Below are 57,671 nucleotides of genomic sequence, written 5' to 3' on the forward strand. Positions count from 1 at the left end.
TAAAGCATATAATTTAAGCGAAACACATTACTAGGCTTGGAAGGAGAATAAAATGGCTTGTACAACAATTTTAGTAGGTAAGAATGCATCTTATGATGGTTCTACTTTAATGGCTCGTAATGAAGACTCACCATCTGGTGAATTTACAGCCAAGAAATTTATATCAGTAAATAAGGGAAAGCAGCCTAGATCTTATAGATCAGTGCTTTCAAAGTTTAAGATCAAATTACCAGCAAACCCTCTTAGATACACAGCAATGCCTAATGCAATTGACAATGAAGGTATCTGGGGCGAGGCAGGTATTAACGAATTAAATGTGGCTATGTCAGAAACAGAGACAATCACTAGTAATCCAAGAGTTCTTGGTGCTGATCCACTTGTAAAGGACGGTTTTGGCGAAGAGGATATGCTTACAATCGTGCTTCCATACATTAAGTCAGCAAGAGAGGGCGTGCTTCGTTTCGCATCCCTTCTTGAGGAATATGGTACTTATGAGATGAATGGTGTGGGTTTTCAGGATAAAGACGAAGTTTGGTGGCTTGAGACTATTGGCGGTCATCACTGGATTGCAAAGAGAGTTCCAGATGATGCTTACGTGGTTATGCCAAACCAGCAGGGTATTGATTTCTTTGACTTTGTAGATGCATTTTCAAAGAAGGAAAATCACATGTGCTCTAAGGATATGCTTGATTTCATTAAGGATAATCATCTAGACCTTGGCATGCATGATGAAGGTTATAAGATTGAAGAGGACAAGGCTTTTGATATTAGAGCAGCTCTTGGTTCTCATGATGATTCAGACCGCACTTATAACACACCTAGAGCTTGGTTTATGGCTCGTTACCTTAATCCTACAACTTACACATGGGATGGTGAGGGTGCAGATTACACACCTGAGTCTGATGATATTCCATGGAGCTTTGTTCCTGAAAAGAAGATTACAATTGAGGATGTAAAGTACGTCTTATCTTCATATTATCAGGGAACACCATATAATCCATATGGCAAGACTGGTGACCTTACTAATAAGGGTAAGTATAGACCAATCGGTATTAGCAGAAACAATTTCCTTGCTATTACTCAGCTTCGTCCATATATGCCAAAGGAATTTATGGCACTAGAGTGGATTTCAGTGGGTTCTAATGCTTTTAATGTTTCAGCACCTTTCTATGCAAATGTTAATAGAACACCAGATTACCTAGCTAACACAACTGCTAGAGTTTCAACAGATAATTACTATTGGTCATCTAGACTTATTGGCGCAATGGCTGATGCTCACTACAATACAACAGCTATTCACATTGAGCGCTACCAGAATAAGGTACACTCTAAGGGCCACGAGATGATTAATGCCTTCGATAAGGAATTATTATCGAAGGATTTTGCAAATGTATCAAGAAAGCTTGCTAACTGCAATGACGCTATTGCAGAGATGCTTAAAAAAGAGACAGATGATGCCCTTGATAAGGTGCTTTATACAGCAAGTTGCGGTATGAAGAATTCTTTTGCTAGATCTGATGCATAAGTCAAATATGGATTTTTTGGACAACCTCCAATTCTTTTATAAGTTATTTTAGTTGTTAAATTTACTGTTATAGCATTGCGAATATATGCATAATGTGTTATTATTACTTTAACAATATCGTGTATAACTGAATATTAGGAATTGGAGGTTTTTTGCATATGAACTTTAAAGATTCAATGGCTGGAAAACTTAAGAGGATGAAGGTGGCTGATAAGTTTAAATACATTTTCAAAAATCTTTACATCTATCTTGGTTTACCGATTATAATACTTCTTATTACAACGACTTATTCTTTAGCTAGTACCTATACTATGTATAATAAGTATTATAAGCAAGACAATCTTCAGGGAGAGTTAAGAATTGACATTCAGGCTTATTTAAAGAATGCCTGGTGGGCACTTTCTGATCGAGCCGAAGAAGACCTAAATAGTCATTTAGATGGCTGTGAGGAGAAAATATCAGAGTTAGACACATTTTTATCTGACCTAGAAGATGTTTATGATAATGATGATAATATTGAAGCTGTAAGAACGGACATTAAGACCTTAGGCACTTTAACTAGTGAACTTACTGCACTTTTTGCTGCAGGAGAGCTTACAACAACGGGAATGTCTAATGAGGCAGATATTTACAAGTTTATAAATGAAGATGTAAATTCTGCAGTAAAGACTATGGCATCAGATTTAAAGGCTATTTCTTCTGATAGTTTTGACACAGCTTGGAAGGCTTTTAGAACATCTTTGATTGCAACAATTGTCTTACTTGTAGTTTCTGTTTTATTTATTGTGATAGCAGTTATATTTGTTAATATGTCAAGTAAGGTCCTTAATGATAGCATTTTGTCTCCGTCTATGGAGATTTCAAAGGCGGCTAAGGATATGGCAGATGGATATATTAACATTGATATTCAATGTGATTCCGAGGATGAGCTTGGAGCCATGGCAAGAGACTTAGAGAAGGCTACAGATGTTATTAAGTCGATTACTGAGGACATTATTAGAACTGCCGATAAGATGGCAGGGGGCGACTTTAGAAGTGGTAGCTCAAATCCAGAGCTTTATATTGCAGATTACAAGGCTATTAACGCAGCCTTTATAGATATTTCTAATAAGCTTTCTAGTACTTTGAAAAATGTAAAAGAGGCCAGTGCTAGCGTATCAGACGGTGCAGCAAATCTTCAGGATGTATCTGTTAACTTATCGGAAGGTACTTCAAGCCAGGCAGCAGCTGTAGAAGAGCTTACAGCCTCTGTTGAACTTGTTACAGAACAGACGGAACTTCTTGCAAAGGATGCAGTTGAATCTATGAAGTCAGCAAGCGTTGTTGTAAAGGATGTAGAGACTGGTACAGAAAAGATGAGTGGCGTTACAAAGGCTATGGAGCGAATTACAATTGCTTCTAGTGAAATTGAGAAGATCACAAGTACTATTGAAAGTATTGCTTCTCAGACAGCCCTTTTATCATTAAATGCTAGTATTGAGGCAGCTCGTGCAGGTGAGGCTGGACGTGGCTTTGCAGTTGTAGCTCAAGAAATTAGTGAACTTGCCAATGAAAGTTCTACAGCAGCAAAGAATACTCACAAGCTTATTGATGATACAATGAATGAAATTAAGACAGGTAATGCAGCGGTTGAGGAGACTACTCTTGCCTTAAAGAAGGTACAGGAGTCTGTATCTGCAGTTGCTGAAATGATGAAGGCTTCTAAGGATAGAGCTAATGCGCAGGCATCAAGCATGAAGGAAATCAACATTGGTATCGAGCAGATTTCTAATGTTGTAAATGTAAATTCTGCCACAGCTGTACAGGCTAGCCAGGTTTCTGGTGACCTATCAGCTCAGTCACAGGGCTTAAATGCTCTGATTGACGAATTTAATATTCGATAACTTGAGTCTTTTTTATAAAAAGGCGATGCATGGATATAAGTGTTAATAATGGAGATAAACTTAGTCTGTGCGTCGCCTTTTGCCTATTTAGAAACATTTTCAAAAGATTAATTAGTTAATATAGGCTAAACTAAACACAAAATTTTCATCACAAGAAATCTTTTAGTATAGTAAGTAGTTTGATATAATAAATATGTGCTAAAACTATATTTTGGAGAAACAAAGATATGCTAGATGAAAATGAAATTATGCCCTTTAATTTTTTTGCCTATGGTGGAAAATATAGTGGGCAGCATGGAGGCATGCGTTATCTCATTGAAAGAGATGGCGAAAAGCCAGATTTTATCTTAAGAGGTAATGTTTGGCAGGGACCTTATGCCTCGTGTAGTGTTCCTAAAGAAAAGATAAGTTCTAAGGAGTTTGACTATAGCGAAGAGGGTCGTCTAGAGCTTATAGATTGGTTGAAAGATCAGTACGATACAAGGTTAGAAGAGTGGGATAATGCTCCTTCTATACTAGAAGCAGAGCCTTATAAACATTAGTTAAAGTTTGATTTATTCTGATTAAATATAATCTTATTTGAATAAAATGCTTGATGTTACTAGTGTTTTTAAGTTATTATTGTTTAGGACTAAGAAAAGAAAGGATTTATTGTGAAGGAATAAGATATGGAAGTTATTTCTATTGTGCTTTCGTTGCTTCTTGGCGTTGCATTATTTTTATATGGAATGTCAGTCATGGGCGATGGCTTAAAGCGTGTGGCGGGTAATAAGTTAGAAACTACCCTTTATAAGTTAACAAATACTCCAATTAAGGGGGTTTTATTAGGTGCTGTTGTAACAGCGGTAATTCAGTCATCATCAGCAACATCAGTTATGGTTGTTGGTTTTGTAAATTCAGGAATGATGAAGGTAGCCCAGGGTATTGGTATTATCATGGGTGCTAATATAGGAACAAGTATTACAGGTTGGATACTTTGTTTGTCATATATCGATGGAGTAAGCGGTATTGCTTCACTTCTTTCAACAGCAACTATTTCAGCTATCGTGGCTATTATAGGTATTATCTTTAAGACATTTGTTAAGAAGAATACTTATAAAAATGTTGGCGATATCATGCTTGGTTTCGCAATCCTTATGGTTGGTATGCAGACAATGAGTTCTGCCGTATCTCCACTTAAATCAAGCCCAGCTTTTGTAAGCTTACTTACAATGTTTAAAAACCCAGCTCTTGGTATTTTAGTTGGTATTGTATTTACTGCTATTTTACAGAGTGCTTCGGCTTCAGTAGGTATCTTACAGGCGCTTTCAGTAACAGGTGGCATTTCATTTGCAGCAGCATTCCCAATTACAATGGGTATTGGTGTTGGTGCCGCAGCTCCAGTTTTACTTTCAAGTATTGGAAGTAGCAAGAATGGTAAGAGAGTAGCCATTGTTTACTTAATTAACGACTTATTTGGTATGATTTTCTGGTCGATTGTTGTTTACTCAATTAATTTTGTAATTGGTGGATTCCCATTTATGGATATGGCTATGAGACCAGTGACAATTGCTATGCTTAATACAATATTTAGAGTAGCAACAGTTGTTATGTTATTCCCATTCATTAAGTACATTGATAAGTTAGTTCATCGTCTTATTAAGGATAATCCAGAAGATGCAGATGATTCAGCTGACTTTGAATTACTTGAAGAAAGATTCTTAGCATACCCTGATTTAGCTATTAATCAGTCACATGAAGCTATAAATGGTATGGCAAGAAAGTCAAGAAAGAATATTTTAAGAGCAGTTGAGCTTATGAACAACTACTCTGATGAAAGATATAAGGTCATTCAGGAAAAGGAAAATGTAATTGATAAATACGAAGATAAGTTAGGTAACTACCTTATGAAGTTAACAGGTACATCTCTTTCTCCTGCACAGACAAAGCAGGTAACTAAGTTCTTACATACTATCGGTGATTTTGAAAGATTAGGTGATCATGCTGTTAACCTTTCAAAGGTAGCCTTAGAACTTCACGAGAAGAAGACAAGCTTTTCTGACTATGCTGAGTATGAAGTTAGTGTATTACGTGCAGCGGTTCTTGAAATCGTTGAAATTACAGAGACAGCCTTTACAAATGACGATGTATTACTTGCGAGAAGAGTAGAGCCTTTAAGAGAACACATTACAATTCTATGTAATGAGTTAAAGACTCGACACATTGTTAGACTAAGTAAGGGTATTTGTACTTATAACCAGGGATTTGCCTTTAACGATTTATTAACTAACATGGAAAGAATTGGTGCTCACTGTTCTAATATAGCAGTTGCTATGATTGAGATCGAAGATTCAGAAATCGCATCTCATAGCTATTTAAAGAGCGTCAAGGAATTAAAGGATGACGAATACATGCTTATCTTTGATGAATACACAAGAAAGTATGATGTTAACAAAAAAGAGAATGACTTAAGAGAAAGAATTGATACAACAAGAGCTTAATTCTTTACACTAAAGTTATAATAACAAATAAAAATTTTTAAAGCCCTTTCTGGAAAGTGAAATTCCTAGAAAGGGCTTTTTACCGCTTGTTTAGTAACTATTCTAAATGTCATACCTACTAAAATTAAAGAAAATTATAAAAATAGGGCAAAAGTACTATTGCAAGTATGTATATATTTGCTATAATAAAGTTACATTAAGTAGTGAACAACTTAATATACAGTTTTTAATAGTGATTGCGGCACTATTAATTACAGTGGAAAAAGCACAACCTCCTCCCGGTTGTGCTTTTTTGGCATTAAAATATCAAACTTATAATTGCCATATGATGTCATAAAGGCTATTATAAAAGTATAAATATAAAGAGAAGGAAAAATTAATATGATAAGTTTTGATAGCCACCTACATACTAGATTTAGCTCAGATTCAGAGGCAGACCCAAGAGCCTATATTAAGTTGGCAAAAGAAAAGGGCATGAAGGGCATTTGCTTTACAGATCACAATGACTATGACTTTCCACTTGAGGATGGAAAAGTGGTTTTTGATTTGGATTTTAAGGCATATTTAGACTATATGCTAAAGCTTAAGGAGGAGTTTAGAGGCTCCTTTGATATAAGAGTTGGAGTTGAGCAGGGACTTATGAAATCAGTGGCTAGCCGTGTAGATTCATATGATCCTGAGAATAAGCTAGATTTTATTATTGGCTCATCTCATTTGGTGGAAGGAGAAGATCCTTACTATCCAAGTTACTGGGAAGGCAGGGCAGTAAAGGATACTATTATAAAGTATTATGAGAGTATTATGGAAAATATAAAAACTTGCCACAACTTCGATATTTACGGTCATTTAGACTATATAATTCGATATGCCCCAGAAAAGGATATAAATTATAACTGGAAAGATTATTATGACTATTTTTATGAGATTTTAAAGTCATTAATTTATCAGGGTAAGGGAATTGAGGTTAATACAGCTGGCCTTAAATATGGTCTTAAAAATCCTAATCCTGATATTAATATAGTGAAATTGTATAAAGAACTAGGAGGTGAGATAATTACCGTAGGTTCTGATTCTCATAGTGTTGATTATTTAGGATATGAATTTGACCGAGTTTATAATATGCTAAAAGAATTAGGATTTAAATATTATTCCGTTTTTAAGGATAGAAAAGCGGAATTTTATGAAATTTAGTAAGATGATTATTTTTGTTGTAGTTTGAGTTTTTAGAAGGTTAAAAAATTGGCATTGGGCAAAATTTCCTATATGTTTTTAACAAAAAGAAACTAAAAACCTTATTTTAGTACTCTAAAATATGTATAAAGCATACTGTATACAAGGGTTTTTTAGCAATTTAAACAAGGTTTAAATTAAATATTAGTTGTTTGTTGCTAAATTTTTAGAATTGTGAAAATTAAAACGACAACTACTTGATATTTAAACAAAATTTATGTAAAATAACTAATAGTTGATTTTTTAACAAACTAAAATTCAATGTAAAATCACTTTTAGGAGGATTCAATTTATGTCAGTAAAAGTAGCTATTAACGGATTTGGCCGTATCGGTAGACTTGCATTCAGACAGATGTTCGGTGCAGAAGGATACGAAGTAGTAGCAATCAACGATTTAACAACACCTTCAATGCTTGCTCACCTTTTAAAGTATGATACTTCACAGGGTAGATATGTAGAGCTTGGTCATGAAGATGACGTAACAGCTGATGATGAGGCTGGTACAATTACAGTAAAGGGTAAGACAATTAAGATCTACAAGGAACCAGATGCTAACAACTGCCCATGGGGAGAAATTGGTGTAGATGTAGTTCTTGAGTGTTCAGGTTTCTATACATCAAAGGCTAAGGCACAGGCTCATATCAACGCTGGTGCTAAGAAGGTTGTAATTTCAGCTCCAGCTGGTAATGACCTTCCTACAATCGTTTACAATGTAAACCATGAAACATTAACAAAGGATGATAAGATTATTTCAGCAGCTTCTTGTACAACAAACTGCTTAGCTCCTATGGCTGATGCTCTTAACAAGTTTGCTCCAATTCAGTCTGGTATCATGACAACAATTCATGCTTACACAGGTGATCAGATGATCCTTGATGGTCCTCAGAGAAAGGGTGACTTAAGAAGATCTAGAGCAGGTGCTGCTAATATCGTTCCTAACTCAACAGGTGCTGCTAAGGCAATCGGTTTAGTTATTCCAGAACTTAACGGTAAGTTAATCGGAGCTGCTCAGAGAGTTCCTACACCTACAGGTTCTACAACAATCCTTATCGCTGTAGTTAAGTCTGATAAGGAAGTAACAGTTGATTCTATCAATGCTGCTATGAAGGCTGCTGCAACAGAATCATTCGGTTACAATACAGAATTAATCGTATCTAGCGATATCGTTGGTATGAGATTTGGTTCATTATTCGATGCTACACAGACAATGGTATCTAAGATTGATGACACAACATACCAGGTACAGGTTGTTTCTTGGTATGATAATGAAAATTCATACACAAGCCAGATGGTTAGAACAATCAAGTACTTCGCTGAATTAGGTTAATTTAGAATTAGGTTAATTAGAATAAGTAATCAATAATTTTATTGATTTATAGTTGTAAAGATTAAAACCGGAGAATTCTATTAATAGCGTTCTCCGGTTTTTTTAAAAAGATGTAATTGGGATATAGACCATCAAACATCAAGGTTTGGGTGTTAATTGGTCTGTAGCTCAATTACAGAATCATTTTCTATAATGGAGGAAAATAATATGCTAAATAAGAAGTCTGTTGATGATATCAACGTTAAGGGTAAGAGAGTTTTAGTAAGATGTGATTTTAATGTACCATTAGATGGGGATAAGATTACTGATGAGACACGTCTTGTAGCTGCTCTTCCAACAATCAAGAAGTTAGTTTCAGATGGTGGTAAGGTTATCCTTTGCTCACACTTAGGTAAGCCAAAGGGACCAGATGCTGCATTTTCTTTAGCACCAGTTGCTAAGAGATTAACAGAATTACTTGGTCAAGAAGTAAAGTTTGCAGCTGATGATACTGTAGTTGGCGACAATGCTAAGGCTGCTGTAGAAGCAATGAACGATGGCGATATCATTTTACTTGAAAATACAAGATTTAGAGCAGAAGAAACAAAGAATGGTGAAGCTTTCTCTAAGGACTTAGCTTCAATTGCTGATGTATTTGTTAATGATGCTTTCGGTACAGCACATAGAGCTCATTGCTCAAATGTTGGTGTTACACAGTATGTTGATACAGCTGTTGTTGGTTACCTTATGCAGAAGGAAATTGACTTCCTTGGTAATGCTGTAAATAATCCAGTTAGACCTTTCGTAGCTATTTTAGGTGGTTCAAAGGTTTCTTCAAAGATTCCTGTAATCAACAATCTTCTTGATAAGGTTGATACTCTTATCATCGGTGGTGGTATGTCATATACTTTCCAGAAGGCTAAGGGTGGCTCAGTTGGTAAGTCATTAGTAGAAGATGATTATCTTGATTATGCTAAGGAAATGATGGCTAAGGCTGAAGCTAAGGGCGTTAAGTTATTAATTCCTATCGATACAGTAACAACTAAGGAATTTAAGAACGATACTCCAAGCAAAATCGTTGAAGCTGGCCATCAGGAAGCAGACGATATGGGTATGGATATCGGACCAAAGACTTGTGAATTATACAAGGATGCTCTTAAGGATGCTAAGACAGTTGTTTGGAATGGACCTATGGGTGTATTCGAATTCGATAACTTTGCAAAGGGTACTGTAGCTGTTGCTGAAGCTCTTGCAAACTTAAAGGATGCAACAACAATCATCGGTGGTGGTGATTCAGCTGCTGCTGTTAATAATTTAGGATTTGGTGACAAGATGACTCACATCTCAACAGGTGGTGGAGCTTCTCTTGAATTCCTTGAAGGTAAGGAATTACCAGGTGTAGTTGCAGCTAACGATAAGTAAGATATAAGATTTACTGCATAAATTATAAATATAAGGCCATAGTGGCTACATATGTGACCACTATGGTTTTTATTTAAACAGTATCGTTAAAATAATCACAAAGACTGATAAAATTATAACATTAAGATGCGAATAGAAATAGATAGAAGTATAGTACGTGAAATAAAACCTTGTTATTAAGATAATAATTTGAGATAATTAAGTTAGTTTAAATTAACAAGGGGGAATTTGAAGTGTTATATGAAGATAAAATTTTGATAGGTAAAGCCAATGATAAAGAGGTTTACATTTTTCCTGAAATGGCTAATAGACATGGTCTAATAGCAGGAGCTACAGGAACAGGAAAGACAGTAACCCTAAAGGTGCTTGCCGAATCTTTCAGTGAACTTGGTGTTCCGGTGTTTTTAGCGGATGCCAAAGGGGATTTGGCAGGGTTATCATATCTTGGTGAAATGTCAGATAATATCAAGAATAGAGTAGATAAATTGGGACTTGAGAAATATGGTTTTTGCTTAGATTCTTTTCCAGTTACTTTTTGGGATGTCTATCAAGAGAAGGGCATACCACTAAGAACTACGGTTTCGGAAATGGGTCCTATGCTACTTTCAAGAATATTAGAGTTAAACAACCTGCAGTCAGACATTTTAAATATAGTCTTTAAGATTGCAGATGACGAGAAACTTTTGCTTATAGATTGTAAAGATCTAAAGGCTATGCTTTTACATATAGTTGATAATGCGGACAAATACTCCCTTAGCTATGGTAATATGTCTAAGCAGAGTATTGCAGCTATAATAAGAGCTATTGTTTCTTTAGAGGCTAGCGGCGGTGAGACATTTTTTTCTGAGCCTGCAATTGATATTAATGATTGGTTTTCCCAGGATGAAAATGGAAAAGGTTGGATTCAAGTATTAGACTGTCAGAAGTTAATGCTAAATCCAAAGCTTTATGCGACTTTTCTTTTATGGTTGATTAGCGAAATATATGAAAGTCTGCCTGAGGCAGGAGATTTAGACAAGCCTAAGATGGTTTTCTTCTTTGATGAGGCGCATATGCTTTTTGATGATGCCCCAAAGGTGTTAATCGATAAGGTTAGTCAAATGGTTAAATTAATTCGTTCCAAGGGTGTGGGTATTTATTTTATTACACAATCCCCTAACGATATACCTGATGAGGTATTAGCTCAATTGTCTAATAAGGTAATTCATGCAATTAGAGCATATACTCCAAAGGAACAAAAGGCGGTAAGGGCTGTGGCAGAGTCTTTTAGAGCAAATTCGGAATTTGATATTAGCGAAACTATTTCTAATTTAGGAATTGGTGAAGCACTAGTATCGGTTTTAGATAGGGATGGTATTCCTACTATAGTTGAAAAAACAAAGATTTTACCACCAAGAAGCATGATGGGAGCTATAAATGATGAGGCTAGAAATGAAGTCATAGTTTCTGATGAGTTAAATAATAAATATGCCACTTATGTTGATAATGAATCTGCTTATGAATTTATGGCAAGATTAAAGGCTAGAGAAAGTCTGAATCCGAGTGGAACCACTATAGATAACAATCAAAACGAAAAGAGAAACGTGAATAACACACCAACGATTAGGAGGTCTAGATCTACAAGCACTAGAACTACTAATCCAAGGCCAAAAGAATACAAGCCTACTAGCACAACAAAACGGAGAACTTCATCCAATTATAATAGAACCTTACAATCAAGTGCTAGTAAGATTGGTAGACAAGTAGGCAAGTCAATTGGTGATAGTATTGGAGGTAGTTTTGGTAAAAAGCTTGGTGGGGACATTGGCTCTTCTTTAGCAAGGGGTATCTTTGATACATTTTTAAGAAGATAGATTATTAACCTAGATATATGTGAAAGCTTTGCGTAAAAGATTAGATTTTTTCATTAAAAGTATGGAAAATACCAAACCAATGTGATATAATTTTTGTAATGTATTGTCAGTGCGGTGAGAATTAAATATATAGGGGTAAACGTTTAGCATTGGCGGAAAATGGAGGCTTAATATGAGACGTAAGGTTATTGCGGGAAACTGGAAGATGAATATGACACCATCTGAGGCAGTAAAGTTAGTTAATGATTTAAAGGCTAATGTAGCTAATACAGCAGTGGATGTTGTATTTTGTGTACCAGCAATCGATATTGTACCTGTTGTAGAAGCAGCTAAGGGTACTAACATTTGTGTAGGTGCTGAGAATATGTACATTGAAGAAAAGGGTGCATATACTGGAGAAATTAGTCCAAACATGTTAGTTGATGCAGGTGTATCACATGTAATTATTGGACATTCAGAAAGAAGACAGTACTTCAAGGAAGACGATGAATTCCTTAATAAGAAGGTTAAGAAGGCAATTGAACATAAGTTAATTCCTATCATTTGCTGTGGTGAAACACTTGAGCAGAGAGAAGAAGGAGTTACACTTACATTCGTTAAGGGTCAGATTAAGGCAGCTTATGAAGGAGTATCTGCAGCAGATGCACTTAACACAATCGTAGCTTACGAACCAATCTGGGCTATTGGAACAGGTAAGGTTGCTACAACAGAGCAGGCTGAAGAAGTTTGTGCTTCTATCAGAAAGGATTTAGAAGAAATTTATGATGCTGATACAGCTTCAAAGATTAGAATCCTTTATGGTGGTAGTGTTAATGGTTCTAATGCAGCAGAATTATTTGCTCAGGAGAACATTGATGGCGGTTTAGTTGGTGGCGCAAGTCTTAAGCCAGAATTTGCCAATATTGTAAATTACTAAAATCTAAGTGTAGTTGGTATTAGCTTAATGTGTAATATCGACTACACTTTTTTTCTTATATTTAGTATAATATTAAGGCAGATTAGTATAGGGAGGAAGATAGATATGTTTGCAAAATCAGATGTTTCAAGAAATAAGTGTATGTTGTTTAGTGGTTTTGCTTTCAATGGATATGATTGGTGGTGGCATAATTTCACCGGAATCAATGAGAAGACTGGAGAGAAGAAGACATTTTTTATAGAATATTATCTTTGTAATCCAGGACATGGCCGCAAGGAAGCAGTACTTGGCCAATTAGAGGCTAACAAGAACAAGGGAATTAAGCCTTCATACCTTATGGTTAAGGCTGGATGCTGGGGCGAGGACAGCCTTGAACTTAATAAATTTTATGGCTGGGGTGAGATTGCAGTTTCAAGATCTGTGCCATATTCAATTAACTGTAAGGATTGTTTTGCTTCGGAAAATAGCATCACAGGTATGATAAGCATCGATGAGCAGACAGCTAAGGATCATCCAGAATATATGACAGATGCCGGTTCTATGTATTGGAATCTTAAGGTGTCTAAGAATTTGCCATTTAATGTGGGTTACGGAGCTAGTAAGCTCTTTAGAGACCTAGAGGCCTTTGAGATGTATTGGCATGTAGAAGGCATGAGAACTTTATTTGACGGAGAGGTAGTGCTTAATGGAGTGACTTATAAGGTTATTCCTAACAAATGTTACGGTTACGCAGATAAGAACTGGGGACGCGATTTTACAAGCCCTTGGCTTTGGTTGTCCTCTAACAATTTAAAGAGTAGATTAACAGGAAAGAAATTAAAGGGTAGTGCCTTTGACATTGGGGGAGGCTGCCCTAAGATATATATGGTTTCACTTAAGAGAAAGCTCCTTGGAGCCTTTTATTACAGAGGAGAAGAGTATGAATATAATTTCTCAAAGTTTTGGGATAAGGTTCATACAAGATTTAGATTCTATGAGACAGAAGATGCTGCCTATTGGTATGTTGCCCAGGAAAACCTTGATTCTGTTATGATTACAAAGGTTAAGTGCCTTAAAAAGGACATGATTTATATTAATTATGAGTCACCTGATGGCATGAAACGACATAACAAGTTATTAAATGGTGGAACTGGAATTGGTAGAATTAAGCTCTATAAGAAGCTTGGTGGCAAGTTAAAACTCATAGATGATATTGATGCATATAATGTAGGTTGCGAGTACGGAGAATATGATAAATAAATAGTTAATTATTTATCAAAAACCACAATTTCTATTTAAATTTATAGACAAATGTGGTATTATCCTAAAGTATACGAATTTAAGAAATTTGGAGGCAAATGATATGAGTAAGAAGCCAGTTTTATTAATGATTTTAGATGGCTATGGTTTAAGTGATATTAAAGAAGGAAATGGTATTGCAGCAGCAAATACTCCTGTTATGGATGGTTTAATGAAGAATTATCCATTCGTTAAGGGTTATGCTTCAGGTCTTGCAGTAGGTCTTCCTGATGGACAGATGGGTAACTCAGAAGTTGGTCATCTTAATATGGGTGCTGGTAGAGTCGTTTACCAGGAATTAACAAGAATTACTAAGTCTATTGAAGATGGAGATTTCTTTACTAATGAAGCCCTCCTTGATGCAGTTAAGAACTGCAAGGAGAATAATTCAGATCTTCACTTATACGGTCTTTTATCTGATGGTGGTGTTCATAGCCACATTACACATCTTTTTGCATTACTTGAACTTGCAAAGAAGAATGGTTTAACTAATGTATACGTTCATGGCTTCATGGATGGACGTGATACACCAACAGATGGTGGTAAGGGCTATATTAAGGCTGTTTGTGATAAGATGGCAGAACTTGGTGTTGGTAAGTTCGCTACATTAAATGGTCGTTATTATGTAATGGATAGAGATAACAGATGGGATCGAGTTGAAAGCTCATATAAAGCTTTAGTTAACGGTGAAGGTGTTAAGGCTACTGATGTTAACGAAGCTATTGCTAAGTCTTATGCAGATGGCAAGACAGATGAATTCGTTGAGCCTACAGTAATCGTAGGAGAAGACGGTAAGCCAGTTGCAACAATTAAGGATGGCGATTCAGTAATCTGCTTTAACTTTAGACCAGATAGAGCTAGAGAAATTACAAGATGCTTCTGTGATGATGATTTCACGGGTTTTGAAAGAGGAGCAAGAAAGAACGTTAAGTACGTTTGCTTCACAGATTATGATGTTACAATTCCTAACAAGGAAGTTGCATTTAAGAAGGAATCATATGTTAATACATTTGGTGAATTCTTAGCTAAGAATGGTAAGACACAGGCTAGAATCGCTGAAACAGAGAAGTATGCACATGTAACATTCTTCTTTAATGGTGGTATTGAAGAGCCGAACGAAGGTGAAGACAGAATCCTTGTTAAGTCACCTAAGGTTGCTACATATGATTTACAGCCAGAAATGAGCGCTCCAGAAGTTTGCGAGAAGTTAGTTGGTGCTATTAAGTCAGATAAGTATGATGTAATCATTGCTAACTTTGCTAACCCTGATATGGTTGGTCATACAGGTGTTATGGACGCTGTAGTTAAGGCTATTGAGACAGTAGATAACTGTGTAGGTCAGGTTATTGATGCTATTAAGGAAGTCGATGGTGTTGCATTTATCTGTGCTGATCACGGTAACGCTGAAAAGCTTATTGATGAGAAGGGTGATGTATTTACAGCACATACAACTAATCCAGTACCATTTATCTTAGTTAACTATGATGAGAATTATACTTTAGCTGAAGATGGTAAGCTTTCAGATATTATCCCAACTCTTATTGAGATTATGGGTATGGAACAGCCAGCTGAGATGACAGGACATTCTCTTCTTGTAAGAAAGTAATTGTACTAGATTTATAAGCTAAGATTTTCTTAAGGCAAAACATAAGAATATCCTCGAGTCAAAAATGTATTATGCATAGACAAAGCATGACCTCTTTTGATTAGAGACTAACTATAATATTATTAAGTTTTTATTAGAATTTATATTGCGCAGCAACTTTTATTATGATAGAATAAACTCGTTGCTGACTTAATCAGCTAGGAGGTGTTATAGATGTTTGGTATGTCATGGGCTGATACAATTAGAATTTTCTTGATGGGTATCTTTATTTTAGTAGGAATTGCACTTACAATTTTAGTACTTATGCAGGAAAGCAAGCACAGCGGTTTGTCAGGTACAATCAGCGGTGTGGCCGATACATATTGGGGTAAGAATAAGGCTCGTTCAATGGAAGGCAAGCTTGTTTTAATCACAAGAATCCTTGTTATTGTATTTATTCTTATTGCAGTAGTATTAAACATTAATTTTTAGATTATTTAGCACTCTTAAGTTAATCTTAAGAGTGCTTTTTATCTACTAATCGAATTTAGAGGTATATATGAAAGACGAAATTTTTAAAGAACGTGAAGACATGCTTGAGGACTTAATTGTTCGTAATGAATTCTATGTTCCAATGAAAACTAAAGAAATAGCTATTTTACTTAATGTTCCTAAGGAAGAGAGATATCTTTTACAGGAGGTACTAGATTCCTTAGTAAGCCAGGGCAGAATTGGAGTTACTAAGAAGGGCAAGTATATTAAGGTGGAGAATGTAGCGTTGATAGGTACATTTACAATGACCAATAGAGGCTTCGGCTTTGTAACTATAGAGGGCAGAGAGGACGACATTTTCATAAAATCTTCAGATACACTAAATGCCTTCCATATGGACAAGGTTAAGCTTGTTATTACAAGTGAGAAGAAGGGCGACAGACATGCTGAAGGTAAGATTGTAGGTATTGTTGAGCATGGAATCACACAGATTGTAGGTACATATCAGAAGAGCAAGAATTTCGGCTTTGTAGTACCTGATAATAATAAGATTTCAGTAGACCTTTTTATATCAAAGGAATATAGTAATGGCGCCGTAGAAGGTAGCAAGGTTGTTGCTAAGATTCTTAATTATGGTAAGCCAGGTAAAAGTCCTGAGGGACGCATAGTTGAAGTTATTGGTCATATTAATGATCCAGGAACAGATATTATGTCAGTTATTCGTGGATACGACCTTCCAATGGAATTCCCTGAGGAGGTTAAGAAGGAATTAAAGAATATTCCTGATTTTGTAGATGAGAAAGACAAGGCTGGTAGAGTAGATTTAAGAAATCTAACTACTGTAACTATAGATGGTGAGGACGCTAAGGACTTAGATGATGCTATTACTTTATCTAAGGAAGGGGATATTTATAAACTTGGCGTTCATATTGCAGATGTAAGTCATTATGTAACAGAAGGCTCTGCTCTTGATAAGGAAGCTCTTAAAAGAGGAACTTCCGTTTATCTAGTAGATAGAGTTATTCCTATGATTCCACATAAATTATCTAATGGTATTTGTTCTTTAAATCAGGGAGAAGATAGACTTGCTCTTTCTTGTCTTATGGATATTGATAGTAAAGGTAATGTGGTGGGACATCGCATTTGCGAAACATTGATTAATGTTGATAGAAGAATGAGTTATACTTCTGTCAAGAAGATTATTTTAGATAAGGATGAGGAAGAAACTAAAAAGTATGCGGATTTCGTGGATATGTTCTTCCTTATGGAGGAGTGTGCTAGTTTACTTCGTAAGAAGAGATTTAGCAGGGGTTCAATTGATTTTGACTTTCCAGAGTCAAAGATTGAATTAGATGCTAAGGGACATCCAACAAAGATTAGTCCTTATGAGAGAACTACAGCTAATAAGATAATTGAGGATTTCATGCTTATTGCTAATGAAACTGTAGCAGAGGACTTCTTCTGGCAGGAGTTACCATTCCTTTATAGAACTCATGAGAATCCAGATCCTGAGCGTATTATGAAGTTATCTACTTTTATTAATAACTTTGGACATTCTCTAAGAGTTTCAGAAGAGATGCATCCTAAGGAAATTCAGAAGTTACTAGCTAAGATAGAAGGTAGTGAGGAGGAAATTCTAATTAGTAGACTTACTCTACGTTCTATGAAGAAGGCTAGATACACAACTGAGTGTATTGGACATTTTGGCTTAGCAGCTAAGTATTATTGTCACTTTACATCACCTATTAGAAGATATCCGGATTTACAGATTCATAGAATTATTAAGGAGAATCTACATGGTGGTTTGGACAAGAAAAGAATAGACCATTACGATAGAATTTTAGGAGAAGTGGCTGTTCAGACTTCTAATACGGAAAGAAGAGCAGATGAGGCTGAGCGTGATACTGATAAGATTAAGATGTGCGAATATATGCAAGACCATATTGGAGAAGTATATGAAGGTGTCATATCTGGTGTTACATCTTGGGGTATTTACGTGGAATTACCTAATACTATCGAGGGTATGGTTTCTTTAAATAACATGAATGGTTATTACATTTATGATGAAAATCATTATGAAATGGTAGAACAAACTACTAATAAGACCTATAAGTTAGGCCAGAAAGTTTCAGTAGTTGTAATTGCTACTGATAAATTATTAAAGAATATCGATTTTAAATTCCTTGAGGATTGCTACGAGGATGAAATAAAAAGATAGGAGTATTATATGGGAAAGTCTAGTGAAAGCAGTAATAGACTTGTAGCTAATAATAAAAAAGCTTACTATGACTACTTTATTGAAGAGAAGATAGAGGCAGGTTTAGTACTTCATGGAACAGAGGTTAAGTCATTAAGACAGGGCAAGTGTTCCATTAAGGAGTCCTATATCCAGATTCAGAATGGCGAGGTATTTGCCATTAATATGAATATTACACCTTACGAGAAAGGTAACATTTTTAATAAAGACCCTTTAAGACCTAAGAAGCTCTTACTTCATAAGAATGAAATTAGCAAGCTTTCAGGTCAGATTGCTACAAAGGGTTATACTTTAGTACCTTTACAGGTTTACTTTAAACAGGGTAAGGTAAAGATTGAAATTGGTCTTGCAAGGGGTAAGAAAAACTATGATAAACGTGAGTCTATTGCAAAGCGAGATCAGGAGAGACAGGCTCAGAAGGAATTAAAGTCTAGAAATTTAAGATTTTAGTATTAGATTTATTACTTGGTTTTAGGAAAATGTATTAAGAAAATATACTTTAATGCTATGAAACAATAGTGAATTCCTTGACAGAACTGTCTAGGAATGTTAATATTTTTTATGCTAGTTTTGGCTTTTGCCATTATTAGGAATGGGATAAGATTTTTAATAATTTACTAGTGTAAAATCTGGGGCTGTAAAGGTTTCGACGGGGATTTTGAAGCTGGTGAAGCTATCCGCAGGGTGATGCGTTAAATTCCAAATTAAATATAAACGCTGAAGAAAATTTAGCAATCGCTGCCTAATGGCAGCAGTCTGACCTAGCGAACCTACGCGCAAGGACCCAGGCTTCGAATTAGTAGGAAACGACCTAGCCAAAGCTTTGAGGCTAGTGGGCGTATTATGAAGCTACCAAGCATTAGGGCGCGTTAACTTGCCTTACTGTGAGGGAATTAAACTATAGTTAACTATGATAGTAGAAGAACAGTGAATGGGTTTTCGGACAGGGGTTCGACTCCCCTCAGTTCCATAAGAGTTATGGTAAAGATAAGTGCTAGTAAATTAGCACTTATTTTTTTATGCAAAAAAAGGAGATAGAGATATTATGGATTTTATTAAAGGACAAATTGCTAAACTCATATTAAGATTTGGTTTAAGAAATGTTGTTATTGGTGCAGTTTCTTCTGTAGTAGCTATAGCTGGAATTACTACAGGAACTGTTATAGCAATAAATAATTTTACAAATAATACAAGTAAGGTGCAGGAAGAGACTAGTGAAAATGCGGATTCAACAGAGAATCTAGAATCAAACGAAGAAAGCAGCGAAGAAGCTACTGAAGAGTCAACAGAGACTACTACAGTAGATAGTTCAACTATTGTTTCTAATAATGCTAAATATACTAGTGAAGAGTTAGAGGAAATTGCTAATGATACTAGCGAAGATCCTGTGTATCAGTCAGACTCAGATACAGGTACTGCAACTGCAACAACAGTTAGTCAAACTACAGCTTCTTCTTCAGAATATGCATTAGGTATTGATGTATCGAAATATCAGGGCAATATTGACTGGTCAAGTGTGGCAAGTTCTGGCATTGATTTTGCTTTTATAAGAATCGGTTATAGAACTTTAGTTTCTGGTGTAGTTTGTGAGGATCCTTATGCAGAATATAATATTAAGCAGGCTCTAGCTAATGGACTTAAGGTAGGCGTGTATTTTTATTCAACAGCTACTACTGAGGCAGAAGCTATAGAAGAGGCTAATTGGGTACTTGCTAAATTAAGTGAATATGGCGTTTCAATTAATCTAGGTATATCTTTTGACTATGAAGGATTTGCAAATAGTTCTAATCGAATTTATGGACTTTCTACAAGCCAAAGAACAGCTAATGCCATGGCTTTTTTAAATAAGATTTCTAGTTCAGGTTATACAGCGATTTTTTATAGTAATACTTATAGCTTAAATAATTATTTAAATAAATCTACTATTTCAGCAAGCTATAAGATTTGGGTGGCTCAGTATTTACCTTCGGTATATCCTGATACTACAAACCCTTCCTACTCTGGTGCATATAGCTTCTGGCAATATACTAATTCAGGTAGTGTAAGTGGTATATCAGGAAATGTAGATTTAGACGTTTGTTATTATTTATCAAGATCAGGCTCAACAATTTCTTCAAGCACTGAAACGACTAAAGCTTCAACTACTACACAATCTAGTGATTCTAGTTCTACTAGTGAGACAACTCAGCAAGCAAGCTCAACTACAGCTGGTTCTTCTTCTGGATTAGTAACTGTTACAGTAGATTCGGTAGAATATAGTTTGCCGGTTTCTTATACAACAAGCTCGGGTACTTTGTTTACATTTTCTTTATGCGAAGCAGCCACATATACACCTAAGGTAGAGTTAAATCTTAGAACTAGCCCTGAACAGGATACAGATAATGTGGCTACAACTATAGCTAATGGAACTAATGTGGTGGTAGTGGCTACAACAAGTTATGGTTGGGCACAGGTTATTTATAATGGAAATGTATATTATTGCGTTTACAGTTATTTGACTAGTGTGTAAAAAAATTTTTGAAATGACACATGAAATACACAAGTTTATACTAGAATACAATTGTTAGTCTTGTTAAATTAATTGCCATTTCAGACTCATAATGATAAAATAAAATTAGATTTTAACGTGAAAATATTTAATTTTATAGTATGAGGGGCAGAATATGGCTGAAGGAAAAGAGATTAGCGCTGAGGATGAAGAGTTAAGAAAAGCCAGAAAAAAAGCCAGTGACAATTATAATAAAGCCAAGGAAAAGAAGGAGAAAGCCTTTGTAGTTGGCGGTTATAATTTTAGGACAAGTCAGGAGGCTGAGGCAGCTAAAGACGAGATGGCAGCTATAAAGTATTTGTCATCAAAGACGGACTCAAAAGATCCAAAGCAGGTGTTTATTCTTTACAATAAAATAATTGACAGACAGCTATTTACAACCTCTTTAGGTATTAGCTACCTAAAGAATTTGCAGCAGTTCCTGTATCAAAGTCCAAGTGTTCCTAACGACAGAATTAGGCCAATTCCTATTAAGAGTGATACTCAGGCTGAGATAGACAGGCGAAGAGAGAAGGTAATGCACAAGTCAGAAATTCATGAGCTTACCATTTTAGTTGCAAAGTACCGCAATAAATATATAAAAAGCCTAATTGTTATAGGCTTTTTTGCTGCAGTTATAATAGCTATGTTTGTCATTGTAAATACTGGAACCAATACTAATATTGTGAATTACGAAATTAGTATTCAGGATAAATATGCAAGCTGGGCGCAGGAATTAGAATCTAAGGAAGCTTATTTAAAGCAGAAGGAATCTGACCTAAATAAGCTTCAATACGAGTTAGAAAGTGCATCCATTAAGGCAGGCGTTTATTCTGATGAAGACGAGGTTAAGGGCGAGAGCGAAAGCTCTAATGGAGAATTAGATATTAGTAATGAAAATGAAAGCAAGCCCGAAACTACAAAACCAGAGTAGAGAATAATTAATTAAGAAGATTACAATTGATAAACTTAGGAGGACTTATTAATGGATAAGGTTAGAATCTTAATGGTAGATGATGAGAGCAGAATGAGAAAGTTAGTTAGCGATTTCCTAACTAAGGCAGGCTACGAAGTCTTAGAGGCAGCAGATGGAGAAGAGGCCATTGATGTTTTTTATGAAAATAAAGACATTTCCCTTATTATTCTTGATGTTATGATGCCAAAGATGGATGGTTGGGAAGTTTGCAAAACAATTAGAAAAGATTCTAAGGTGCCAATTATTATGCTTACAGCAAAGGGCGAAGAAAAAGATGAGTTACAGGGCTTTAAGGTAGGCGCTGACGAATATATCAGCAAGCCATTTTCACCAAAGATCCTTACAGCTAGAGTAGATGCCATAATTAGAAGAACTTATGGCGTGGATAATAGCGAAAGTGTTGAGATTGGCGGCATTGTCATTGATAAGGCAGCACATATTGTAAAGATAGATGGTGAGGAAATTGACTTAAGCTTTAAGGAGTTTGAGCTTTTAAGTTACTTTGTTGAGAATAAAGGAATTGCATTATCAAGAGAGAAGATTCTTAATAATGTTTGGAATTACGACTATTTTGGTGATGCAAGAACAATTGATACCCATGTTAAAAAGCTCCGTAAGAAGATGGGTGAAAAAGGAGATTATATTAAGACAATTTGGGGCATGGGCTACAAATTCGATTTTTAACTCAGTCGGAGTACGGTATATTAAATAGAGGCAGGAGAAGAAATGGGTATACATTCAATTAGATTTAAAATAACCCTGTTATTAGTTGCGATTGTTGCAAGCTTGATTGTTTTGTTGCTTGTAATAAATGTTGCATTTGCAGAAAAATTTTATATAAGTGGCAAGCAGGAGACCATGAGTGAGACTTATGACAAGATAAATGAGATAATGCTTCAGTACGATGATGGAGATATATCTAAGTCAACTATGATGGCAGAGCTTGATGGATATGTTTCAGGAAATGCCATGACAGCTCTTGTGGTTGATAGCAGCTGGTCTACAGTTTATGTAAGTAATTCTTCAGGAGATGACAGACTCCTTCAAAGACTTATGTTAAGTATTCTTACTGGTGGTTTAGAAAATGCAACAGATTCTTCTAGTGAGAATGCAACGGAGGCTGAGAGCCAGTCAGAAGACAATACAGAGAATAAATCTGGTTCAAGCAATAAAAATGAGCCTCCTGCAAAGGATGTTCAATCTTCAGGTGAGGGCGGCTATAAGCTAAACTATGATAAGTTTGATAGCGAGACAAGCGAGGTTTTGCAGGAAAACAGTAACTATACAATACAGAAGATTTACGATTCTGTCATGGCTGATTACTATCTTGAATTATGGGGAACTCTTGATAACGGAGACTCTATAATTGTTAGATTGCCAATCCAGAGTATTAAAGATAATATTGAAATTTCCAATACATTAATTCGCTACGTAGGATTAACTGTTTTAGTTATAGGTGTAATTGCTGTGTTTATTTTCTCAGCTTATATTTCAAAGCCAATTAAGCAGTTAGCACATATTTCTGAGCGTATGGCAGAGCTTGATTTTGATGTGCGATATACAGGAAAAGATAAGGGCGAGGTTGGACTTTTAGGACATAGTATGAATAACATGTCTGCTAAATTAGAGGATAACATCTCAAGGCTTAAGTCAGCTAACCTAGAACTTAAAAGAGATATTGATAAGAAGGAGCAGATTGAAAAAATGCGAACAGATTTCTTATCAAATGTATCTCATGAGTTAAAAACACCAATTGCTTTAATTCAAGGTTATGCAGAAGGCTTAAAGGATGGAATTGCAGACGATAAGGAAAGTAGAGATTTTTATCTTGATGTAATTACTGATGAGGCCAATAAGATGAGCGTTATGGTTAAGAGATTATTAACCCTTAATCAGCTAGAATTTGGCGATGATGAGTTAGTGATGGAAAGATTTAATATAAATGATCTTTTACAGTCAGTAGTTAATGCAAATTCTTTAAGAGCAAAGCAAAATGATATAAAGATTATTTACGAATCATCCGATATAAATATAGACGTATGGGGTGATGAGTACAAAATCGAAGAGGTAGTGACAAACTATATTACTAATGCGATTAATCACTGTGCTAACGAAAAAGAAATTAGGGTCAAACTTGAAAGACCTGATGATAAAAATGTGAGAGTATCCGTATTTAACACAGGAAATCCAATACCTGCCGAAGATATTGATAGAATTTGGGAAAAATTCTATAAGGTAGATAAGGCAAGAACTAGAGAGTATGGCGGTAACGGAATTGGCCTTTCAATTGTAAAGGCTATTATGACATCTATGGGCAAAGGATATGGAGCTAGGAATGTTTCTAATGGAGTAGAGTTCTGGTTTGATTTGGATTGTGACGCAAAGTAGCAGTCCTTAAGGAGGGGCCACATGAAGAAAAAGATTCTAGTAAGTCTAATAACTGTATTAGCCTTTTTACAGATTCAAGGCTGTAGTGGAGATGTAACAATAACAGATGAACAAGAAGATATTATAAGCCAGTATGCGGCTGGAGTTATGCTTAGATATTCCTATGAAAATGAGTGGAAATACACTAAGTTATACGATGCCCTTTACGGCTATCATAAGTCAACAGAATCAGAGACTGAGACATCTAGTTCTAAAACTACGACTGAAATAGAGTCAACAACTCTAAGTTCAGGCTCTAGTTCAGGTTCATCAGGCACAACTACTACAACTACGGCAGCAGCAAGTCTTTCAGATACTTTGCCAACTGCCCTTGGTCTAACTTCATGTAGCATAACTTATAGTAAATATTCGGTAGGATCTAGTTATCCTCTAAATCAGGATTCAATCTATGTTCCTGCTGAGTCAGATAGAGTAGTTGTAGGTGTGGAGTTTACTATTGTAAATAATTCTTCAGCTGCAATTACAGCTAATACAACAAATGCTGGCGTATTAATGAAATTAAAGGTGTCAGGCACAAGCTATACAAACTATGCCACACTATTAAAAAACTCTCTCCTAACCTTGTCAAATGTGACAATTAATGCAGGAGAGAGCTATACAGCAGTTGTATTATTCCAGATTCCAAGTGAATTAGAAGGAAGCGTAGCTTCCTCAACCCTTACAGCAACAAAGGATGGAGAAAGCTTAGGTTCCATAACACTTAAATAAAACCTATATAAAATTTAATTAAAGTCTGGGCCAAGAACTTTTTCTTTAGTGTAGGCTTGAACTTCAAGATTATTGAGCTGCTTTGAAAAGGCAGCTCTTTTTGATGGTGTAAATCCAGGACCATGTCCATTATATTCAAAGTAATTTACAGTTTCATGAGATTCTGGCTTATTCCAGTCACAGAAACCTTCCTCAATAACTTGATCTGAATATTCACAATCAATAAATACAGCTTTAGCATAAATTCTCCAAGGTCTTGATAAAGAAACAGTATGCTTAGGACAGTTACCTGTTAAGATACATTTGTTAAAGACATAGCCATACTTAGATTCTTCGTAAGTTGAAGGGGCTGTGTAGTAGCTATTAATCTTCTCATTTCTATCAAGAGCGTAGAGAGTACAGCGGTTAAAATAGCAAACAGCACTACCAAAGATAAAGTCAACTTCACCTTCAATATAGCAATCCTCATATAACTGATGAACAATTCTTCTCTCGGCATCCATTGTAGGGCCTGTAAAGCCGCCTACTTCTCTTTCTGCCTTTGGAAGTGGACCTGTAAATAAAGTATCCTGATGACCATACATGGCACAGTTCTTAAATGTAATCTTATCCCCTTCAGCGTAAACTGCTACGGCCTGGCCAACCATTTTTCCAAAGCCAGCCTCGTTTTTAAATGTAATATTAGTAGCGTGGAAATTGTTAGCATTTACCATGAAAGTGTAAGATCTAAAAGTGCCGCGCTTAATACCATCCTCTAAAATCTCGTTAGCATAGTAGCTCTCAGTAATGATAACGCCGTCTCTTGACTCACCAATTAAGCTAACATTGTCCTTTAAAATTTCTACTCTTTCCTTGTAGACTCCATTTTTAATAAAAATTGTAACGCCCTTTGAAGTGTCCTTAAGGGAGTTAATGGCTTCCTGAATGGAAGTAAAATCACCATTGTTGTTAATATCAACTGTAATCATATTTTTTCCTCTTTTTTTAATTTTTAGGCTTAACCTTTATGTCTAGAATACGCTCATAGTCTATATTTGTCTAGACATTAGTGCTTAAAAGAAGTATACTTTAGCGGTAGGATTTTTTGATATGGAGTAAATGTAAATGATAAGAATAGTTGAAGATTTTAGGGATGTAGACACATACCTTGCTTTAAGAGAGCAGGTAGGTTGGGTGCAGTTAACTAGAGAGCAAGCTAAACTTGCTATTAATAATTGTCAAAAGGTATTTACAGTATTTGACGGTGATAGGGCAATAGGCATGGGAAGAATAGTTTCTGATATGGCAGTAATTAGCTATATTCAGGACTTGATTATTGTGCCAGAGTATCAAGGCCAGCATTTAGGCAGTTACCTCCTTAATACCATGATTGAGTACGTGGATTCAATTAAGCTTGAGGGTAGCCAGATGATGCTATGTCTAATGTGCGCTAAAGGAAGAGAAAAATTTTACGAAAGACACGGCTTTATAGCAAGACCAACTGAGAAACTAGGTCCTGGTATGATTCAGTATCTAAGAAATGATTAAAGTTTCTCATTAACTTATACAAATATAGAAGATTTTTAATCGAGGGCAGTAAAATGCCCTCGATTTTTTGTGCAGTTTGCATAAAATTTAACAATGATTATTACGATTTTTCGATAAAATATAATAGGATGTGTTGCATTAATAAAACATGTATGATATTCTTTATTTACTGGGAAACTAAAAAACTAAGAGAGGTTTCCTAATAGAATATAAATAAAATAAGGGCACTGGGATAGAAACGCAAAATTGATAAAGGAAAGGAAGAGAAAAAATGGACATTAACGAAATGAAGAAAACAAAGATTGCTATTATCGATGCCACTATTGAGGAATTTAACAATAAGGGTATGAAGTTTACTATGGACGAGCTTGCTAAGAGACTTCATATGAGTAAGAAGACTATTTATAAGATCGTGGATGATAAGAATGAATTAGTTATTGATGCAATTAACTATTGTTTTGACTTAGTAAAGAAGGAAGAGGCAAGAATCATTAACGATCCTGACCTTGATATTGTTGAAAAGCTCAAGAGAACAGTTATTTGTATTCCAGACAGATTTACTAATTTAGATTGGATGAAGGTTTCAGAAGCAGTTGCAGCCTATCCAAAGATTTATGAGCAGTTCAAATTAAGAATTGACAATGATTGGGAACCTACTTTTAAGCTAATTGATGAAGGTGTTAAGCAAGGTAAGCTTAGACCTATTAATAAGGAATTATTTAAAATCATGGTTGAAGCTGGTTTTGAAGGAGTTTTAAAAATTAGAAACGAAGGCAATACAGAGCTTAGCTATCAGGAATCACTTGAAGAGATGATTAGCATAGTAATGGTAGGAATCGAAATAAAGTAAGAGGGATTAAATATGGGTAAATCAGAAATTATATTTGGCAATAAGATGAGCAAGAAGACTATAAAGTCTGCTAACAGCTCAAAGAGGAAGTACGTTAAGAAATTTGGTGATGACTCTAACGTAGATTATAATCTAGCTATTGAGGATAACAAGTATATCGGCGATAGCCTTGGAGTAAAGAACATTATTATTAGACGAGAAGATAATACTCCTAGCACTAACGGGCTTAATCCAATTAATGCAGGATTAGATTCTGGTTTTGATAAGGAAAAAGGAATAATAGTGGGCAATATTCGTATGGGCTTTGGACATTATAGAATTTCCATGGCAATAGCTTCAGCAGCTAACGCGCTTGGCTACACACCATACTGGATGGACTTAAATTCCTATACACAAACTACAGGCGGTAAGGTTATTAATGCACAAAATGAGCTATATTCACTAGGTTCAAGAATCTCACAGAAGTCAAAGCTTTTTAACAGAGTGGTGTGGGAGCCAATGAACTATGAAGGTTTTAGAAAGATAAGCTATAACAGTTCAGATCAAAAGAATGCTGAGCTTATGACTAGCGTCTTTAAAAATGTACCAAAGGACATTCCTCTTGTAGGTACTCATGTTTGGCCAGCACAGGCAGCAGTTCATGCTGGTATGAAGTATGTAGTTAATGCCATTCCAGATAACTGGCCAATGGCCCTTCACCTAGCTGAAGGCAGTCTACATACAGTGCAGACTCATTCAAGCCTACTAGGTTATAGAAACCTTAATGGCATGAATGGCAAGAAGATACTTAACACTATGACAAGCAAGGATATATGCTATACAGGCCACTACATCGACTACGAGCTTGTAGATAATATTGAGAAGGATTGTGAGCAAAGAATTAATCGAGCAAGAAATAAGAAACCCGTTAGATTTTTACTAACAATTGGTGGTGCTGGAGCTCAAAGAGAGATTTTTGCTAGCATAATTAAGTATTTACTTAAGGCAATTAAGGCAGGTAAGGCTTGCCTTTATGTAAATGTTGGTGATTATAAGAATGTTTGGGATGAGTTAATTGCAGAGATTCCAGAGATGAAGGAATATGCAACAGAACATTTTAATAACTGGGAAGATACAACAACATTTGCTAATAAGGCATTAGACGAGAATGAAGAGATAACTGGAATTCATGGTTTTTATCATGAAAATATTTTCGAGGCCGTTTATTGTACCAATATCCTAATGAGATCTTGCGATATTTTAGTTACAAAGCCTAGCGAGTTATCATTTTACCCAGTACCAAAGCTCTTTATTAAAAGAGTTGGCGGTCATGAGAAGTGGGGCGCAATTCATTCTGCTGAAATTGGGGATGGTACTTACGAGTGTGAGGACATTCCACATACATTACAGATGATAAAGATGTTCATCAACAACAGAGAGACAATAATTGAAATGTGTGAGAACATTAAGGCCAACAAAAAGGCTGAGATATACGACGGGGCAATTAAAGTAGTAAAAAAAGCTTTTGAATTAAGAGATAAACAGTAAAGAGTTAGAGACAAATTAGGGAAATTTAAAGCATACAACAAAAAATAGACATCGAGAAATATAGTTTATCTGGGAGGTAAAAATTATGCTTAGTTTAAAAGAAAAGTTAGCTTACGGTCTAGGAGCCGTAGGTAAGGACATGGTTTACATGTTATCTGCTAGTTATATTTTGTATTACTATCAGGATGTATTAGGGGTTAGCGCAGTTGCAATGGGCATTATTTTATTGGCAGCAAGAATCTTTGATGCCTTTAATGATCCTGTTATGGGAGTTATCGTTGCAAAGACAAAGTCAAAATTTGGTCGTTTTAGATTATGGCTTTTAATTGGTACAGTTACTAACGCAATCATTTTATATTTTATGTTTGCTTGTCCACCAAGCCTTGATGGAGCAGGACTTACAGCTTATGCTGCAGTATTTTACATAATTTGGGGTGTAACTTATACAATGATGGATATTCCATATTGGTCAATGATTCCAGCCTTCACTAATGGTGGTAAGGAAAGAGAAGGCCTTACAACTCTTGCAAGATCATGCGCAGGCGTTGGTTCAGCAATCATTACAATCTTTACAATGATGCTTGTTCATGCCCTTGGTGGCAACAACGAAAGAGTAGGCTTTAAGTACCTTGCATTAATTATTGCAATCCTCTTTGTAGTATTTATTGGAATTACAGTATTTACAATCAAGGAAAAATCAAGTGTAGACATGGAAACACCATCTGTTGGCACAATGTTTAAGGCTCTTGTTAATAACGACCAGGCTATGACAGTTGTAGTTGCAATTGTACTCATTAACTGTGCGGTTTATATTACATCAAACCTTGTTATCTATTTCTTTAAGTATGATTTTGGCGGAACAAAATGGTTTAGCAGCTATACACTCTTTAACATGTTTGGTGGAGCTGTTCAGATTTTATCAATGATGTTCCTTTACACATTACTTAGAAAATTCTTTAGTAACATTAAGATTTTCTATATTTGCTTAGGATTTGCAATTATCGGTTATGCATCACTTCTTTGCATTGCTTTTACAAGCATGACAAATGTATTTATCCTTTTCATTCCTGGCTTCTTCATCTTTGCAGCCAACGGAATCCTACAGGTACTTACAACAGTATTCCTAGCTAACACAGTAGATTACGGCCAGTTAAAGACAGGTAGAAGAGATGAGTCAGTTATTTTCTCAATGCAGACTTTTGTAGTTAAGTTAGCATCAGGTGTTGCAGCTTTCGTTGCATCTATCTGCCTTTCACTTAACAACTTACAGAGCGGAACAGAAGTTACTGATGCCGAAGCAGTTATTGATTTTAGTGAAAATGTATCAGCTGCCTCAAGACTTGGCCTTAGAACAACAATGACAATCATTCCTATAATTGGTTTATTTATCGCTCTTATCTGGTTTAAGAAGAAGTACATTTTAACAGATAAAAAGATTGAAGAAATCAATGAGCAGGTTAAGAAATTAAACGCTTAGTTTTTCTAGATTCTAATTTAGAGGGACTAATCTTACTAGAAAATGTGTCCGAAGCCGCGGCTTTAGGATGCATTTTCTAATTAAAACGAAATTGGAGGGATTACGATGATAAAGATTTTTGATGTTAAAGATCAAAGAGTAAATAGAGCTTTTGTTATTGAAAGTCGCAATACAAGTTACGTCTTTGCAGTAAATGAAAGCGGACATTTACTTCATCTTTATTATGGTGCTAGGCTAGAATTTGATGAGAATGCTATTAAGGCAAGACTAGGCTTTAGTAAGTATCTAGCAGGCAATACTATTAGCTATTCAAATGAATATAGTTATTTAGCTCTTGAAGATACAGCCCTTGAATTATCTACAATGGGTAAGGGTGATATTAGAGAAAGTCAGGTCATTTTAACTAATATTGATGGTTCAAATTCTAATGACTTTATCTATGATAGTCATGAGTTAATTGTAGGCTATGCAAGTAATGGCTATAGACACTTAAAAGAGATGCCAGAGGCACATTCAAGTGATAGTCAGCTAGTTGTTACTTTAAAGGATAAGCAAAGAAATATCTATATTGAGATGATTTATAACTTGTTTTACGAGACAGATTGTATAACTAGAAGAATTAAAATTATAAATAAAGAGGAGTCTTTTATTGAGGTTAATAGAGCCCTTTCACTAAATCTTGACCTTGAGGGTGAAAATCTTGAAATGCTTAATTTTACCGGGGCTTGGATTAGAGAAATGAATAGGAATTTTACTAAGTTAAGTCAGAATAAGCTTGTTAATTCTTCCTTTACAGGCACCTCTAGTAACAGAAATAATCCTCTTGTAATTTTGAAAAAAAGAGACACAACAGAATTTGCAGGAGAGAGCTACGGCTTTAACCTAATTTATAGTGGAAACCATTATTCTTGCGCTGAGAAAAATGCTTATGGTATGGCAAGATTTGTAATGGGTATAAATCCAAATAATTTTAATTTCAGAATTGAACCGGAGCAAGTATTTGAGAGCCCTGAGGCAGTTATGACATTTGCAAAAAATGGACTTAATAGCCTATCTCATAACTTCCATGAATTTATTAGAGAACATGTTCTTAGAAGAACTTGGGCCAAGAAGGTTCGTCCGGTTTTATTAAACAGCTGGGAGGCTTGCTATTTTAACTTTAATGAAACTAAGTTAGTTAATATGGCTAAGGAAGCTAAAAAAATTGGCGTGGAACTCTTTGTTATGGATGATGGTTGGTTTGGCAATCGAAACGATGATAAGTCCTCACTTGGTGACTGGGATGTAAATTTAACTAAGCTACCAAACGGAGTTTCAGGTCTTTGTAAGAAAATTAATGACCTAGGTCTAGACTTTGGTATCTGGCTTGAACCTGAGATGATAAATGTAGACTCGGCACTTTACAGAAGTCATCCAAACTGGGCAGTAGATATTCCTGGAATTGAGCACTCTGAGGGTAGAAATCAAAGAATATTAAATCTAACAATAGAAGAGGTAAGAGATTATCTAGTTGCTAGAATTTTTGATTTATTATCATCTGCCAATATTAAGTATGTAAAGTGGGATATGAACCGCATTTTCACAGATTATTATGGCTTTAACCTATCTAATCAAGGGGAATTTGCTCATAGATATGTGCTTGGTTTATATGACATTTTAGGAAGAATTGTAGAAGAATTCCCAGATGTATTATTTGAAGGTTGCGCATCAGGGGGCAATAGATTTGACCTAGGAATTTTATCTTACATGTCACAAATTTGGGCATCAGATAATACTGATCCTTGGTGTAGAGCTAATATTCAGACAGGCTATAGCTATGGCTACCCTATGTCAGTAATTGCAGCACACATTTCTGCTAGTCCAAATCATCAGACGCTAAGACAGACCTTACTAGAAACTAGATTTAATGTGGCAAGCTTTGCAATGCTAGGCTTAGAGCTTAACTTATCTGATTTAAAGGATGAGGAGCTTGAGATTTTAAAGACAGAAATAGAAGTCTATAAATCAGTTAGAGATTTGATATTTACTGGTGATTATATAAGAATTAAAAACGGCGAAGAGACAGATTTTAATAATCATGTCTTTGAGTGGATATGTGTTTCAAAGGATAAGGAAAGAGCCCTTGCCTTTACAATGCAGGACAAGGCAGTTGCTAATCAGCCAAATGCTTCGCTTAGACTTACGGGCCTTGATGATAATAAGCTTTATCACATTTATAATATGCCAGCAAAGTATGACATAAAACATTTCGGGGATTTGATAAATGCAGTATCTCCAATTCATATTAGACCGGGTTCTAACATCCATAAGATAATTTCTAAATTCAAGAAAATGGATGGAGAAGTGGAAGATTTTGTACTTAGTGGAAGCTTTATTAATAACGCTCCAATTAAGCTACACAATAACTACGCAGCTACAGGTTTTGATGGGGATGTACGTTTTTATCAGGATTATGCCTCAAGAATATTCTTTATTGAAGAGTTAAAGGAGAAGGATGATTATGACAAAGAAGAAAATGCTTGAAGAATTCGCTAAAGTTTATGGCGATAGTGAAGGCGTAAGAGTTTTCTTTGCTCCAGGAAGAGTTAATTTAATTGGAGAGCACACAGACTATAACGGCGGTCACGTTTTCCCATGTGCAATTCCTCTTGGAACTTATGCGGCCATTAGAAAAAGAGAAGATTCTAAGATAAGATTTTTTTCATTAAACTATGAACAAAATGGCATAATTGAAAGTAGAATTAATAATCTTAAATATAATAAAAATGACAAATGGACAAATTATCCAAAGGGAGTTATTGACCAGATTAAAAAGAGTGGAGTTGCATTTTCCTCAGGTTTTGAAATGCTTGTATGGGGAGATTTACCAAGTTCTTCAGGACTTTCATCATCAGCTTCCATTGAGGTTTTAACTTGCTTTTCCATGATTAAGCTCTACGGCATTAAGATGGGCAAGATTAAAACTGCCAAGTTATGTCAGAAGGCTGAAAATGAATTTTGCGGCGTCAACTGTGGCATTATGGACCAGTTTGCCATTGCTATGGGTAAGAAGCATCATGCAATTTATCTTGATACAGCAAGCCTTGAATACGAGTATGTGCCAATTAAACTTGATGGTGTAAAGCTTGTAATTACTTGCTCAAATAAGAAAAGAGGTCTTGGCTCTTCAAAATATAACGAGCGTAGAGCAGAGTGTGAAGCAGCACTAGAGATGCTTAAGGAAAGTGAAGAGTGCAAGGACATTAAAACTTTAGGTGACCTTGATTTTGAGACTTTTGAGAGAAACAAGGACTTCATAAAGGAAGAGGTAAACTATCGTAGAGCTAGACACGCAGTCACTGAAAATATCAGAACAATTCAGGCTGTGGAGGCGCTTAATAATAACGAAATTGAAAAATTCGGACAATTAATGATTCAGTCTCACCTATCACTTCGTGATGATTACGAGGTTACAGGCCTTGAGCTAGACACTCTCTTTGATGCTCAGAGCAAGCAGGAGGGTGTTATTGGTACAAGAATGACAGGAGCTGGATTTGGCGGCTGCCTCGTATCTTTAGTCAAGGATGAGAATGTAGATGCCTTTATTGAAAATGTATCTAAAGAATATACTAAGAAAACAGGAATCGAGGCTTCCTTCTATGCATTAGACGTAGGCGGTGGCCCAAGAGAATTGAGATAAGATAGTAGAGTAGAAATTTTCTACAAAAACTATTGGCTAAAAGCCAAACAAATTAAAGCTTGCAAAGGTTTAAACCTTGCAAAATATACCTTCTTAAGAGCTCATTTTTAATGAGCTCTTTTTTATAATAAAAAAAACGTAAAGTAGTAAATTTTTTAATAAGGGGGGACCTATGAAAAAGATGCTACTTTACGTTTTATAAATATAATGCTTATGATAAAAGCATTATATAGCCAAATGCATAAATGCATGAGGTTTCGATAATGAAATTTATTAGTTAAGCTCTTAAAGTCTTAACGTATTCGATGATCTTCTCATCCTTAGCGTTAGCAAAGAAGAGATCAGCAAACTTCTCACCAGCAACAGCGCCCTTAACTAAGTCGCTATCAAGCTTCTTTAAGCTTTCAACTAAATCCTGGTTAAGTGTAACAGCTCTAACGCCGTCTAAGATCTTCTTATTTCTCTGCTCTGGAACAACTCTTTCCTTAGGGTATCCGCCACCTGGTTCACCTTCGAATAACTTTTCGAAAATGTATGTAAGGTTAAGTTCAGCGCCCCAACCAAAGCCCTTTGCAAATGGAAGAGCGATAGCGTTACCATCATTAATCTGCATGAACATATATGCATCTGAAGGGTCTACAACGTGACCACAAATTACACCTGGGAATGAGTTAAGTGCAAGCATAGCACCTTCACCTGTACCGCAACCTGTAACAACAAAGTCACAAGCTCCTGAGTTAAGTAAGATTGCAGCTAAGATACCGTTCTGAACGTATGTTAACTGAGCGTTATCCTCTGCTGAATACATACCGTAGTTATCTACTGTATGTCCCTTAGCACTAGCTACCTTGTTTAAAGCATCATAAATTACGCTATTCTTAGCAGCCTGGCTGTTTTCATTAATAAGAGCGATTCTCATATTTTTCTCCTCACCTTCTAAAATTTTGTTACAAACGATTAAATTGTAATACACCTAAAAGCTAGCATATATCTAGTTTTCATAGGCATATTTATTTGTAGCATTTTTTGGCTACAAAGTAGAATTTACAAACATTTTAATATTAAGCAAAAATATGCTTTTTGTCAATGATTGTTCCCATTCTTTTCTCGCAAAAATCTCGCCTAATTCATATAATATACGAACTTGCAATTTAATGGGAGAAAGTGCAAATTAATTTTTATAAAATAATCATAAATATGGCAACTAAGAAGGCTAATGTACTTTGCAGAAAAGCAAAATACTGTTATAATTACTGTTGCAACTCTTTTAGAGTTGCAATGTAGCCTCATGCCGCCGAAGGCATCTAATGCATGAGGTTCTAATACTGTTGCAACTCTGAAAGAGTTGCAATGTAGCCGCCAGCAGTTTTGCGAAGCAAAATCTCATGCTGGACGGTTCTAGAAAACTGTTGCAACTCTTTTAGAGTTGCAATGTGAAGACGAATTATCGGAGGTAATATGGCAGATAACAATCAGGCAGCCTTTATGGAAGCCCTTAACAGCTTAAAAGAATACGCCAAAGTCAATGGCAATATAATAAATCAAGACGATATCAACAGTTATTTCAAGGATTTGTCTCTTGATGAGACAAAGATGGGAATGATTACTGGATATTTACTTGCCCACAACATCACAGTTTCTGGTGAAGAAGACAACCAGTTTAAAGAGATGTTTAAGGATGAGACAAAGTCGGAAGAATCTAAGGATGATGATGAAAATGTAACAATTCAGGGCATTGATCTATTTTCATCAAAGGAAGACGTAGACGAAAAAGATGCCAACGTGGCAAAGGAAATCGCCAACAATCTTAATTATGAAGAAGATGAGAAGTACCTTAAGTTATACTTAGATGACCTTGCAAGAATCCAGCCTTTATCAGATACTTCAAAGGCTTTTTTGCTTATGAACATCGTTGAAGATAACGACAAGGAATCCCTTGCAATCCTTAGTGAATCATATTTAGAGAAGGTTATTGAGTGGATCACACCTTATAGAAATAAGGGGGTTTTAGCCTCAGACCTTGTTCAGGAAGCAAATTTAGCCATGATGTCATATATTGGCGAGAAGAAGTGGCTTAATAACTACGAGTGGAAAGATAAGGTTAAGGAAGGCTCAACAGAAGATTTACTTTATGTTTTAGGAGAAATCAACAAGGCTGTTAAGTCAGAGATTGAAGATGCTCTTGATATGCTTCTTGATGAAGAAGGCAACGCAAACCTTGTAACTGGTAAGATTTTAAATAAGGTTAATAAGGTAAATGATTTCGCAAAGGGCATGATGGAAGACTTAGGTCGTAAGCCTACTGTAAAGGAAGTTGCAGCAGAGATGAAAGTCTCAGAAGATGAGATAAATGAAGCAATTAGCCTTTCAGCAGAAAATATTGAAAACATCGACTATCCAAAGACTATAAAAAAGAAATAGAAACTAATACTTTTTAACTATTACTAGTCCTTTTGTACTATTAGGATATTGACTTTTTTCAGTAATAGTGCCATAATAAACATAAGTTAAGAGAGCAATCTCTTTAGAGAAATGAATACGGGAATATCAATTCCTGGGGCGTTCGCAAACCTACTTATTTTGATCCTACATTTATTCGACGGGATTCCTATATCGCTATGCTGATGTCGAGCCTCCTTAGAGTGGATGGCAGATGTATAGTTGCGGTGACCCACCTGGCTTTGCTAGGAGTCGAAACCGTAGGCGGACGGCGTTCTGGGAGATATTATAAAAGATCATTAAAGTTCCATACGAAAGTATGGAACTTTTTTTGTGCGCGACTACAAATTAGAATTTAGACTTTTTTGACCTAGAAAATCCTTGATTAATTTCCCCTTAAGGTTTTTAATAAGGACTATAGCTAGGCTTAAAGTATGAAAAATCAGGACATTTCTAGTATTCTAGTCATAGCTATTCTTTAAAAACCCTAAAAAAGTAGGTTTAATTCTTAAACAATTTAATGATAAAATAAGACATCCTATTTAATTATTATTTTCTAGTTTTGGAGGCTTGAGTATGGGATTGAATAAAGTTGAGAACAAAATAACATTTTTCGGAAAAGTAGATGGCGTTTCGGTGGAGCAGCTTATCAGGTATCAAAAGTTTGATATGAAGGTGAAACATTTTCATAGCCAATATGAGTTCTTCTATATAATTGAAGGTAAACGTCAGTTTTTCTTCGATAACAAATCGTATAATGCATACGCTGGGGACCTTGCAATTATTGATACAAATCTAGTTCACACCACACGAACTGTGGATGAGGACGATAGCGGCTACAATCGAGTAATTCTTTACATCGATTATGAGCAGATGTGCGCCTTTGATAAAATGTATCCAGGCCTAAACTTGGTAGATTTTTTTCATAAAAATTATGGCATATATCATTTTAATGACGAGCAAAGGGCAAACTTTCTAAATCTATATAGAGATTTGCGCCACGAATTTACTAAGAAACAATCAGGCTATAAAGATAGAATCTCAGTCTATCTACTAGCATGGTTATCGCGTTTTTCACAAAGCTATTCTAAGAATGAAAATGTAGCAAGTCCGCGAGACGATGCAAGAGCCCAAACAGTATTTAGAATTTCAAGTTACCTTGAAAAAAATTACACCCAACAGATTTCCCTAGAAGAAATCTCAGATAAACTCTATCTAAGCAAATATTACCTTTGTAGAATTTTCAAAGAATACACAGGATTTACAATCACAGAATACGTAAACATTTTCAGAATAAAAAAAGCAACAGATTTACTAGAAACAACAGATAAAAGCATCCTAGAAATCTCAGATTTACTAGGCTTTGAAAGTATGACATATTTTGAAAGAGTTTTTAAGAAGTTTTTAAATATCACACCATTAAAATATAAGAAAAGTCATCATAGCGTGACCTATGGTGAGAAAGAATTAAATACTATAGATGATTCGGATTATATTTGAAATTAATAGACATTTTTGCTTTGAATTAATAAGTATTATTCTAAAAATTAAGTCATAAGCTTAGTTTGTAATTGACATAAATTCAAGGGAAAATTAATATAGTAATGTATTTTTTAGATAAATTAAATACAAAATTATAAAAAATGAGGGAGCAAAAAATGAATACTAAAAACAAAAATAGGTTAAGGATATTTCCTATTGTTGTGATAGCAATAATAGTAGTTGTGGTTGTCGCAATTATAACGGTACGCATGCCAAAAGCCGAAATTATAAGCATAGATCCAGACTTAGAAAATATGAGCGAAGTAATTGCATCTAAAGATAATTCATTTATAAATAAAAACAAAATAAAAAGTAACGACGTATCAAAATCAGTAGAAGCAGCTGAAGAAGCTATTCTAGAAAGTGTTCAAGAAGATGATTCGTTATTTATACAAGCATCAGATAATGCGAAAAGATTAATAGAAAATTATATAAATCAAATAGGTGAACTTACAGACAAACAATACGAAATAAAATTTGAAACAATAGAAGAATAAAAAATTAATCCCATCTTTGTATAAAGCAAAGATGGGATATTTTTTATTAAACCAAAGAACAAAGCCACCCTCCCGGTAGCCAAACAGCGAAGCGCATTTGGCGTACATAAACCCAACATCTGCCGTATCCCCACCCACCCGTCCACATTACATTCCCGGTTAGTTAAAGTCCCAGCTAGGGCGCCCCTTCCCGCGGGGGAGATGAAGTGAAGTAGGAAGTTAGGAGGGACTAAAGAAAAATCTGTGTGCAGCCGGCAGTGCTTGCCATCTTTAGGGCGAAGCCCGTAAAGAGGGCTTAGCATCTGCTCCGAGCTGCGCCAAGCGGGAGCGTGTTTTTCGTAGTCCCTCCTAACTACCATCCATTCTACACTTTCCATTTCCCTATTTAGTGCAATATAGTTCGATTTTCCCCACCATCCCGCAATATAGTTTAAGAAAAGTTAAAAACATTAATGATATAATGTGACCAACAGATAGCTATATGTTAAATATTAAAAGGGTTAAGCAAAGAATATATAAGGGAGGTTTTTCATGAAATTCAAAAAGAAATATTTGGGGTTTTTATGCATAATCTTATGTTTGATAATTGTGGGTCGAACATTCATTAGCGTAAAAGGAATTGAAAATTCGGACAAATTAGTTATTCAGTTAGCACACAATCAGGCAGCAGGTTCAGAGATTGCAGAAACAATAGCTAAATTCTCTGAATTCACAAAAGAAGAGTCAGATGACACAATTAACGTAAAGATTTTTGCTAGTGGCGTACTTGGAACAGAAAGTTCTGAAGTTGAAATGGTACAAGCAGGAATCCTTGATATGGCAAAGGTAAGTTCTAATACATTAGGACAGTTTGATGACAGATACGCAATCTTTTCTGTTCCATATCTTTTCCAGAGCCAGGAGCATTACTACACAGCAATGAGAGAAAGTAGTGAAATCAAGAATTTATTTACAGATACTAGAGAATATGGCTTCATTGCAATTGGTTATTATGCAAATGGATCTAGAAACTTCTACTTAAAAGAAGATAAGGCTGTTACAGATCCAAGTGTACTTTCAGGTTTAAAGATTCGTTCAATGGCAAGTACAACATCAATGGATACAATCGAGAAGATGGGTGGTACACCAGTACCAATGGCAAGTTCAGAAACATATGCATCACTTCAGCAGGGAGTTGTTGATGGGGCTGAAAATACAGAACTTGCATTAACAGTTGATGGACATGAGGACTTAGTAAAGTCTTATACATATACAGAACATCAATTTTCTCCAGACATTTTCATAATCAGTACTAAGACATGGGATAAGATGACTGAAGAACAGAGACAGTGCTTAATCACAGCCTTAGAAGAGACTAATGACAACTTCGTAAGTGTCTACAACGACATGATGGCAGAGGCTATTGAGGAAGCTGAGTCAAAGGGAGTTCATGTTTATAGAGATATTGATAAGACAGCATTTATTGAAGCAGTTCAGCCAATTCATGAGGAGTTCTGTGCAAGAGGCGAAGAATACAAGGCACTTTATGATGATATTCAAAGCTACGCTAATTAAGTAGAGATGGGAGAGAGTTATGAAATATTTGAACAAAACAGTTGAATTTATACTAAGCGTTCTTGTTTGTGGCATGGTTCTTGGTTGCGTATGGCAGGTAGTTACAAGATTTATCCTCCACGACCCAAGTAAATATACAGAAGAATTACTTAGATATATGTTGATTTGGGTAACCTTCATGGGCGTTCCATATGCTTATGGTCAGGACAGACACCTAGCTATTAACATTTTCATGAATAAAAATACTAAGAAAAACGATGCATTAGTTAAGTTATTTGTGGATGTCTTTGTAGTTGCACTTTGCGTACTTGTAATGATTGTTGGTGGCATCATGGTAACAGGCAATGCCGCAGGCCAGTTATCAGCAGCTATGCAGCTTCCAATGGAAGTTTACTATGTTTGCGTTCCAATTAGTGGTTGTTTAATGGTAATTTACGGTATCGATAAGATTGTTAAGCATATTAAAGACTTTAGAGCTGAGCTTCATAATGAAAATGCATCAAAGCAGGAAGAGGCTCCAAGTTTTAAGAAGGCAGTCTAAATAGGGAGGATAAATATGGAAATACAAGCAGCAATTGTTTTAGTAATTACATTCTTTTTGTTACTGGCTTTGTCGGTTCCAGTTTCATTTAGCATTATTTCATCGGCATTACTTACATTGACAATGTTTTTAACTCCTAAATTTGGAGTATTTATATCAGCACAGAAAATGGTAACAGGTATCGATAGTTTCACATTACTTGCAGTTCCTTTCTTCTTACTTGCAGGCTTACTTATGAGTAATGGCGGTATTGCAAAACGACTGATAAATCTGGCCATGCTTGTTTTAGGTAAGGTTCCTGGTTCCCTTGCTATGACAAATATTGCGGGTAACGCAATGTTTGGTTCAATCTCAGGATCAGGTATCGCAGCAGCAACAGCTATTGGTGGTGTTATGCAGCCACTTGAAGAAGAGCAGGGTTATAACAAGGCCTTCTCAGCAGCAGTAAATATTGCATCAGCTCCAGTTGGACAGCTTATTCCTCCAACAGCTTCCTTTATCGTTTACTCAGCAGCAAGTGGTGGTGTTTCAGTAGCAGCACTTCTTATGGCTGGTTGGATTCCTGGTTTACTTTGGGCACTCTTCTGTATGTTAGTTGCATTTGTATATAGCAAAAAGCACGGCTACGTAATTAAGAGAGATAAGTTAACTAAGGAAATCGTTTTAAAAACAATCTGGGATGCAATTCCAAGCTTATTCCTTATTGTAATCATCATTGGTGGTATCCTTTCAGGTTACTTTACACCAACTGAAGCTAGTGGTGTTGCGGTTGTGTACGCATTTATCTTAGCTTGCTTTGTTTATAAGAGCATTAAGTTTAGAGATCTTCCTAAGATTTTAAGAGAAACAGCAGTTATGACAGCTATCGTAATGTTAATTATTGGTGCTTCATCAGTACTTTCATTCGTGCTTTCATTTACAGGCCTTCCACAGGCTATTTCAGCAGCATTACTTAGTCTTTCATCAAATAAGATTGTACTTTTACTTATCATCAACCTTATTTTACTTATCGTTGGTACATTTATGGATATGGCACCAGCATTACTTATTTTCACACCAATCTTCTTACCAATCATTAAGACACTTGGTATGGATCCAATTCAGTTTGGTGTAATGATGGTTATGAACCTTTCAATCGGAACAATCACACCACCTGTTGGTAGCGTATTATTCGTAGGTTGTAGTGTTTCAAAGCTTTCAGTTGAAGACGTTATAAAGAAGTTATTACCATACTTTGGCGTAATTGTGGCAGCACTTTTACTTATCACATTTATTCCAGCCTTTAGTATGTGGCTACCTGGAATCTTAGGCTTACTGGGTTAGTTTATAGCAGTGTAAGAATTTTAAGGGCTTTGTGAAAATGTAGAATCATCGTGAAATTTACAAGGCCCTTTTTCTATATCAAAAATTTGTTAAAAAATTACATTTTATAAAAATTTATTAGGACGAGAAGGAAATTTTATGGGTATTAAAAATAACGACAGAAATGAAATAGAAGAAAAGTTAGAGCTTGTAATTAATAAGTTAATGAACTTAGGTTGCGAGACAAAGGATGATGAAGAACTTGCAAAAAAAGGCGAAGCAGTAGGATTTTTTAAGAGAGATTTTGGAATTAAAGAGTGGGATTGGCCACAGGGTGTAGGCTTACTTGGACTTCTTAAGATAATGAAATACCAAAACAATGATAACTACAAGGAGTTTTTATATAACTGGTTTAAGGAGAATATAAAAAATGGCCTTCCATCAAGAAACATAAACACTACAACACCTCTTCTTACACTTGTGGAGTTAAACGAGTGTTACAAGGATCCTGAATTTGAAGAGCTTTGTCTTAGTTGGGCAGATTGGCTTATGAATTGTCTACCAAGAACTAAAGAGAGAGGCTTTCAGCATGTAACAAGTGCTAACGGGGATAGACAAGGGGTTCGTCTTAATGAAAACGAAATGTGGATCGACACCATTTTCATGACAGTCCTATTCCTTAATAAGATGGGACAAAAATACAATCGTCAGGATTGGATAGATGAGTCCATTCATCAGGTGCTTATGCATATTAAATATCTTTATGATAAAAAAAGCGGCTTATTCTATCACGGTTGGACTTTTAATGAGATGAATAATTTCGGCGGAATCTTCTGGTGTAGGGGAAATAGCTGGTTTACTCTAGGAATCCTTGATTACATCGAATGTTTCAAGGGCACAATGAATGCCGGAGTTAAGGAATTTATCCTTGATACTTATAAGGCTCAAGCAAATGCATTAAAGAAATTACAGGCTAAATCAGGACTTTGGCATACAGTTCTTGATGATAAGTCAAGTTACGAGGAAGTTTCAGGTTCTGCAGCTATTACAGCTGGTATCTTAAAGGGTATTAGACTTGGAATCTTAGATGATTCTTATCTTTGCGTAGCTGATAAGGCTATAAAAGCTATCTTGAAAAATATAGATGAGGACGGAACAGTTCTTAACGTTTCAGGTGGTACAGGCATGGGCTATGATGCAAACCACTATAAAAATATCCTAATTGCTCCAATGGCATATGGACAGTCACTAACAATTTTGGCTTTAGCGGAGGCGTTATTACATGATTAGAAAAGCATTTAAAATGTACCTAAATCCTAGGTGCGCAAAAACATACGAAGAGAGACATCAAAAACTTTGGCCAGAAATGAAGGAAGTAATTAGAAGTCATGGAGGTCATAATTATTCAATTTTCCTTGATGAGGACACTAACGTTCTTTATGGCTATGTGGAGGTGGAAAGCGAGGAAAAGTGGCAGGAGATTGCAAAGACTCCAATTAATAAAAAATGGTGGGATTATATGGCACCTCTAATGAGAGTAAATGCAGATAATAGCCCGGTTCAGGACGATTTAAGAAATGTATTTTATCTAAGCTAGTTTTTGATTTGCTTAAGCTTCTTGCTTAAGTTGCTTATTAAAAATAAAGAATAAAGATGCAAAGGGAGGGGCGATAATGAAGGGATTATATCTAGCCATTGATATTGGCGCTTCAAGTGGCCGACATATTTTAGGTCACATAGATAATGGTAAATTAATTTTAGAAGAAATTTACCGATTTAAAAATGCAATGACTAATAAAAACGGACATAAAATCTGGGATATAGATTATCTTTTTGAACAGATAAAAATCGGTCTTAAGATGTGTAATGTCTTAGGCAAGATACCAGAATACATCTCCATTGATACTTGGGCGGTGGATTATTGCTTGCTTGATGAAAAGGATGAATTAATCGGAGATGTTTACGCATACAGAGATAATAGAACTAAGGATATTGATCTTGAGGTTGAAAAAATAATAGATAGTGAAAGCTTATATAGAAGGACAGGCATTCAAAAGCAGCCTTTTAACACCATTTATCAGCTTATGGCTTTAAAGTTACAGGAAGAAGAAAGTCTAAAAAAAGCAAAAACATTTTTAATGTTACCAGACTACTTCCAGTTTAAATTAACTGGCGTTAAGGCAAATGAGTACACAAACGCAAGCTCTACAGGCCTTGTAGATCCTGACACAAAGAACTGGGATTACGGACTTATAAAGGCTCTTGGATTACCTGAAGAAATTTTCTTACATTTAAGAAAGTCGGGAGTAATTCTTTCTGATTTTACTAAGGAAATGGCAGAAGAGATTGGTTTTAGAGCAAAGGTTTGTATGTGTGCAAGCCACGACACAGCCTCTGCAATTCTAGCACTTCCAAGTTTAAAGTCTGACGTACTCTATATTAGCTCTGGTACATGGTCTTTATTTGGCTGCGAGAATCTAAGTCCTTATTTAACAGATGCAGCAAGAAAATGTAACTTCACAAACGAGGGTGGCTTTAACTATCGCTTCAGATTCTTAAAAAACATTATGGGACTTTGGATGATTCAGGAGTTAAGAAGAGAGTTTGGGGAAGAGTATACATTTTCAAAGATATGCGAATTAGCTAGAGAAAATATTAAGTTCCCATCAGTAGTTGATGTTAACTCTAATGAGTTTCTAGCACCAGAATCTATGTCAGAAGCTATAAAAGATTTTTGTAAAAATACGAAGCAACAAGTTCCAGAAAGTCTTGGCGAATTTGCAGCAGTGGTATATAAATCTCTAGCAAAAAGCTATGCTAGGGCAAAACTTGAAATAGAAGAATTACTAGGAAAAGATTATAAGGAACTTTTTATTATTGGCGGTGGTTCTAATGCTGATTTACTAAATGAATTGACAGCTAAAGAAACCGGACTAGTTACCTTTGCAGGACCTGTGGAAGCTACAGCTATTGGTAACATTTTAGCAAGTATGATAGCTACAGGAGAGGTTCTTAGTTTACTAGAGGCAAGAGAATTAGTTCGAAAATCTTTTGAAATAAAGAGATATGATATGAAGAAAGACTGTATGAAAAATATCAATTTAATAAATGTTCCTGTTATGAAAATTAGGACGGTAAGTTAGCTAAAAAGTGTATTAAAAACATTTCGGAGGGATTATGGACGTAGTAAAAAGATATGAAGAGGCCAGAAAAATTTACAAAAGCCTTGATATAGATACAGAGGCCGCACTTGATAAATTAAAGAATGTGGCTATTTCAATTCACTGCTGGCAGGGAGATGACGTTGTAGGCTTTGATTCTAAGGAAGCCTTATCTGGTGGCATTCAAACAACAGGAAATTACATGGGTCGCGCAAGAAACCCAAAGGAATTAATGGAGGATATTACTAAGGTTATTTCTTTAGTTCCTGGGGCTAAAAAGCTAAATCTTCATGCAAGTTATGCAATTATTGATGAGGGAGAAATGATTAATGGTAAGAAAGTGGATAGAGATAGCATTTTACCAAAGCACTTTAAACCATGGGTAGATTTCGCTAAGGAGCATAATTTAGGACTTGATTTTAATCCTACATTTTTCTCACATCCAATGGTTAAGGATGGACTTACTTTATCTTCACCGGATGAAGAGGTAAGAAAGTTTTGGGTAGAGCATGGTAAAAGATGTATTGAAATTTCAGAATATTTTGCAAAAGAAACTGGCAAGCCTTGTCTTATGAATATCTGGATTCCTGATGGATATAAGGATATTCCTGCAGATAGACTAGGTCCTAGAGCTAGATTTAAAAAGTCCTTAGATGAAATTTTATCTATTTCTTATGATAAATCCAAGGTTTTTATTTGCCTTGAATCTAAGGTTTTTGGAATTGGTGTTGAGTCTTACACAGTGGGTTCTGCAGAATTTTGCATGAACTATGTAGCTAATAAAGGCATCACCCCTCTTATGGATAACGGTCACTATCACCCAACGGAGCTTGTGTCTGACAAGATTAGCTCAATGCTTCTCTTTAATGAGCGTTTAGCCCTCCATATTACTAGACCTGTTCGTTGGGACAGTGACCATGTGGTTTTGTTTGATGATGAAACTAAGGAAATTTGCAAGGAGATCGTAAGAGCTAATGCACTTGATAGAGTTTTTATAGCAACAGATTATTTCGATGCTTCTATTAATCGTATTTCTGCTTGGACTACAGGTCTTAGAAATCTTGAAAAAGCCCTACTTTATGCCTTACTTGAACCAAAGTCCTTAAAAGAATTACAGAATAATTTTGACTTTACAAAGCTTATGGTTATGCATGAGAAGCTAAAGGAAATGCCATTTGGTGATGTATGGCAGGAATATTTAAGACGTGAAGGCGTGGTGGATGACTACCATAGTGAAGTGGTTCGCTACGAGAAGGAAGTGCTCTCTAAACGAGTTGATTCCTTTGAAAATGTATCGCCAAAATCAAATGAAAATAAGAGTGGCATGGTGGCAGCAGATGAGAGCTTTGTATCTCCATTGGAGATAGAATAAATAGATAGAATAAATTAAGAAAAGATTGTTATTTGGGAGGAGAAAATGGATATTTTAGATGCTAAATTTGTAAAGGAAATGTGCGACACAACAGCCAATATGTATAGACTTGGCTGGGATGAAAGAAATGGAGGAAATATCAGCTATCTTCTTGATGAGGAAGAGGTTGCAAAATATCTAGATTTATCAAAAATTTCTAGAAATATTGATATGGGCTTTAAGGCAGATCCTTTAATTGGAAAGATTTTTATTGTTACAGGTACAGGTAAATATTTTAAAAATGTTGAGAAGGAACCTGAAAATAATCTTGGAATTATTAGGATTGGAAAGGATGGCCACACAGCAGAACTTCTTTGGGGTTTTGAGGATGGCTCGAAGTTTACAAGCGAGTTACCTGCTCATTTAATGAGTCATATGGCTAGGCTTTCAGTAGACCCAGAAAACCGTGTAATCATTCATTCTCATCCAACAAATACTTTGGCTATGAACTATATTCATGAGTTAGATGAGAAGAAATTTACTCATACTTTATGGGAAATGTGCACTGAGTGTATCGTGGTTTTCCCAGATGGCGTTGGAGTTCTTCCTTGGATGCTTTGTGGAACTAATGAAATTGGCGAAGCAACAGCTAAGAAAATGAAGGAGTTTAGACTTGTAGTTTGGGCACTTCATGGAATTTATGGTGCTGGCAAAAGTCTTGATGAAACCTTTGGACTTATTGAGACAGTTGAAAAGGCAGCTCAGATTTATATGTTAACAGAGGCTACAGGCAAGGAGAGAATTAACACTATAAAGGATGAGGATATGGTGAAGCTTGCTGAGTACTTTGGAGTGGATTATAGAAGAGATTTCCTTAATTTGCAGGAACAGTCTATTAAGAGGATATCGTAGGGGTGAGGTGGTGACTAACGGTCATTGCAGCCGGAAGTCCCGGTATAACCGAGAAGCTTAAGATAGCTGAAAGGCAGTAAATGAGCGGGTCGCAGGCGGAAGTCCCGGCATAACCGAGAAGCTAAATCCCTAGAGACTCAAAAAATTTCTTGTCATTATTTTCCATAATCCTTATATCCTTTTATTTATAATAAAGTTAAGATATGATATAATTTAACTAGAAATAAAGTTAGATATCTTCTTGGAGGGTGAAGAATCAAACTATAAATCGTGAAGAGGAGAACTGAATATGGCTAAGAAAAAGTGTGTAACAAAGACCTACGTACTAGACACCAATATCTTAATTCAACAGCCAAATTCCATTTATGGCTTTGATGACAATGATGTTGTTATTACATCTACCACATTGCAGGAGCTTGATAGCAAGAAGACAGCCCCTGGCGAAGTTGGTTATCATGCAAGAGAGGCGATTAGACTTATTGATGCACTAAAGCATGATGGTGACTATCTAGAGGGAATTCCACTTCCTCATGGCGGTAGATTTATTATTGATCCAGATGGAATTAACAAGGAAAATCTACCTCAAGGTTTTAGCATTGAAAAGCCCGATAATCGTATTATTAGTTCCGTAATTACTAGAGCAAAGATGACAGACGCTCCGGTTATTTTAATTACTAATGACGTTTCGATGCGTATTAATGCAATTTGTTGTGGAGTTGAGACGCAGGGTTATCACAACGAAGAAATTGATAACGAGGATGACATTTACACAGGCAGATGCGAGGCCTATATTGATGGAAAATCCTTTAATGAGTTAATAACTGGTGGAAGTGTAGGAGTCCTTGATGGATTTAAATTTTATGAAGACGATGACAGAGAAGTAAAAGTTGAGGAAAACGAGTTTTGTTTAGTAAGAAACGCAGATAAACCCACAGATACAGCCCTTGCGATTTGCAGAGGTGACGTGCTTTATAGAATCAAAGACAACATGCATCCTTTTGGTATAACTGGTAAAAATGTAGCGCAAAAATTTGCACTTTATGCCCTAATGGCGCCACCAGAAGAGATTCCATTAGTAATCCTTCGTGGACCTGCAGGTTGTGCAAAGACTTTTCTTTCCCTTGCTGCGGGACTTGATGAAAGCTACAGTCAAGGTGGAAGAGGAGATGTTAGATATCAAAAGGTTATGATTACAAGAAACAACGTCCTTTCAGATGCAGACATCGGTTATTTACCAGGAACTCTTGAGGAGAAAATGGGACCTCTTGTCGCACCATTTATCGATAACCTTGAGGTTTTACTTAAGGGTAATGAGAAAAATGAATCTATGGATATGATTCATACTCAGATTGATGATTTGCTTGAGGATGGAATTTTGGAAATTTGCTCAATGGCTTACATGAGAGGTCGTTCAATTACTGGTTCTTATTTAATTATTGATGAGGCTCAGAATGCCACAGTTGGCCAGATTTTGGAGATTATTTCAAGAGCTGGTATGGGAACAAAGGTAATTGTTGCCGGCGATCCTGACCAGATTGATAATCCAAAGCTTGATAAGATTAATAACGGTCTTGTATTTGCTGCTGAGAAGATGCGAGGCAGTAACCTATGTGCACAGTTAGTCTTTGACAGAAACGAATCTGTTCGAAGCCCACTTGCCATGGAAGCTGCTAAGAGACTTACTTTATAGTATTTTGAAAATGTGACACATTTTCATAAAAAGAAAAATATAAGCGTAGTCGAAAGCTAGGAAGAAAAATTCTTTTCTAACTTTTGGCTACGCTTTTTTTGAATAAATGTGACGTCGAAGAAACATATTAATCTCGGCCCCAATAAAGATAATGCAGAGACAAAAGTATGCCCAAACTAGTGCGATTACAAGGGTTGAAAGACCACCATACATTAAAGAAAAATTTGGTGAATTTTCTACCCATAAAGAGTAGAGGTAGGAGAAAAGTAACCAACCTGCAGCGGCAAAAATTCCTCCTGGAAGCTCTCGTAAAAAGTTTGTATTTTTCCTTGAGATAATGGTAAATACGGAGGTAAATAAAATACTTAAAAATATTGGTAAAAGCAGATTCTTACTAAAAAGAATGGTACCAAAAATGTCCGAAATAAAAGGAATGTGATTTAAATATTTTATTATGAACATAAAAATGTAATTACCAAAGACAAGGATACAAAGGCTTGCAGCAATGATGAATATAAAAATGATTGCTGAAATGCTTGAAATGATTCGCATAAAGAGCCAGTTTGGATAGTTTTCGATTTCATAAATTTGGTGGAGTCCCTTAATCATTGCAAAAAATCCTTTTCCGGCGGCCCAGATAAGCGCAATTGCTGTAACAACAGTAATGGATGCGGATGATTGATAGGCACTAGTTATAAAGCTAGCGGCTATGGGCTGTAGGGATGCAGGAATTATTGGAACGATGTATTCTATTAAGTCTTGGCTTGTGACTGGTAAGTAACGCATTAAACTTAAGAGCGCCATTAAGAAGGGTAGGATACTTAAAACAATGAAGTAGCAGGCACTTGCTGCGTATTCGGATACCCTGTCCTTGGTTAATTTGTTGGCACTGTCTATAAAAATATGATAGAATTTTTTGGACTCTAAATTTTTCTTGGCATTGTCGATTTTCTTTTTCATAAAAGTTACCTAACTTATCCCCGTTCATTAGATTTAAAGTCATTTCTCTAAATAATAAAAATTACTTATATATTAATTATACCTAATTTTCTTAATCTTGCAATAATAGTTTATTTTAGGTAAAATAATAGGGTTATGTAGGGCAATTTAGATATTGCTTTTATCTATAATGCTAACGAAATTTTAAAGGGAAGATAAAATATGAGTATAAGCGTAAAATTACAGGTGTTTGAGGGGCCACTTGATCTTCTGCTTCATTTGATTGATAAAAATAAGGTCAATATCTATGATATACCAATTTCCATGATTACAGAGCAGTATATGGAATATGTGGATGCGCTAAAGGACGAGGATTTAAACGTTGTTTCGGAGTTCCTTGTTATGGCTGCCACACTTCTTGATATTAAGGCGAAAATGCTTCTTCCTCGCGAGGTTAACGAAGAAGGCGAAGAGGAAGATCCAAGAGCTGAATTAGTTGAAAAGCTGCTTGAATATAAGCTTTTTAAGGCAATGGCTATGGAGCTTAAGGATAAGCAGATGGATGCTACAAAGTCTTATTATAGAAAGGAGAGTATTCCTCCTGAGGTAAGTAACTACACTCCACCAATCGATTTAAATGAGGTGGTGTCAGGCATTGATTTGACTAAGTTGAATGCAATTTTCCATGATGTACTTCGTCGTAAAGAGGAGAAGATTGATCCTGTTAGAAGTAAGTTTGGTAAGATTGAAAAAGAAGAGGTATCTATGAGCGAGAAGTTAGTAGATATCAAGGCTTTTATGAAGAATTATAAGGCCTTTAGCTTTAGAGAATTACTAGATGCTAATTCAAGTAAGGTTGCGGTTATTGTTACATTTTTAGTAATACTAGAACTTATAAAGACAGGTTTTGTAACCGTTAGACAGGACAACACCGCAGATGACATATTTATTACAGTAATTAATGATCCTGATTTAATCGAGGACATAGAGGAGGATTAATAAATGACCATAGAACAGACAGAAGCTGTTATTGAGGCAGTTTTATTCACAATGGGTGATTCAGTTTCTGCAGAACATATAAGTGTTGCTATTGAACATGATGTGGATACAACAATTAAGCTTATTCACAACATGATGGACAAGTACGAAGCCGAGGATAGAGGAATTCGCATTATTGAGCTTGATGGCAAATTCCAGCTTTGCACAAAGCATGAGTACTACGATAATTTGATTAGAGTTTGCTCACAGCCTCGTAAATATTCACTTACAGATGCAGCTCTTGAGACTTTATCAATCGTTGCTTACAAGCAGCCAATCACTAAGATTGAGATTGAGAAGATCAGAGGCGTAAACTCAGACCATAGCGTTAGTAAGCTTGTGGAACTTAATTTAATCAAGGAGGTTGGCCGTCTTGACGCTCCAGGTCGTCCAATGCTTTTTGGTACAACAGAGGATTTCTTAAGAAGCTTTGGAGTTTCTTCTATTGATGAACTTCCTACAATTTCTGAAGACATGGTTGAGCAATATAAGGAAGAGGCAGAACTTGAAATTGCCAAGGAAGATTTTGATAATAATCTTAATTCTGGCGAGGAACAATTGACACTTAATATTTAATTGAATACAATTTAAGCGTTAGAAATTTTTAGGAGTAAATGTTATGTTAGAGATTAAAGATCTTTCTTATCAGGTTGAAGATGAGAAGGAAAAGACTAAAGAAATTATTGACCACTTAGACCTAACAGTTGAGGATGGTAAATTTATCGTAATTACAGGACCTAACGGCGGCGGTAAGTCAACTCTTGCCAAGCTTATTATGGGTGTGAACACTCTTACATCAGGTAAGATTATTTTAGATGGTGAAGATATTTCAAATCTTAATATCACTGAGAGAGCAAAGAAGGGTATTAGTTTTGCCTTCCAGGCACCAGTACATTTTAAAGGAATCAGAGTTGTAGACTTACTTAGACTTGCTGCAGGCGAGAAGATTACTACAATTGAGGCATGTGAGTACCTTTCAAAGGTAGGCTTATGTGCTAAGGACTATGTTAATCGTGAGGTAAATGCATCTCTATCCGGTGGTGAATTAAAGCGTATTGAAATTGCTACAGTTCTTGCAAGAGGAACAAAGCTTTCAATCTTTGATGAGCCAGAAGCTGGTATTGATCTTTGGAGTTTCCAGAACCTTATAAAAGTTTTTGAAAATATGAGACAGGAAATCAAGGGTACAATTATTGTTATTTCCCATCAGGAACGTATCTTAAACATTGCCGATGAAATCGTTGTTATTGAAAATGGTAAGGTTAAGAAGAAGGGTTCAAAGGACGAGATTTTACCTGAATTACTTGGTACACCTGCTGCAGCTAGTATTGCATGTGAGAAATTAGGAGGTGATAAGTAATGGAGATTAATGCTATTCAGAAGAACATTTTACATGAAGTTGCTAATTTAGACAGCATTCCACAGGGGGCTTATAATATTAGAGCTAACGGTGAGAGCGCTGCTAGAAATACAACTGCTAATATTGATATTGTAACAAAGAAAGATAAGCCAGGTATTGATATTATTATTAAGCCAGGTACTAAGGGCGAAAGCGTACATATCCCAGTTGTTTTAACTGAGAGTGGCCTTAAGGAAATGGTTTACAATGATTTCTACATTGGTGAAGGCGCAGATGTAACTATTGTTGCAGGTTGCGGTATTTCAAACTGTGGTGATCAGGATTCTGAGCACGATGGTATCCATTCTTTACACGTTGAAAAGAATGCTAGAGTTAAGTATGTTGAAAAGCACTACGGTGAAGGCGATGGCAAGGGCTCACGTGTCCTTAATCCTGTTACGAATGTTTATCAGGAAGAGGGCAGCTACGTTGAGATGGAGATGGTACAGGTTAAGGGTGTTGACTCTACTGTTCGTACTAACTATGCTGAACTTAAGGCTGGTGCTACACTCCTTATTCATGAGGCTTTAATGACTCATGGTGAGCAGAAGGCAACATCAGATTATAAGGTTGTTTTAAATGGTGAAGGTTCATCTGCTGATGTAGTTTCTCGTTCTGTTGCAAAGGACGATTCTGAGCAGATTTTCGAAGTTTCAATTGAAGGTAATACAGCATGTAACGGTCATGCAGCTTGTGATGCAATTATTATGGGTAATGCTCACGTTGTTGCTATTCCAAAGCTTGATGCGAAAAATGTTGATGCTGCACTTATTCATGAAGCTGCCATTGGTAAGATTGCTGGTGATCAGTTAACAAAGCTTATGACTCTTGGTCTTACTGAAGAAGAGGCAGAAGAGCAGATTGTTGCTGGTTTCTTAAGATAGTAATTGGATATTGATTAGATAATAATTAGATAACAATCAATATGTGATTTGTATAAAAGAATTCTTGATATAATGAAATAAACTGTTTATTGAGAGCAATAGATTTTCTTAAATATAATAATGAAGAACAATAACATATCACATCGTAAAGGATTAGAGACTTACCCTTTGGGTTTCGTCTCTAATTTTTTTATAATATTTTGGTCAGCTTTTGCTGGCCTTTTTTTATTGCAATTATTTTTGTATAATAAGGACTAGAAAAAGAAGGGAGTATTTTATGGTTATTGCGGTTAGTGCTTGTCTATTAGGAAAGAATTGTAAATACAATGGTGGAAATAATAGAAACGAAAAAGTTTTAGAATATATAAAGGGACATGAGGTAATTCCTGTCTGTCCTGAAGTTTTTGGTGGACTTCCGACACCTAGAGATCCATCAGAAATTGTTAATGGTGTAGTTCGTCACAAGGATGGAATCTCAGTAGATAAGGAATTTAGAGAAGGATCGCATATAGCCCTTGAAAAGGTTTTAAGTTCTAGAGCAGAGCTTGTAATTTTACAGTCTAGAAGTCCTTCATGTGGACCAGATACTATATATGATGGTACATTTTCAAAAAGATTAATTCCTGGAGATGGTGTCTTTGTGCAGCTTCTAAAAGAACACAAGATAAAGTATATGGATGTGAAGGATTTATAAAAAATTACTTGCTATAATCATATGCTTTGATTAAACTTAGGTTAGTTATATATTGGTGCCCACAGCCACCGGGTTGCGGGAATAACATCATTTCTTTACCGTTAGGTCTTAGAAGGTGAGAAAGTAATTTTTAGGTAAGGAGTTTTGTTATGTTTAGAAAAATGAGAAGATTTAAACAGCAGTTAGAAAATGAAGAGTGTATCGAGATTTTAAAGAATACCAAAAGAGGTGTTTTATCTTTACTTGGGGATGACGGTTATCCTTATGGAATGCCTATTAATCATTTCTATTCTAGTGAGGATGGAAAGATATATTTTCATGGAGCTAAGGAAGGCCATAAGATTGATTCTATTAAGGCCTATGAGAAGGCTAGTTTTTGCGTCTATGATGAGGGCTATAGAAAAGAAGGCGATTGGGCCCTTAATATAAAGAGCGTTATTGTTTTTGGAAAAATCAGACTTGTGGAAGATGAGGAAACTGCTAGAAAGGTTTGTACTGAGATTGTAAAGAAATTTACAGATGACAATGAATATCTTGAAAAGGAAATGAAGGCTGCATTCTCAAGGGTACAGTGCTTAGAGCTAGTGCCTGAGCATATAACTGGTAAGCTTGTTAACGAATCGTAGTAAGCAGGCTTCAAGTAAGCTAGCTAGAATTGGTTACACTAATATAATTGAGTTTGGTGGCATCATTGATTGGACTTGAGAAATTTTTAAAATGAAAGTATAATCAAGTAAGTTTGAGTTAAACAACAATGAATATTTTGGAGGTGCAAAGTATGTTTTGCAGAAAATGTGGAAACCAATTGCCAGATACTGCCAAATTTTGTCCTAAATGTGGCACTCCGGTAAAAAGAGTAGATGAACAGCTGCTTGGAATGATAAATGTTTCACAAGGAGTTAACGAAACTCCTGATATGAATCAGTCAGCTTCAGTTAACGAAACTCCTGAAATTATTCAGCAGGCTTCAGTTAACGAAACTCCTGTTGATAATATGAACACAGAAGATATTGGCGGTTTAGCTGATAAGATTATGGAAATGACAGACACTAACATGAATTCTACAGGTGAGGGTGAGGCTGTAGAAACTAAAAATCAGGCACCGATGATGGATGCACCAGTAAATCAGATGCCAAATATGCAGGGCCAGCAGATGCAAAATCAGCAGATGTCATACCAGGGTCAGCAGATGCAAAATCAGCAGATGCCATACCAGCAGATGCCATATCAAGGCCAGCAGATGCCGTATCAGGCTAATCCAATGCAAAATATGGCAGTAGCTCCAGTTAAGAAAGCTAAAGCTGCAAAGGCTCCTAAGCCAGCTAAGACTCCAAAGCCAACTGGTGAGAAGAACTCTAATAATAAGATTATAATCACAGTTATGGGACTTGTAATTGTATGTCTCATAGTGGTTATTGCTTTACTTTTCTCAAAGGATTTCTTTAATAAAGATAAGTCAGATAGTGCTAATAGTCAGGTAACTACAGTTAGCGATGATAATAATACAAGTTCAAAGAGCAATAAGAACAAGGATAAAGAGACTGAAAGCAGCACAGAAGCTGAGACAGAATCTACTGATAATTCAGAATATGTTATTGCAGATAGTGACACACGTTTACTTACAAAGGAAGATCTTGTGGGACTTACTCAGGAAGAGCTTCGAATTGCAAGAAACGAGCTTTACGCAAGACATGGAAGAAAATTCAATGACGAAGCACTTCAGAGCTATTTTGACTCTAAATCATGGTATAAAGGCACAATTGAGCCAAACGATTTCACTGACGACATGTTAACTGAAACTGAGTTAAAGAACAAAGATACAATCGTGTCTTACGAGGAGGAAATGAACTACAGATGATAAAGAACTTAAAATTAGTATTTTTACCAGTGATTTTTGCATCAATTTTACTAGGTTGCGGGAATTCTACTAAGAATACTGCAAATGAGACTACTGAAACTACTGAGGCAGAGACAGAATCAGTTACTGAAAATGTAGTCGAAGAAACTACAACTGAAGAGGAAAGCACAACGAATGGCTACGTGGTAGTTATTGATGCTGGTCACCAAGCTAAAGGCGATTCTAGTTTAGAACCTGTAGGACCTGGTGCATCAGAAATGAAAGCCAAGGTTTCTAGTGGAACTCGTGGAGTTTCTACAGGACTTTATGAATATGAACTAAATTTAGCAGTTTCTTTAAAGCTTCAAGTTGAGTTAGAGAGTCGTGGCTATGAGGTCATTATGGTTAGAACTACTAATGATGTAAATATTAGTAATAGCGAGCGAGCAAAGGTTGCTAATGATGCAAATGCAGACGCATTTATTAGAATCCATGCTAACGGTTCGACTAATTCTAGTGCTAATGGGGCTATGACTATTTGCCAAACCTCTTCAAATCCATACAACGCAAGCCTTTATTCTAAGAGCAAGTCACTTTCAACAAATGTGTTAGAGAAAATAGTTGCTGCTACTGGATGTAGAAAAGAATACGTTTGGGAGACTGATACAATGAGTGGAATCAATTGGTGTCAAGTCCCTGTAACTATTGTTGAAATGGGTTATATGACAAATTCTAATGAGGACTATTTGATGTCCACAGATGCTTACCAGAACAAGATTGTAGATGGTATTGCAAATGGAATTGATGCTTATTTAGGATTGTAATACTTTAGTCTAGTTAGATTTAATTAATTATTTATTACCGGTAGGAAATTATCCTACCGGTAATTTTTTTTACAAAAAACTTAATTTTGTTTGAGTTTATTATCTTTATGTGTAACAATATAAAAGAACAATAAATTTATGAAAAAAGGAGATGTTATTATGAGTGGGGAAGTTCTTGGATTTACCATATGGATTATTGTTGGTTTTGGAATTATGTTGTTAGGAATAATAGATATATTTTCAAAAAAACCGGCAGGTTTCTGGGCTAATTCAAAGCCTTTTGAGGTTAAGGATGTAAAAGGCTATAATAGAGCCACAGGATTATTATTTATTGCCTATGGCTTGGTATTTAATTTACTGGGTTTACCAATTTTAATGGGACATAATAACCCCTATATTATTCTTTCAATGGTGGGAGTAATGTTTGAGACTATTGCAATTATGGTAATTTATAGTTTGGTTATTACAAAAAAGTATAAAAAATAGAGGGAGAAATTATGATGATTAATAAAATTTTATCTAATGATGTATTTTGGAAAGTTGTTTTGCTTTTGTTAAGCCTTTTTAATATATATATTACGAAATTTTTTAGCTGTTTTTTAAAGTCATATTTAAAAAATATATTAGACGAAGGTGAAAGTCTAGAATCATATAATACGTTAAGATATTTTACACTTTTATTTCTTAATGTTTTAATTTCATTATTATTTAAAAAAGATTATAATAAAGATATTATTATTTCTTGTATTGTTATAATGGTTATTGCTGTTATAATTAACATAATTATCAACATAATAAATTCTGAAACATGGTATAGAATAAGATCATCAGATGAATTTATTATTACTATTTTTTTATGCACATTTGGTATTTTTTCAACAATTATTCCTAAAATTACATTTAATCAAATTGATTTTAATAATGTTGAATTTAATCAAATGTTTTTTGATTATATAATTATAGTTATATTTATAAGTTATGTTGATTTTATCTTATATTATGGTTTATTTGTTTTAAAATCAATAGAAAACTCTGACATTAGAATTAAATATAAAGGTGATGAATTATGCATATATAAAAAACTAAATAATGGTTATTTATTATGTGGTAAGGAAAAACAT

General features: G+C 35.5%; 50 protein-coding genes and 2 other RNA genes (1 of these 52 cut by a window edge). 49 read left to right on the forward strand and 3 right to left on the reverse strand.

The window, feature by feature from the left end:
* Nucleotides 1-52: 52 nt before the first annotated feature.
* The 20 genes from G600_RS0102965 (at nucleotide 53) to G600_RS0103055 (ending at nucleotide 24,886) form a co-directional block, all read left to right on the forward strand.
* Nucleotides 53-1,525, forward strand: coding sequence for a C69 family dipeptidase (locus G600_RS0102965; RefSeq protein WP_027430597.1), 1,473 nt, complete (start codon nucleotides 53-55; stop codon nucleotides 1,523-1,525).
* A 158-nt stretch (nucleotides 1,526-1,683) separates the two neighbouring features.
* Entirely contained in the window at nucleotides 1,684-3,408 is a 1,725-nt protein-coding gene (locus G600_RS0102970) for a methyl-accepting chemotaxis protein (protein WP_027430598.1), read from the forward strand.
* A 227-nt stretch (nucleotides 3,409-3,635) separates the two neighbouring features.
* Nucleotides 3,636-3,950, forward strand: a complete 315-nt coding sequence (locus tag G600_RS0102975; protein ID WP_034245378.1) for a hypothetical protein — start codon at nucleotides 3,636-3,638, stop codon at nucleotides 3,948-3,950.
* Nucleotides 3,951-4,076: 126 nt separating this feature from the next.
* Nucleotides 4,077-5,888 carry a Na/Pi cotransporter family protein gene (locus tag G600_RS0102980; protein ID WP_027430600.1) on the forward strand — a complete coding sequence of 604 codons (1,812 nt, stop codon included), beginning with the start codon at nucleotides 4,077-4,079 and terminating at the stop codon, nucleotides 5,886-5,888.
* Between the two features lie 381 nt (nucleotides 5,889-6,269).
* Entirely contained in the window at nucleotides 6,270-7,079 is an 810-nt protein-coding gene (locus tag G600_RS0102985; RefSeq protein WP_051195337.1) for a histidinol-phosphatase HisJ family protein, read from the forward strand.
* Nucleotides 7,080-7,410: 331 nt separating this feature from the next.
* Nucleotides 7,411-8,445 carry a type I glyceraldehyde-3-phosphate dehydrogenase gene (gap, locus tag G600_RS0102990; RefSeq protein WP_027430602.1) on the forward strand — a complete coding sequence of 345 codons (1,035 nt, stop codon included), beginning with the start codon at nucleotides 7,411-7,413 and terminating at the stop codon, nucleotides 8,443-8,445.
* Between the two features lie 207 nt (nucleotides 8,446-8,652).
* Nucleotides 8,653-9,846: a phosphoglycerate kinase gene (locus G600_RS0102995; protein WP_027430603.1), complete on the forward strand. Its 1,194-nt coding sequence runs from the start codon at nucleotides 8,653-8,655 to the stop codon at nucleotides 9,844-9,846.
* Between the two features lie 233 nt (nucleotides 9,847-10,079).
* Nucleotides 10,080-11,699 carry a helicase HerA-like domain-containing protein gene (locus G600_RS0103000; RefSeq protein ID WP_027430604.1) on the forward strand — a complete coding sequence of 540 codons (1,620 nt, stop codon included), beginning with the start codon at nucleotides 10,080-10,082 and terminating at the stop codon, nucleotides 11,697-11,699.
* A 172-nt stretch (nucleotides 11,700-11,871) separates the two neighbouring features.
* Nucleotides 11,872-12,615: a triose-phosphate isomerase gene (tpiA, locus tag G600_RS0103005; RefSeq protein ID WP_027430605.1), complete on the forward strand. Its 744-nt coding sequence runs from the start codon at nucleotides 11,872-11,874 to the stop codon at nucleotides 12,613-12,615.
* A gap of 105 nt (nucleotides 12,616-12,720) precedes the next feature.
* Nucleotides 12,721-13,854: a tocopherol cyclase family protein gene (locus G600_RS0103010; protein ID WP_027430606.1), complete on the forward strand. Its 1,134-nt coding sequence runs from the start codon at nucleotides 12,721-12,723 to the stop codon at nucleotides 13,852-13,854.
* A 103-nt stretch (nucleotides 13,855-13,957) separates the two neighbouring features.
* Complete coding sequence (gpmI, locus tag G600_RS0103015; RefSeq protein WP_027430607.1) at nucleotides 13,958-15,499, forward strand: 2,3-bisphosphoglycerate-independent phosphoglycerate mutase; 1,542 nt, start codon at nucleotides 13,958-13,960, stop codon at nucleotides 15,497-15,499.
* Nucleotides 15,500-15,712: 213 nt separating this feature from the next.
* A complete protein-coding gene (gene secG / locus G600_RS0103020) occupies nucleotides 15,713-15,970 on the forward strand; it encodes a preprotein translocase subunit SecG (RefSeq protein WP_027430608.1) in 258 nt (85 codons plus the stop codon).
* A gap of 67 nt (nucleotides 15,971-16,037) precedes the next feature.
* Complete coding sequence (rnr, locus tag G600_RS0103025) at nucleotides 16,038-18,188, forward strand: ribonuclease R (RefSeq protein ID WP_027430609.1); 2,151 nt, start codon at nucleotides 16,038-16,040, stop codon at nucleotides 18,186-18,188.
* A 9-nt stretch (nucleotides 18,189-18,197) separates the two neighbouring features.
* Nucleotides 18,198-18,677: an SsrA-binding protein SmpB gene (gene smpB / locus G600_RS0103030; protein ID WP_027430610.1), complete on the forward strand. Its 480-nt coding sequence runs from the start codon at nucleotides 18,198-18,200 to the stop codon at nucleotides 18,675-18,677.
* Nucleotides 18,678-18,858: 181 nt separating this feature from the next.
* Nucleotides 18,859-19,200, forward strand: a transfer-messenger RNA (tmRNA) gene (gene ssrA / locus G600_RS15380).
* A gap of 72 nt (nucleotides 19,201-19,272) precedes the next feature.
* On the forward strand, nucleotides 19,273-20,736 hold the full coding sequence (locus G600_RS14920; protein ID WP_051195338.1) for a GH25 family lysozyme: 1,464 nt from the start codon (nucleotides 19,273-19,275) through the stop codon (nucleotides 20,734-20,736).
* Nucleotides 20,737-20,890: 154 nt separating this feature from the next.
* The gene (locus tag G600_RS13640) at nucleotides 20,891-21,688 is read left to right on the forward strand and encodes a hypothetical protein (RefSeq protein WP_207637192.1); all 798 of its coding nucleotides are present in this window, start codon (nucleotides 20,891-20,893) and stop codon (nucleotides 21,686-21,688) included.
* A gap of 51 nt (nucleotides 21,689-21,739) precedes the next feature.
* A complete protein-coding gene (locus tag G600_RS0103045; protein ID WP_027430611.1) occupies nucleotides 21,740-22,414 on the forward strand; it encodes a response regulator transcription factor in 675 nt (224 codons plus the stop codon).
* Nucleotides 22,415-22,456: 42 nt separating this feature from the next.
* Nucleotides 22,457-24,118 (forward strand): sensor histidine kinase, encoded by a 1,662-nt coding sequence (locus G600_RS0103050; RefSeq protein ID WP_034245382.1) that lies wholly within the window; start codon nucleotides 22,457-22,459, stop codon nucleotides 24,116-24,118.
* A 21-nt stretch (nucleotides 24,119-24,139) separates the two neighbouring features.
* Nucleotides 24,140-24,886, forward strand: coding sequence for a hypothetical protein (locus G600_RS0103055; protein ID WP_027430613.1), 747 nt, complete (start codon nucleotides 24,140-24,142; stop codon nucleotides 24,884-24,886).
* A 14-nt stretch (nucleotides 24,887-24,900) separates the two neighbouring features.
* On the opposite strand, the gene G600_RS0103060 is transcribed toward G600_RS0103055, so the two are convergent.
* Nucleotides 24,901-25,854, reverse strand: a complete 954-nt coding sequence (locus G600_RS0103060) for a pectinesterase family protein (protein ID WP_034245385.1) — start codon at nucleotides 25,852-25,854, stop codon at nucleotides 24,901-24,903.
* A 136-nt stretch (nucleotides 25,855-25,990) separates the two neighbouring features.
* Between G600_RS0103060 and G600_RS0103065 the strand changes: the two genes are divergently transcribed.
* The 6 genes from G600_RS0103065 to G600_RS0103090 all read left to right on the forward strand — a co-directional run bounded on the left by G600_RS0103065 (nucleotide 25,991) and on the right by G600_RS0103090 (nucleotide 33,946).
* Nucleotides 25,991-26,413, forward strand: coding sequence for a GNAT family N-acetyltransferase (locus G600_RS0103065; protein WP_027430615.1), 423 nt, complete (start codon nucleotides 25,991-25,993; stop codon nucleotides 26,411-26,413).
* Nucleotides 26,414-26,684: 271 nt separating this feature from the next.
* Nucleotides 26,685-27,263, forward strand: coding sequence for a TetR/AcrR family transcriptional regulator (locus G600_RS0103070; protein ID WP_027430616.1), 579 nt, complete (start codon nucleotides 26,685-26,687; stop codon nucleotides 27,261-27,263).
* 12 nt (nucleotides 27,264-27,275) lie between these two features.
* Nucleotides 27,276-28,790, forward strand: coding sequence for a DUF6937 domain-containing protein (locus G600_RS0103075; RefSeq protein WP_027430617.1), 1,515 nt, complete (start codon nucleotides 27,276-27,278; stop codon nucleotides 28,788-28,790).
* An 82-nt stretch (nucleotides 28,791-28,872) separates the two neighbouring features.
* Nucleotides 28,873-30,267 (forward strand): glycoside-pentoside-hexuronide (GPH):cation symporter, encoded by a 1,395-nt coding sequence (locus tag G600_RS0103080; RefSeq protein ID WP_027430618.1) that lies wholly within the window; start codon nucleotides 28,873-28,875, stop codon nucleotides 30,265-30,267.
* A gap of 105 nt (nucleotides 30,268-30,372) precedes the next feature.
* A complete protein-coding gene (locus G600_RS0103085; RefSeq protein WP_027430619.1) occupies nucleotides 30,373-32,790 on the forward strand; it encodes an alpha-galactosidase in 2,418 nt (805 codons plus the stop codon).
* Nucleotides 32,768-33,946, forward strand: coding sequence for a galactokinase (locus tag G600_RS0103090; RefSeq protein WP_027430620.1), 1,179 nt, complete (start codon nucleotides 32,768-32,770; stop codon nucleotides 33,944-33,946). Before G600_RS0103085 ends, G600_RS0103090 begins: the two co-directional genes overlap by 23 nt.
* A gap of 277 nt (nucleotides 33,947-34,223) precedes the next feature.
* Here the strand turns inward: G600_RS0103090 and G600_RS0103095 are convergent, their stop codons facing one another.
* Entirely contained in the window at nucleotides 34,224-34,865 is a 642-nt protein-coding gene (locus G600_RS0103095; protein WP_027430621.1) for an RpiB/LacA/LacB family sugar-phosphate isomerase, read from the reverse strand.
* Nucleotides 34,866-35,404: 539 nt separating this feature from the next.
* Here G600_RS0103095 and G600_RS0103100 point away from each other — a divergent pair.
* The 13 genes from G600_RS0103100 (at nucleotide 35,405) to G600_RS0103155 (ending at nucleotide 48,935) form a co-directional block, all read left to right on the forward strand.
* Complete coding sequence (locus G600_RS0103100; RefSeq protein WP_027430622.1) at nucleotides 35,405-36,367, forward strand: sigma-70 domain-containing protein; 963 nt, start codon at nucleotides 35,405-35,407, stop codon at nucleotides 36,365-36,367.
* Between the two features lie 127 nt (nucleotides 36,368-36,494).
* Nucleotides 36,495-36,672, forward strand: a non-coding RNA gene (ssrS, locus tag G600_RS15385) — 6S RNA.
* Between the two features lie 289 nt (nucleotides 36,673-36,961).
* Nucleotides 36,962-37,885 carry an AraC family transcriptional regulator gene (locus G600_RS0103105; RefSeq protein WP_034245388.1) on the forward strand — a complete coding sequence of 308 codons (924 nt, stop codon included), beginning with the start codon at nucleotides 36,962-36,964 and terminating at the stop codon, nucleotides 37,883-37,885.
* A 158-nt stretch (nucleotides 37,886-38,043) separates the two neighbouring features.
* Complete coding sequence (locus tag G600_RS0103110; RefSeq protein WP_027430624.1) at nucleotides 38,044-38,424, forward strand: DUF4230 domain-containing protein; 381 nt, start codon at nucleotides 38,044-38,046, stop codon at nucleotides 38,422-38,424.
* A gap of 531 nt (nucleotides 38,425-38,955) precedes the next feature.
* A complete protein-coding gene (dctP, locus tag G600_RS0103115; protein WP_027430625.1) occupies nucleotides 38,956-39,978 on the forward strand; it encodes a TRAP transporter substrate-binding protein DctP in 1,023 nt (340 codons plus the stop codon).
* A 19-nt stretch (nucleotides 39,979-39,997) separates the two neighbouring features.
* A complete protein-coding gene (locus tag G600_RS13645; protein ID WP_051195339.1) occupies nucleotides 39,998-40,519 on the forward strand; it encodes a TRAP transporter small permease in 522 nt (173 codons plus the stop codon).
* A 15-nt stretch (nucleotides 40,520-40,534) separates the two neighbouring features.
* Nucleotides 40,535-41,842, forward strand: coding sequence for a TRAP transporter large permease (locus G600_RS0103125; protein ID WP_027430626.1), 1,308 nt, complete (start codon nucleotides 40,535-40,537; stop codon nucleotides 41,840-41,842).
* Nucleotides 41,843-41,980: 138 nt separating this feature from the next.
* Nucleotides 41,981-43,111: a glycoside hydrolase family 88/105 protein gene (locus G600_RS0103130; RefSeq protein ID WP_034245391.1), complete on the forward strand. Its 1,131-nt coding sequence runs from the start codon at nucleotides 41,981-41,983 to the stop codon at nucleotides 43,109-43,111.
* Complete coding sequence (gene rhaM / locus G600_RS0103135; RefSeq protein WP_027430628.1) at nucleotides 43,104-43,418, forward strand: L-rhamnose mutarotase; 315 nt, start codon at nucleotides 43,104-43,106, stop codon at nucleotides 43,416-43,418. Before G600_RS0103130 ends, rhaM begins: the two co-directional genes overlap by 8 nt.
* 76 nt (nucleotides 43,419-43,494) lie before the next feature.
* Complete coding sequence (locus G600_RS13650) at nucleotides 43,495-44,964, forward strand: rhamnulokinase (protein WP_081669397.1); 1,470 nt, start codon at nucleotides 43,495-43,497, stop codon at nucleotides 44,962-44,964.
* Between the two features lie 34 nt (nucleotides 44,965-44,998).
* The gene (locus G600_RS13655; protein WP_081669398.1) at nucleotides 44,999-46,354 is read left to right on the forward strand and encodes an L-rhamnose isomerase; all 1,356 of its coding nucleotides are present in this window, start codon (nucleotides 44,999-45,001) and stop codon (nucleotides 46,352-46,354) included.
* 45 nt (nucleotides 46,355-46,399) lie between these two features.
* Complete coding sequence (rhaD, locus tag G600_RS0103150) at nucleotides 46,400-47,245, forward strand: rhamnulose-1-phosphate aldolase (protein ID WP_034245394.1); 846 nt, start codon at nucleotides 46,400-46,402, stop codon at nucleotides 47,243-47,245.
* A gap of 289 nt (nucleotides 47,246-47,534) precedes the next feature.
* Nucleotides 47,535-48,935: a PhoH family protein gene (locus G600_RS0103155; RefSeq protein ID WP_034245397.1), complete on the forward strand. Its 1,401-nt coding sequence runs from the start codon at nucleotides 47,535-47,537 to the stop codon at nucleotides 48,933-48,935.
* A gap of 87 nt (nucleotides 48,936-49,022) precedes the next feature.
* On the opposite strand, the gene G600_RS0103160 is transcribed toward G600_RS0103155, so the two are convergent.
* Nucleotides 49,023-49,895, reverse strand: coding sequence for a YihY/virulence factor BrkB family protein (locus G600_RS0103160; RefSeq protein ID WP_027430631.1), 873 nt, complete (start codon nucleotides 49,893-49,895; stop codon nucleotides 49,023-49,025).
* A gap of 201 nt (nucleotides 49,896-50,096) precedes the next feature.
* Between G600_RS0103160 and G600_RS0103165 the strand changes: the two genes are divergently transcribed.
* From G600_RS0103165 to G600_RS0103210, 10 genes are all read left to right on the forward strand, one after another.
* Nucleotides 50,097-50,873, forward strand: coding sequence for a segregation and condensation protein A (locus tag G600_RS0103165; protein WP_027430632.1), 777 nt, complete (start codon nucleotides 50,097-50,099; stop codon nucleotides 50,871-50,873).
* A gap of 3 nt (nucleotides 50,874-50,876) precedes the next feature.
* Nucleotides 50,877-51,488 (forward strand): SMC-Scp complex subunit ScpB, encoded by a 612-nt coding sequence (gene scpB, locus G600_RS0103170; RefSeq protein WP_027430633.1) that lies wholly within the window; start codon nucleotides 50,877-50,879, stop codon nucleotides 51,486-51,488.
* A 43-nt stretch (nucleotides 51,489-51,531) separates the two neighbouring features.
* Nucleotides 51,532-52,272 (forward strand): ABC transporter ATP-binding protein, encoded by a 741-nt coding sequence (locus G600_RS0103175; protein ID WP_027430634.1) that lies wholly within the window; start codon nucleotides 51,532-51,534, stop codon nucleotides 52,270-52,272.
* The gene (locus G600_RS0103180; RefSeq protein ID WP_027430635.1) at nucleotides 52,272-53,195 is read left to right on the forward strand and encodes a SufB/SufD family protein; all 924 of its coding nucleotides are present in this window, start codon (nucleotides 52,272-52,274) and stop codon (nucleotides 53,193-53,195) included. Before G600_RS0103175 ends, G600_RS0103180 begins: the two co-directional genes overlap by 1 nt.
* Nucleotides 53,196-53,472: 277 nt before the next feature.
* A complete protein-coding gene (locus G600_RS0103185) occupies nucleotides 53,473-53,889 on the forward strand; it encodes a DUF523 domain-containing protein (protein WP_027430636.1) in 417 nt (138 codons plus the stop codon).
* Nucleotides 53,890-54,038: 149 nt separating this feature from the next.
* Nucleotides 54,039-54,515: a pyridoxamine 5'-phosphate oxidase family protein gene (locus G600_RS0103190; protein WP_027430637.1), complete on the forward strand. Its 477-nt coding sequence runs from the start codon at nucleotides 54,039-54,041 to the stop codon at nucleotides 54,513-54,515.
* Nucleotides 54,516-54,667: 152 nt separating this feature from the next.
* Complete coding sequence (locus G600_RS0103195; protein WP_027430638.1) at nucleotides 54,668-55,747, forward strand: YARHG domain-containing protein; 1,080 nt, start codon at nucleotides 54,668-54,670, stop codon at nucleotides 55,745-55,747.
* Entirely contained in the window at nucleotides 55,744-56,550 is an 807-nt protein-coding gene (locus G600_RS13660) for an N-acetylmuramoyl-L-alanine amidase (RefSeq protein WP_034245402.1), read from the forward strand. The genes G600_RS0103195 and G600_RS13660 overlap by 4 nt, the downstream gene beginning before the upstream one ends.
* Nucleotides 56,551-56,709: 159 nt before the next feature.
* Nucleotides 56,710-57,036 (forward strand): hypothetical protein, encoded by a 327-nt coding sequence (locus tag G600_RS0103205; RefSeq protein WP_027430639.1) that lies wholly within the window; start codon nucleotides 56,710-56,712, stop codon nucleotides 57,034-57,036.
* 11 nt (nucleotides 57,037-57,047) lie between these two features.
* A protein-coding gene (locus tag G600_RS0103210) for a hypothetical protein (protein WP_155885930.1) crosses the window boundary here: on the forward strand, nucleotides 57,048-57,671 show its 5' portion. 180 nt of this gene lie beyond the right edge of the window; only the first 624 of its 804 coding nucleotides appear in the window; the start codon lies at nucleotides 57,048-57,050; the stop codon falls past the right edge of the window.

This window comes from Lachnospira multipara ATCC 19207 (genome assembly GCF_000424105.1).
Lineage (GTDB): Bacteria > Bacillota > Clostridia > Lachnospirales > Lachnospiraceae > Lachnospira > Lachnospira multipara.

Excerpts from the sequence above, each read along its gene's own strand:
- gap (WP_027430602.1), top strand. The coding sequence starts at position 7,411 with ATGTCAGTAAAAGTAGCTATTAACGGATTTGGCCGTATCGGTAGACTT.
- G600_RS0102985 (WP_051195337.1), top strand. The coding sequence starts at position 6,270 with ATGATAAGTTTTGATAGCCACCTACATACTAGATTTAGCTCAGATTCA.
- G600_RS0103090 (WP_027430620.1), top strand. The coding sequence starts at position 32,768 with ATGACAAAGAAGAAAATGCTTGAAGAATTCGCTAAAGTTTATGGCGAT.
- G600_RS0103180 (WP_027430635.1), top strand. The coding sequence starts at position 52,272 with ATGGAGATTAATGCTATTCAGAAGAACATTTTACATGAAGTTGCTAAT.
- G600_RS0103070 (WP_027430616.1), top strand. The coding sequence starts at position 26,685 with ATGGACATTAACGAAATGAAGAAAACAAAGATTGCTATTATCGATGCC.
- G600_RS0103125 (WP_027430626.1), top strand. The coding sequence starts at position 40,535 with ATGGAAATACAAGCAGCAATTGTTTTAGTAATTACATTCTTTTTGTTA.
- G600_RS0103110 (WP_027430624.1), top strand. The coding sequence starts at position 38,044 with ATGAATACTAAAAACAAAAATAGGTTAAGGATATTTCCTATTGTTGTG.
- G600_RS0103050 (WP_034245382.1), top strand. The coding sequence starts at position 22,457 with ATGGGTATACATTCAATTAGATTTAAAATAACCCTGTTATTAGTTGCG.
- G600_RS0103160 (WP_027430631.1), bottom strand. The coding sequence starts at position 49,895 with ATGAAAAAGAAAATCGACAATGCCAAGAAAAATTTAGAGTCCAAAAAA.
- secG (WP_027430608.1), top strand. The coding sequence starts at position 15,713 with ATGTTTGGTATGTCATGGGCTGATACAATTAGAATTTTCTTGATGGGT.
- G600_RS0102965 (WP_027430597.1), top strand. The coding sequence starts at position 53 with ATGGCTTGTACAACAATTTTAGTAGGTAAGAATGCATCTTATGATGGT.
- G600_RS0103055 (WP_027430613.1), top strand. The coding sequence starts at position 24,140 with ATGAAGAAAAAGATTCTAGTAAGTCTAATAACTGTATTAGCCTTTTTA.
- G600_RS0102995 (WP_027430603.1), top strand. The coding sequence starts at position 8,653 with ATGCTAAATAAGAAGTCTGTTGATGATATCAACGTTAAGGGTAAGAGA.
- rhaD (WP_034245394.1), top strand. The coding sequence starts at position 46,400 with ATGGATATTTTAGATGCTAAATTTGTAAAGGAAATGTGCGACACAACA.
- G600_RS0103165 (WP_027430632.1), top strand. The coding sequence starts at position 50,097 with ATGAGTATAAGCGTAAAATTACAGGTGTTTGAGGGGCCACTTGATCTT.
- G600_RS0103010 (WP_027430606.1), top strand. The coding sequence starts at position 12,721 with ATGTTTGCAAAATCAGATGTTTCAAGAAATAAGTGTATGTTGTTTAGT.
- G600_RS0103085 (WP_027430619.1), top strand. The coding sequence starts at position 30,373 with ATGATAAAGATTTTTGATGTTAAAGATCAAAGAGTAAATAGAGCTTTT.
- smpB (WP_027430610.1), top strand. The coding sequence starts at position 18,198 with ATGGGAAAGTCTAGTGAAAGCAGTAATAGACTTGTAGCTAATAATAAA.
- G600_RS0103060 (WP_034245385.1), bottom strand. The coding sequence starts at position 25,854 with ATGATTACAGTTGATATTAACAACAATGGTGATTTTACTTCCATTCAG.
- G600_RS0103190 (WP_027430637.1), top strand. The coding sequence starts at position 54,039 with ATGTTTAGAAAAATGAGAAGATTTAAACAGCAGTTAGAAAATGAAGAG.
- G600_RS0103105 (WP_034245388.1), top strand. The coding sequence starts at position 36,962 with ATGGGATTGAATAAAGTTGAGAACAAAATAACATTTTTCGGAAAAGTA.
- G600_RS0103095 (WP_027430621.1), bottom strand. The coding sequence starts at position 34,865 with ATGAGAATCGCTCTTATTAATGAAAACAGCCAGGCTGCTAAGAATAGC.
- G600_RS0103065 (WP_027430615.1), top strand. The coding sequence starts at position 25,991 with ATGATAAGAATAGTTGAAGATTTTAGGGATGTAGACACATACCTTGCT.
- G600_RS0103045 (WP_027430611.1), top strand. The coding sequence starts at position 21,740 with ATGGATAAGGTTAGAATCTTAATGGTAGATGATGAGAGCAGAATGAGA.
- G600_RS13650 (WP_081669397.1), top strand. The coding sequence starts at position 43,495 with ATGAAGGGATTATATCTAGCCATTGATATTGGCGCTTCAAGTGGCCGA.
- gpmI (WP_027430607.1), top strand. The coding sequence starts at position 13,958 with ATGAGTAAGAAGCCAGTTTTATTAATGATTTTAGATGGCTATGGTTTA.
- rhaM (WP_027430628.1), top strand. The coding sequence starts at position 43,104 with ATGATTAGAAAAGCATTTAAAATGTACCTAAATCCTAGGTGCGCAAAA.
- G600_RS13655 (WP_081669398.1), top strand. The coding sequence starts at position 44,999 with ATGGACGTAGTAAAAAGATATGAAGAGGCCAGAAAAATTTACAAAAGC.
- G600_RS14920 (WP_051195338.1), top strand. The coding sequence starts at position 19,273 with ATGGATTTTATTAAAGGACAAATTGCTAAACTCATATTAAGATTTGGT.
- G600_RS0103075 (WP_027430617.1), top strand. The coding sequence starts at position 27,276 with ATGGGTAAATCAGAAATTATATTTGGCAATAAGATGAGCAAGAAGACT.
- G600_RS0102980 (WP_027430600.1), top strand. The coding sequence starts at position 4,077 with ATGGAAGTTATTTCTATTGTGCTTTCGTTGCTTCTTGGCGTTGCATTA.
- G600_RS0103175 (WP_027430634.1), top strand. The coding sequence starts at position 51,532 with ATGTTAGAGATTAAAGATCTTTCTTATCAGGTTGAAGATGAGAAGGAA.
- G600_RS0103185 (WP_027430636.1), top strand. The coding sequence starts at position 53,473 with ATGGTTATTGCGGTTAGTGCTTGTCTATTAGGAAAGAATTGTAAATAC.
- G600_RS13640 (WP_207637192.1), top strand. The coding sequence starts at position 20,891 with ATGGCTGAAGGAAAAGAGATTAGCGCTGAGGATGAAGAGTTAAGAAAA.
- dctP (WP_027430625.1), top strand. The coding sequence starts at position 38,956 with ATGAAATTCAAAAAGAAATATTTGGGGTTTTTATGCATAATCTTATGT.
- G600_RS0103130 (WP_034245391.1), top strand. The coding sequence starts at position 41,981 with ATGGGTATTAAAAATAACGACAGAAATGAAATAGAAGAAAAGTTAGAG.
- rnr (WP_027430609.1), top strand. The coding sequence starts at position 16,038 with ATGAAAGACGAAATTTTTAAAGAACGTGAAGACATGCTTGAGGACTTA.
- G600_RS0102975 (WP_034245378.1), top strand. The coding sequence starts at position 3,636 with ATGCTAGATGAAAATGAAATTATGCCCTTTAATTTTTTTGCCTATGGT.
- G600_RS0103205 (WP_027430639.1), top strand. The coding sequence starts at position 56,710 with ATGAGTGGGGAAGTTCTTGGATTTACCATATGGATTATTGTTGGTTTT.
- G600_RS13660 (WP_034245402.1), top strand. The coding sequence starts at position 55,744 with ATGATAAAGAACTTAAAATTAGTATTTTTACCAGTGATTTTTGCATCA.
- G600_RS0103155 (WP_034245397.1), top strand. The coding sequence starts at position 47,535 with ATGGCTAAGAAAAAGTGTGTAACAAAGACCTACGTACTAGACACCAAT.
- scpB (WP_027430633.1), top strand. The coding sequence starts at position 50,877 with ATGACCATAGAACAGACAGAAGCTGTTATTGAGGCAGTTTTATTCACA.
- G600_RS0103100 (WP_027430622.1), top strand. The coding sequence starts at position 35,405 with ATGGCAGATAACAATCAGGCAGCCTTTATGGAAGCCCTTAACAGCTTA.
- G600_RS0102970 (WP_027430598.1), top strand. The coding sequence starts at position 1,684 with ATGAACTTTAAAGATTCAATGGCTGGAAAACTTAAGAGGATGAAGGTG.
- G600_RS13645 (WP_051195339.1), top strand. The coding sequence starts at position 39,998 with ATGAAATATTTGAACAAAACAGTTGAATTTATACTAAGCGTTCTTGTT.
- tpiA (WP_027430605.1), top strand. The coding sequence starts at position 11,872 with ATGAGACGTAAGGTTATTGCGGGAAACTGGAAGATGAATATGACACCA.
- G600_RS0103195 (WP_027430638.1), top strand. The coding sequence starts at position 54,668 with ATGTTTTGCAGAAAATGTGGAAACCAATTGCCAGATACTGCCAAATTT.